70 protein-coding genes, 1 tRNA gene and 2 pseudogenes (1 of these 73 only partly in view) are annotated in these 55,059 nt (G+C 38.8%); 57 read left to right on the top strand and 16 right to left on the bottom strand.

What is annotated here, in order from left to right:
* The 30 genes and pseudogenes from R0K30_RS17960 to R0K30_RS17815 all read left to right on the top strand — a co-directional run.
* On the top strand, positions 1-84 hold the 3' end of the coding sequence (locus R0K30_RS17960) for a DUF961 family protein (RefSeq protein WP_410612081.1). It extends 300 nt beyond the left edge of the window; 84 of the gene's 384 nt are visible here — the last part of the coding sequence; its start codon lies off the left edge, out of view; its stop codon occupies positions 82-84.
* Between the two features lie 15 nt (positions 85-99).
* A complete protein-coding gene (locus tag R0K30_RS17955; RefSeq protein ID WP_410612079.1) occupies positions 100-1,554 on the top strand; it encodes an FtsK/SpoIIIE domain-containing protein in 1,455 nt (484 codons plus the stop codon).
* Positions 1,523-2,582: pseudogene (locus R0K30_RS17950) on the top strand (replication initiation factor domain-containing protein). Before R0K30_RS17955 ends, R0K30_RS17950 begins: the two are co-directional and overlap by 32 nt.
* Positions 2,583-2,837: 255 nt before the next feature.
* Positions 2,838-3,095: a DUF3850 domain-containing protein gene (locus R0K30_RS17945; RefSeq protein WP_410612078.1), complete on the top strand. Its 258-nt coding sequence runs from the start codon at positions 2,838-2,840 to the stop codon at positions 3,093-3,095.
* Positions 3,096-3,111: 16 nt separating this feature from the next.
* Positions 3,112-3,243: a hypothetical protein gene (locus tag R0K30_RS17940; RefSeq protein WP_410612076.1), complete on the top strand. Its 132-nt coding sequence runs from the start codon at positions 3,112-3,114 to the stop codon at positions 3,241-3,243.
* The gene (locus tag R0K30_RS17935) at positions 3,240-3,593 is read left to right on the top strand and encodes a hypothetical protein (RefSeq protein WP_410612074.1); all 354 of its coding nucleotides are present in this window, start codon (positions 3,240-3,242) and stop codon (positions 3,591-3,593) included. The genes R0K30_RS17940 and R0K30_RS17935 overlap by 4 nt, the downstream gene beginning before the upstream one ends.
* Before the next feature lie 6 nt (positions 3,594-3,599).
* Entirely contained in the window at positions 3,600-3,914 is a 315-nt protein-coding gene (locus R0K30_RS17930) for a hypothetical protein (protein WP_268496440.1), read from the top strand.
* 42 nt (positions 3,915-3,956) lie between these two features.
* Entirely contained in the window at positions 3,957-4,631 is a 675-nt protein-coding gene (locus R0K30_RS17925) for a hypothetical protein (RefSeq protein WP_410612071.1), read from the top strand.
* Positions 4,632-4,695: 64 nt separating this feature from the next.
* Entirely contained in the window at positions 4,696-7,236 is a 2,541-nt protein-coding gene (locus R0K30_RS17920) for a thioester domain-containing protein (protein ID WP_410612069.1), read from the top strand.
* 216 nt (positions 7,237-7,452) lie between these two features.
* Complete coding sequence (locus R0K30_RS17915) at positions 7,453-7,692, top strand: hypothetical protein (RefSeq protein ID WP_410612067.1); 240 nt, start codon at positions 7,453-7,455, stop codon at positions 7,690-7,692.
* A gap of 58 nt (positions 7,693-7,750) precedes the next feature.
* Positions 7,751-8,029 carry a hypothetical protein gene (locus R0K30_RS17910; RefSeq protein WP_410612065.1) on the top strand — a complete coding sequence of 93 codons (279 nt, stop codon included), beginning with the start codon at positions 7,751-7,753 and terminating at the stop codon, positions 8,027-8,029.
* 22 nt (positions 8,030-8,051) lie between these two features.
* On the top strand, positions 8,052-8,258 hold the full coding sequence (locus R0K30_RS17905; RefSeq protein ID WP_410612063.1) for a hypothetical protein: 207 nt from the start codon (positions 8,052-8,054) through the stop codon (positions 8,256-8,258).
* A 93-nt stretch (positions 8,259-8,351) separates the two neighbouring features.
* Positions 8,352-8,636 (top strand): hypothetical protein, encoded by a 285-nt coding sequence (locus R0K30_RS17900; RefSeq protein ID WP_410612061.1) that lies wholly within the window; start codon positions 8,352-8,354, stop codon positions 8,634-8,636.
* Between the two features lie 36 nt (positions 8,637-8,672).
* Positions 8,673-9,065 carry a hypothetical protein gene (locus R0K30_RS17895; RefSeq protein ID WP_410612059.1) on the top strand — a complete coding sequence of 131 codons (393 nt, stop codon included), beginning with the start codon at positions 8,673-8,675 and terminating at the stop codon, positions 9,063-9,065.
* Complete coding sequence (locus R0K30_RS17890) at positions 9,062-10,297, top strand: ATPase, T2SS/T4P/T4SS family (protein WP_410612057.1); 1,236 nt, start codon at positions 9,062-9,064, stop codon at positions 10,295-10,297. The genes R0K30_RS17895 and R0K30_RS17890 overlap by 4 nt, the downstream gene beginning before the upstream one ends.
* On the top strand, positions 10,281-11,096 hold the full coding sequence (locus R0K30_RS17885) for a hypothetical protein (protein WP_106067413.1): 816 nt from the start codon (positions 10,281-10,283) through the stop codon (positions 11,094-11,096). Before R0K30_RS17890 ends, R0K30_RS17885 begins: the two co-directional genes overlap by 17 nt.
* Positions 11,097-11,099: 3 nt before the next feature.
* On the top strand, positions 11,100-11,858 hold the full coding sequence (locus R0K30_RS17880) for a hypothetical protein (RefSeq protein ID WP_410612055.1): 759 nt from the start codon (positions 11,100-11,102) through the stop codon (positions 11,856-11,858).
* A complete protein-coding gene (locus R0K30_RS17875) occupies positions 11,859-12,218 on the top strand; it encodes a hypothetical protein (protein WP_410612053.1) in 360 nt (119 codons plus the stop codon).
* Between the two features lie 12 nt (positions 12,219-12,230).
* The gene (locus R0K30_RS17870) at positions 12,231-12,377 is read left to right on the top strand and encodes a hypothetical protein (RefSeq protein ID WP_410612051.1); all 147 of its coding nucleotides are present in this window, start codon (positions 12,231-12,233) and stop codon (positions 12,375-12,377) included.
* 28 nt (positions 12,378-12,405) lie between these two features.
* The gene (locus R0K30_RS17865; protein WP_410612049.1) at positions 12,406-12,561 is read left to right on the top strand and encodes a hypothetical protein; all 156 of its coding nucleotides are present in this window, start codon (positions 12,406-12,408) and stop codon (positions 12,559-12,561) included.
* Between the two features lie 91 nt (positions 12,562-12,652).
* Positions 12,653-13,624, top strand: coding sequence for a conjugal transfer protein (locus R0K30_RS17860; RefSeq protein ID WP_410612113.1), 972 nt, complete (start codon positions 12,653-12,655; stop codon positions 13,622-13,624).
* A 12-nt stretch (positions 13,625-13,636) separates the two neighbouring features.
* Positions 13,637-13,891, top strand: coding sequence for a hypothetical protein (locus R0K30_RS17855; RefSeq protein ID WP_041092938.1), 255 nt, complete (start codon positions 13,637-13,639; stop codon positions 13,889-13,891).
* A gap of 11 nt (positions 13,892-13,902) precedes the next feature.
* A complete protein-coding gene (locus tag R0K30_RS17850; RefSeq protein WP_410612046.1) occupies positions 13,903-14,406 on the top strand; it encodes a conjugal transfer protein in 504 nt (167 codons plus the stop codon).
* Complete coding sequence (locus R0K30_RS17845; protein ID WP_486304021.1) at positions 14,333-16,810, top strand: ATP-binding protein; 2,478 nt, start codon at positions 14,333-14,335, stop codon at positions 16,808-16,810. The genes R0K30_RS17850 and R0K30_RS17845 overlap by 74 nt, the downstream gene beginning before the upstream one ends.
* An 8-nt stretch (positions 16,811-16,818) precedes the next feature.
* The gene (locus R0K30_RS17840; RefSeq protein WP_410612044.1) at positions 16,819-19,218 is read left to right on the top strand and encodes a CD3337/EF1877 family mobilome membrane protein; all 2,400 of its coding nucleotides are present in this window, start codon (positions 16,819-16,821) and stop codon (positions 19,216-19,218) included.
* A 53-nt stretch (positions 19,219-19,271) separates the two neighbouring features.
* The gene (locus tag R0K30_RS17835) at positions 19,272-20,192 is read left to right on the top strand and encodes a bifunctional lytic transglycosylase/C40 family peptidase (RefSeq protein WP_410612109.1); all 921 of its coding nucleotides are present in this window, start codon (positions 19,272-19,274) and stop codon (positions 20,190-20,192) included.
* Between the two features lie 9 nt (positions 20,193-20,201).
* Complete coding sequence (locus R0K30_RS17830; RefSeq protein WP_410612042.1) at positions 20,202-20,702, top strand: hypothetical protein; 501 nt, start codon at positions 20,202-20,204, stop codon at positions 20,700-20,702.
* Between the two features lie 138 nt (positions 20,703-20,840).
* Positions 20,841-22,016 (top strand): response regulator aspartate phosphatase, encoded by a 1,176-nt coding sequence (locus R0K30_RS17825; RefSeq protein ID WP_410612040.1) that lies wholly within the window; start codon positions 20,841-20,843, stop codon positions 22,014-22,016.
* A 513-nt stretch (positions 22,017-22,529) separates the two neighbouring features.
* Complete coding sequence (locus R0K30_RS17820; protein WP_410612038.1) at positions 22,530-22,757, top strand: DUF3951 domain-containing protein; 228 nt, start codon at positions 22,530-22,532, stop codon at positions 22,755-22,757.
* A 257-nt stretch (positions 22,758-23,014) separates the two neighbouring features.
* The gene (locus tag R0K30_RS17815; protein WP_003214229.1) at positions 23,015-23,218 is read left to right on the top strand and encodes a cold-shock protein; all 204 of its coding nucleotides are present in this window, start codon (positions 23,015-23,017) and stop codon (positions 23,216-23,218) included.
* A 278-nt stretch (positions 23,219-23,496) separates the two neighbouring features.
* Here the strand turns inward: R0K30_RS17815 and R0K30_RS17810 are convergent, their stop codons facing one another.
* Positions 23,497-23,958, bottom strand: coding sequence for a CarD family transcriptional regulator (locus R0K30_RS17810; RefSeq protein ID WP_099728400.1), 462 nt, complete (start codon positions 23,956-23,958; stop codon positions 23,497-23,499).
* 368 nt (positions 23,959-24,326) lie between these two features.
* Positions 24,327-25,376 (bottom strand): NAD(P)-dependent alcohol dehydrogenase, encoded by a 1,050-nt coding sequence (locus R0K30_RS17805; protein ID WP_410612036.1) that lies wholly within the window; start codon positions 25,374-25,376, stop codon positions 24,327-24,329.
* A 206-nt stretch (positions 25,377-25,582) separates the two neighbouring features.
* Between R0K30_RS17805 and R0K30_RS17800 the strand changes: the two genes are divergently transcribed.
* Positions 25,583-25,984: a MerR family transcriptional regulator gene (locus tag R0K30_RS17800; protein WP_099728398.1), complete on the top strand. Its 402-nt coding sequence runs from the start codon at positions 25,583-25,585 to the stop codon at positions 25,982-25,984.
* 80 nt (positions 25,985-26,064) lie between these two features.
* On the opposite strand, the gene bglS is transcribed toward R0K30_RS17800, so the two are convergent.
* Positions 26,065-26,793 carry a beta-glucanase gene (gene bglS / locus R0K30_RS17795; RefSeq protein ID WP_099728615.1) on the bottom strand — a complete coding sequence of 243 codons (729 nt, stop codon included), beginning with the start codon at positions 26,791-26,793 and terminating at the stop codon, positions 26,065-26,067.
* Positions 26,794-27,064: 271 nt separating this feature from the next.
* On the opposite strand from bglS, the gene R0K30_RS17790 reads away from it, so the two are divergent.
* The 8 genes from R0K30_RS17790 (at position 27,065) to R0K30_RS17755 (ending at position 33,510) form a co-directional block, all read left to right on the top strand.
* Positions 27,065-27,637, top strand: coding sequence for a TetR/AcrR family transcriptional regulator (locus R0K30_RS17790; protein ID WP_099728648.1), 573 nt, complete (start codon positions 27,065-27,067; stop codon positions 27,635-27,637).
* 80 nt (positions 27,638-27,717) lie between these two features.
* Positions 27,718-29,157: a DHA2 family efflux MFS transporter permease subunit gene (locus R0K30_RS17785; RefSeq protein ID WP_256499334.1), complete on the top strand. Its 1,440-nt coding sequence runs from the start codon at positions 27,718-27,720 to the stop codon at positions 29,155-29,157.
* Between the two features lie 195 nt (positions 29,158-29,352).
* Positions 29,353-30,246, top strand: coding sequence for an alpha/beta hydrolase (locus R0K30_RS17780; RefSeq protein ID WP_410612032.1), 894 nt, complete (start codon positions 29,353-29,355; stop codon positions 30,244-30,246).
* 196 nt (positions 30,247-30,442) lie between these two features.
* On the top strand, positions 30,443-30,808 hold the full coding sequence (locus tag R0K30_RS17775) for an MmcQ/YjbR family DNA-binding protein (protein ID WP_367308386.1): 366 nt from the start codon (positions 30,443-30,445) through the stop codon (positions 30,806-30,808).
* Positions 30,809-30,912: 104 nt separating this feature from the next.
* Complete coding sequence (locus tag R0K30_RS17770; RefSeq protein ID WP_410612029.1) at positions 30,913-31,674, top strand: SDR family NAD(P)-dependent oxidoreductase; 762 nt, start codon at positions 30,913-30,915, stop codon at positions 31,672-31,674.
* A gap of 105 nt (positions 31,675-31,779) precedes the next feature.
* Positions 31,780-32,544 (top strand): MerR family transcriptional regulator, encoded by a 765-nt coding sequence (locus R0K30_RS17765; protein WP_410612027.1) that lies wholly within the window; start codon positions 31,780-31,782, stop codon positions 32,542-32,544.
* Complete coding sequence (locus R0K30_RS17760; RefSeq protein ID WP_410612024.1) at positions 32,541-33,062, top strand: alpha/beta hydrolase family protein; 522 nt, start codon at positions 32,541-32,543, stop codon at positions 33,060-33,062. Before R0K30_RS17765 ends, R0K30_RS17760 begins: the two co-directional genes overlap by 4 nt.
* A 103-nt stretch (positions 33,063-33,165) precedes the next feature.
* Positions 33,166-33,510, top strand: coding sequence for an alpha/beta fold hydrolase (locus R0K30_RS17755; protein ID WP_410612022.1), 345 nt, complete (start codon positions 33,166-33,168; stop codon positions 33,508-33,510).
* A gap of 106 nt (positions 33,511-33,616) precedes the next feature.
* On the opposite strand, the gene R0K30_RS17750 is transcribed toward R0K30_RS17755, so the two are convergent.
* Both R0K30_RS17750 and R0K30_RS17745 read right to left on the bottom strand, forming a co-directional pair.
* Positions 33,617-33,973: a hypothetical protein gene (locus R0K30_RS17750; protein WP_230031341.1), complete on the bottom strand. Its 357-nt coding sequence runs from the start codon at positions 33,971-33,973 to the stop codon at positions 33,617-33,619.
* Positions 33,958-34,183, bottom strand: a pseudogene (locus tag R0K30_RS17745) (SAR2788 family putative toxin); the annotation flags it as partial. The pseudogene R0K30_RS17745 and the gene R0K30_RS17750, both read right to left, overlap by 16 nt.
* A 221-nt stretch (positions 34,184-34,404) precedes the next feature.
* Between R0K30_RS17745 and R0K30_RS17740 the strand changes: the two are divergent.
* Entirely contained in the window at positions 34,405-35,553 is a 1,149-nt protein-coding gene (locus R0K30_RS17740; RefSeq protein WP_410612020.1) for a type II asparaginase, read from the top strand.
* Between the two features lie 19 nt (positions 35,554-35,572).
* Here R0K30_RS17740 and R0K30_RS17735 read toward each other — a convergent pair whose 3' ends face one another.
* Both R0K30_RS17735 and R0K30_RS17730 read right to left on the bottom strand, forming a co-directional pair.
* On the bottom strand, positions 35,573-36,487 hold the full coding sequence (locus R0K30_RS17735) for an alpha/beta fold hydrolase (RefSeq protein WP_099728624.1): 915 nt from the start codon (positions 36,485-36,487) through the stop codon (positions 35,573-35,575).
* Between the two features lie 57 nt (positions 36,488-36,544).
* Positions 36,545-36,991, bottom strand: coding sequence for a MarR family winged helix-turn-helix transcriptional regulator (locus tag R0K30_RS17730; protein WP_180275562.1), 447 nt, complete (start codon positions 36,989-36,991; stop codon positions 36,545-36,547).
* A 441-nt stretch (positions 36,992-37,432) separates the two neighbouring features.
* On the opposite strand from R0K30_RS17730, the gene R0K30_RS17725 reads away from it, so the two are divergent.
* The 4 genes from R0K30_RS17725 (at position 37,433) to R0K30_RS17710 (ending at position 40,325) form a co-directional block, all read left to right on the top strand.
* Entirely contained in the window at positions 37,433-38,038 is a 606-nt protein-coding gene (locus R0K30_RS17725) for a TetR/AcrR family transcriptional regulator (RefSeq protein WP_410612017.1), read from the top strand.
* A gap of 31 nt (positions 38,039-38,069) precedes the next feature.
* On the top strand, positions 38,070-39,272 hold the full coding sequence (locus R0K30_RS17720) for an MFS transporter (protein ID WP_410612015.1): 1,203 nt from the start codon (positions 38,070-38,072) through the stop codon (positions 39,270-39,272).
* 385 nt (positions 39,273-39,657) lie between these two features.
* A complete protein-coding gene (locus R0K30_RS17715) occupies positions 39,658-39,879 on the top strand; it encodes a hypothetical protein (RefSeq protein ID WP_249705199.1) in 222 nt (73 codons plus the stop codon).
* A gap of 11 nt (positions 39,880-39,890) precedes the next feature.
* Positions 39,891-40,325, top strand: a complete 435-nt coding sequence (locus tag R0K30_RS17710) for a GNAT family N-acetyltransferase (RefSeq protein ID WP_486304020.1) — start codon at positions 39,891-39,893, stop codon at positions 40,323-40,325.
* On the opposite strand, the gene R0K30_RS17705 is transcribed toward R0K30_RS17710, so the two are convergent.
* On the bottom strand, positions 40,306-40,779 hold the full coding sequence (locus R0K30_RS17705) for a GNAT family N-acetyltransferase (protein ID WP_410612013.1): 474 nt from the start codon (positions 40,777-40,779) through the stop codon (positions 40,306-40,308). The genes R0K30_RS17710 and R0K30_RS17705 overlap by 20 nt on opposite strands.
* 53 nt (positions 40,780-40,832) lie before the next feature.
* On the opposite strand from R0K30_RS17705, the gene R0K30_RS17700 reads away from it, so the two are divergent.
* Positions 40,833-41,093: a YesK-like family protein gene (locus R0K30_RS17700; RefSeq protein ID WP_099728630.1), complete on the top strand. Its 261-nt coding sequence runs from the start codon at positions 40,833-40,835 to the stop codon at positions 41,091-41,093.
* Between the two features lie 6 nt (positions 41,094-41,099).
* Here the strand turns inward: R0K30_RS17700 and R0K30_RS17695 are convergent, their stop codons facing one another.
* The 3 genes from R0K30_RS17695 to R0K30_RS17685 form a co-directional block, all read right to left on the bottom strand.
* Positions 41,100-41,639, bottom strand: coding sequence for a GNAT family N-acetyltransferase (locus R0K30_RS17695; RefSeq protein ID WP_099728631.1), 540 nt, complete (start codon positions 41,637-41,639; stop codon positions 41,100-41,102).
* Positions 41,636-42,031, bottom strand: coding sequence for a VOC family protein (locus R0K30_RS17690; RefSeq protein WP_099728632.1), 396 nt, complete (start codon positions 42,029-42,031; stop codon positions 41,636-41,638). The genes R0K30_RS17695 and R0K30_RS17690 overlap by 4 nt, the downstream gene beginning before the upstream one ends.
* 68 nt (positions 42,032-42,099) lie before the next feature.
* Positions 42,100-42,723 carry a GNAT family N-acetyltransferase gene (locus tag R0K30_RS17685; protein ID WP_410612009.1) on the bottom strand — a complete coding sequence of 208 codons (624 nt, stop codon included), beginning with the start codon at positions 42,721-42,723 and terminating at the stop codon, positions 42,100-42,102.
* Between the two features lie 150 nt (positions 42,724-42,873).
* On the opposite strand from R0K30_RS17685, the gene R0K30_RS17680 reads away from it, so the two are divergent.
* From R0K30_RS17680 to R0K30_RS17655, 6 genes are all read left to right on the top strand, one after another.
* Entirely contained in the window at positions 42,874-43,425 is a 552-nt protein-coding gene (locus tag R0K30_RS17680; protein WP_249705202.1) for a TetR/AcrR family transcriptional regulator, read from the top strand.
* A gap of 80 nt (positions 43,426-43,505) precedes the next feature.
* Positions 43,506-44,060 carry a dihydrofolate reductase family protein gene (locus R0K30_RS17675; protein WP_099728635.1) on the top strand — a complete coding sequence of 185 codons (555 nt, stop codon included), beginning with the start codon at positions 43,506-43,508 and terminating at the stop codon, positions 44,058-44,060.
* A gap of 105 nt (positions 44,061-44,165) precedes the next feature.
* Positions 44,166-44,639, top strand: coding sequence for a MarR family winged helix-turn-helix transcriptional regulator (locus tag R0K30_RS17670; RefSeq protein ID WP_099728636.1), 474 nt, complete (start codon positions 44,166-44,168; stop codon positions 44,637-44,639).
* Positions 44,623-45,246 carry a nitroreductase family protein gene (locus R0K30_RS17665; protein ID WP_099728637.1) on the top strand — a complete coding sequence of 208 codons (624 nt, stop codon included), beginning with the start codon at positions 44,623-44,625 and terminating at the stop codon, positions 45,244-45,246. Before R0K30_RS17670 ends, R0K30_RS17665 begins: the two co-directional genes overlap by 17 nt.
* Before the next feature lie 17 nt (positions 45,247-45,263).
* The gene (locus R0K30_RS17660; protein ID WP_230031348.1) at positions 45,264-46,316 is read left to right on the top strand and encodes an LLM class flavin-dependent oxidoreductase; all 1,053 of its coding nucleotides are present in this window, start codon (positions 45,264-45,266) and stop codon (positions 46,314-46,316) included.
* A 350-nt stretch (positions 46,317-46,666) separates the two neighbouring features.
* Entirely contained in the window at positions 46,667-46,963 is a 297-nt protein-coding gene (locus R0K30_RS17655) for a hypothetical protein (RefSeq protein WP_099728639.1), read from the top strand.
* A 42-nt stretch (positions 46,964-47,005) separates the two neighbouring features.
* On the opposite strand, the gene R0K30_RS17650 is transcribed toward R0K30_RS17655, so the two are convergent.
* Positions 47,006-47,560, bottom strand: a complete 555-nt coding sequence (locus R0K30_RS17650; protein WP_099728640.1) for a helix-turn-helix domain-containing protein — start codon at positions 47,558-47,560, stop codon at positions 47,006-47,008.
* Between the two features lie 112 nt (positions 47,561-47,672).
* Here R0K30_RS17650 and R0K30_RS17645 point away from each other — a divergent pair, with 112 nt between their 5' ends.
* Positions 47,673-48,260, top strand: a complete 588-nt coding sequence (locus tag R0K30_RS17645; RefSeq protein WP_099728641.1) for a LysE family transporter — start codon at positions 47,673-47,675, stop codon at positions 48,258-48,260.
* 4 nt (positions 48,261-48,264) lie between these two features.
* On the opposite strand, the gene R0K30_RS17640 is transcribed toward R0K30_RS17645, so the two are convergent.
* Positions 48,265-48,816: a GNAT family N-acetyltransferase gene (locus R0K30_RS17640; RefSeq protein ID WP_099728642.1), complete on the bottom strand. Its 552-nt coding sequence runs from the start codon at positions 48,814-48,816 to the stop codon at positions 48,265-48,267.
* Between the two features lie 126 nt (positions 48,817-48,942).
* Here R0K30_RS17640 and R0K30_RS17635 point away from each other — a divergent pair, with 126 nt between their 5' ends.
* Both R0K30_RS17635 and R0K30_RS17630 read left to right on the top strand, forming a co-directional pair.
* Positions 48,943-49,128, top strand: coding sequence for a CsbD family protein (locus tag R0K30_RS17635; RefSeq protein WP_099728643.1), 186 nt, complete (start codon positions 48,943-48,945; stop codon positions 49,126-49,128).
* A gap of 124 nt (positions 49,129-49,252) precedes the next feature.
* Positions 49,253-49,915 carry an O-methyltransferase gene (locus tag R0K30_RS17630; protein ID WP_099728651.1) on the top strand — a complete coding sequence of 221 codons (663 nt, stop codon included), beginning with the start codon at positions 49,253-49,255 and terminating at the stop codon, positions 49,913-49,915.
* A gap of 36 nt (positions 49,916-49,951) precedes the next feature.
* Here R0K30_RS17630 and R0K30_RS17625 read toward each other — a convergent pair whose 3' ends face one another.
* On the bottom strand, positions 49,952-50,272 hold the full coding sequence (locus R0K30_RS17625) for an AzlD domain-containing protein (RefSeq protein ID WP_099728644.1): 321 nt from the start codon (positions 50,270-50,272) through the stop codon (positions 49,952-49,954).
* A complete protein-coding gene (locus R0K30_RS17620) occupies positions 50,269-50,994 on the bottom strand; it encodes an AzlC family ABC transporter permease (RefSeq protein WP_230031350.1) in 726 nt (241 codons plus the stop codon). Before R0K30_RS17620 ends, R0K30_RS17625 begins: the two co-directional genes overlap by 4 nt.
* Positions 50,995-51,289: 295 nt before the next feature.
* Here R0K30_RS17620 and R0K30_RS17615 point away from each other — a divergent pair, with 295 nt between their 5' ends.
* Both R0K30_RS17615 and R0K30_RS17610 read left to right on the top strand, forming a co-directional pair.
* Entirely contained in the window at positions 51,290-52,165 is an 876-nt protein-coding gene (locus R0K30_RS17615) for a DMT family transporter (RefSeq protein ID WP_367308393.1), read from the top strand.
* Between the two features lie 80 nt (positions 52,166-52,245).
* Positions 52,246-53,265, top strand: a complete 1,020-nt coding sequence (locus R0K30_RS17610) for a S66 family peptidase (RefSeq protein ID WP_249705207.1) — start codon at positions 52,246-52,248, stop codon at positions 53,263-53,265.
* Between the two features lie 99 nt (positions 53,266-53,364).
* On the opposite strand, the gene gltP is transcribed toward R0K30_RS17610, so the two are convergent.
* Positions 53,365-54,615 (bottom strand): glutamate-aspartate/proton symporter GltP, encoded by a 1,251-nt coding sequence (gene gltP, locus R0K30_RS17605; protein ID WP_410611999.1) that lies wholly within the window; start codon positions 54,613-54,615, stop codon positions 53,365-53,367.
* A gap of 370 nt (positions 54,616-54,985) precedes the next feature.
* Here gltP and R0K30_RS17600 point away from each other — a divergent pair.
* Positions 54,986-55,059 (top strand) — tRNA-Arg (locus R0K30_RS17600).

Here is a 55,059-nt window from a genome sequence, read left to right as displayed (position 1 = left end):
GCCGAAGATATTCGAATCAAAGGCTCTAATACTAATTCTACAAAAGTAACACCAACAGCCCCAGCAACGAATGACAAAAAGTAATAGTGTTAGGGGTGGATGACCATTTCTAAACTATGGAAGTATAAAGGGACAAAGATTCGTCCTAGACATAAAAATAACGTGGTGAAAACAGGTGCATTAATAAGTGTGCCTGTTTTTTTGTTGCTCATGATACTCTTTTGGAAAGATCATCTTTGGATTATATATGATAAGGGTTTAGAGGCTACATTTCAAAACTTCACCTTTAATAAGCCGTTAATTATTAAGAGTTTATTGGTGTCTCTCATAGTACCTGCGGCTTTAATTTTTGTGTGGTATTTCATCTTTCATCATAACTACAAAAAAATTTATCATAGGCAGAAAATAGCACGAATGATATTTTCTAATAAATTCTATGAGACAAAAAACGTAAAGAGTAAGGTGACTGATAGGATGGTTCAAAAAATCTCCTATTTTCCTAGGTTTTATTATAGGGTCAAGGATAATCATTATATTATTATCAAAATTGCTATGGATATGAGTCGCTTTCAACAAAGATTTATGGAATTAAACAAGGAATTTGAAAATGGGTTATTTTGTGATTTGGTCTCAACTGATATGGAAGAAGGTTATTACACCTATAAGTTGCTATTTGATGCAGGAAGAAACCGCATATCAATCGATGAAGCGGTCGTTGAAAAAGGTTCTATGACACTAATGAAACATATTAAATGGGATTTTGATTCGTTACCGCACATGCTTATTAGTGGTGGCACAGGTGGGGGGAAAACATACTTCATTCTTACCCTTGTAAAGTCTTTTGTTGCTTTTGGTGCGGATGTCCGTATATTAGACCCTAAAAATGCCGATTTAGCTGATTTAGAAGGAATTTTTGAACGGAAGGTGTTTTCTCGAAAAGGCGGTATTATGATGACTTTGAAAAATTCTGTTCAGGATATGATGCAGAGAATGGAGGATATGAAAAGTCATCCGAATTATAGAACTGGGGAAAACTATGCTTACTATGGATTTAAGCCTGTTTTTATCATATTTGATGAGTACGTGGCTTTTATGGATATGCTAGATTTTAAGGAGCGTGATAAAGCGATTCAAGATATTAAGCAAATAGTCATGCTTGGAAGACAGGCGGGCTTTTTTCTCGTTGCAGGAGCGCAACGTCCAGATGCGAAGTATTTCGCTGACGGAATAAGAGATCAGTTCAATTTCCGAATATCTTTAGGAAAGATGTTTGATACAGGTTATGGGATGCTTTTCGGTGACACAGATAAAGCATTTGTAACTAAAGATATTAAAGGAAGAGGCTATGCCTATGCAGGGTCGGACAATATTATGGAATTTTATAGCCCTTTGATACCAAAAGGTTATGATTTTATTGAAGAAATCCGACTTGCTAAGGAAGGAGCGCAGGGCGCGCAGGCGGCGACAGCCGCAAGCGACAGCGAAAGCGCCCGAAGTGACTTAGGAGGAGTGAGCGCAGCGAATGACGGGGAAAATGAAACCCCCCCACGCTAACAGGGGGGTAGTAATCGACTAAAATGAAAACAAACAACGTTGAAAATCCTTTAGTGTCAATGGTTGACTACGTAAGGGTTAGTTTTAAAACACATGATGTTGATGACATAATCGAGAATATCCTGCACATTAACAGGGATTTTATGACGGAGAAACAAACCGGCTTCTATGGTTACGTTGGTACTTGGGAAATGGATATGATTAAAGTCTTTTACAGCGCCGAAGGTGATGATAGAGGGATTTTAATAGAACTGTCTGGTAAAGGATGCAGACAGTTCGAGTCATTCTTGGAATGTCGAAAAAAGACATGGTTTGACTTCTTTCAAGAATGCCTTGAACGAAATGGTAATTTCACGAGACTAGATATTGCATTAGATGATAGAAAAACATATTTTTCTATTCCTCGCCTTTTAGGAAGGGCTCGAAGAGGTTATTGTGTTTCGAGATTCAGAAATTCAGATTATAATGGCTCTTTTGCTTTGAGTGATGGTAGTGATCGTGGTACTACAATCTATTTTGGTTCTAAAAAGTCCGATGCTTATATGTGTTTTTATCAGAAAGGATTTGAGCAAGCGGCTAAATATAATATTCCAGATGATGAAGTTGAGAATTGGAACAGGTATGAAATTCGATTAAAGAACGAAAGGGCAAAAAGTGCTGTTAATGCTTTGATTAAAGATAGAAACATGACTTATATAGCGTTAGCTGTAATTTCAAATTATGTCCGTTTTGTTAATCCAGATGAAATGGTTGATCGAGAAAGTTGGAAAACAAGTAAATTTTGGGAGAAATTTATAGGTGATGTTGAGAAGTTGCAACTTTATACGAAACCTCAAACTGACTTTTATGAGAAGTCTAGAAATTGGCTAAAGAATAGCTGTGCGCCAACTATGCGAATGGTGTTAGAGGTTGATAAAGCTACGGGGTCAAACGATCTTTCAGATATGGTTATTAATGCTGAAATGGATAAAAAGCATGAAACTATGCTTGATGTTTACTTGGCTAATATTGCTGACATGGTGGTTTAAAACATATTGCTAATGCTATTAAACACAGGTGGTGCGTATGTGGCTTGTGTCAACGGTACCGGAACGTAGTGAGGATAAGGAGTTGAAACAATCAGCGCCCCCAAACCCTTTTAATGTCTCAAAAGGTCATCACACCTTTTGAGCTGCCTACCGGCGAGGGAGTCCCCCGAAGAATCGGGGGACTAGGGGGATGAGTTCTTAAAGGATAGTCAAAAGACTGTCCTTTTTTGTTTGGATAAGAAAGGGGAGATTTTCTTGAAGGAAGGATTTCATGAATTAAAAATACTACCTCAATACTTTTGGGCTTGTAAAACAGGTCACAAATGCTTTGAAATACGAAAAAATGATAGGGACTTTAAAATGGGGGATTTGATTCAGTTACGTGAGTATAAAGATGGGGATTATACAGGAAGGTGCGTATTAGGAAGAATTAGCTTCATTACGGATTATCAGCAGCAAGGTGACTATGTTGTTTTGAATTTCAAAAGGCTTCGATTGGATGAAGCTGTGTAAGTATGGGGGGATGACTTTGGCGAGTAAATTAAACACAAAAATTCTTGTTGTTGAGTCCAATGAGCCTAACTATAAAAACATTGCTGAGGCAGTTTTAGTTTTAACAAAGGACATTGATCTTTCTATTGAGAAGGATGAAGCCGTATGAAGTATGAAGGGTATCAAAAATTCTCTTATATTTGCTTTTCAATATTAGTTCCGATACTTTCTTTGTTGATTAGCTTATATCTTTTAGTGGCGGTTTTAGCTTCTTTTCTTTATGTTCAACAAAGTGATTTGATGAATGCATTAGGAATAACTATTTTTGTGTTTGGTCCTATATGTGTGATCTTTACGCATATATATCATTATGTGAAAAAAGATAGTTTGCTTAAAAGATTAATTAGGAAAATGTGCGATTTAGAAATGTCTTTCTTCTATATCGTTGGCATGTTTCTATTAGTTTTTTTACTCCTGCATAATGGAATTGCTTTTGTTGTTGACTGGTGGAATAGGTGAGCCATCATGAGCCAATGGAAAGGGTTAGATCATAGACTATTTAATTTGGGTTTTATGGTAGGTGTTCCTTCTAAGGTTTATGTAAGGCAGATAAGTAGAGAATGGTTTTTAGTGGTTGAGGGAGAGCGAATAAAAGGTTATTCAGAATATCGTTATTCATTTTACAAAACGAAATTTATGGATGACGGACGAATGACCAGTACAAAGATATTCATTGATAAAAGTAGTGTTCGACAGGTATATAATAAAGTGCTAAATCACATCAATTATTTGGAAAAAACTCAAAATTTTGATGTAAAAAAACCACAAAAAATGGTATAATTGTATTAAGAATAAAACGAAAAGAGAAAGGTCGGGGAGACTATGAAAGCGAAAAAAGTTGTAATTAGTCTAGGGTTGGCGGGCGTATTAGTTGGTGGAACTATTTGGGGTTTCTCTGCTGCTAATGCAAAGCAGGAGACACAAGATAAACAGCAACCAAAAACAACTATTGTAAAAGAAACAAAGGCAGAAACTAAGAAACTTAAACCGAAAAAAGAAAAAGTGAAGAAGAAGGAAGTAAAAGAGGTAAAAGAAGTTAAGGAGAAAAAGCCTAAAAAGGTAAAGAAAGTCGAAAAACAGCAAAAGCAGGTCGTTAGTGATCAGCAGCAGCCGCAACAAAAAGAAAGAATTGTTGCTTCTGGTGAAACAAAAAAGACTAACAATAGCAGCGTTAGTAAAGCGCCAGTAGTGAAGAAAGAACAACCAAAGGTTTATAGAAATACAACTGGTTCTTCCAGTCCTTCAAAAAGTCATGTTCAGCCAAAAAAGAAATACGTGAGTAATGGCGGTTCAAATCAAAGTAAATCCAGTGCGCCTAAAAAATCAACTGCTGTTCCTAAAAAGTCTCCTTCTGGTGGAACATCTGCAACAGGAAAAAGAACTGATGGCGGAGACATTAAGAACCATGGGGGTGACCGTTCGGGAAGAACTTATAACGAGTACACTGTAGATGCAAATGATTTAGATGGTGTTCCGTGGGATGAACTGAATAAATAAATTTTCATGGAAAGGTATCTTTTATAAGATGCCTTTTTATTATGAGGAAAAGTGAGGTGTCATGATGAATAAAAATTCGCCAGTCTGGAGTAATAAATATCTGGCGGTTATACTACTTTTACTTGTTTGCGCACTATTACCTCAAAACAATTCATTAAAGACTAATGTGGGAATAGAGAGTTTTGGTGTTAATAGCGAAGGCTTCTTGGAATTGAATGGTGAAGTTCTTTATATGTTAGTTGATGGTAAGCGTGAAAAGGCTACGATGGAAGGGTTGATTAAAAAGGGTGACGCCGATCAAGTCCTTTTAGTGGAAAGTGATATACAAACCGAAAATAGTTTTGTACCTAGGCTATTTTCATTCTTGAAGCCAATTTCAGCAAGAGCGGCAGATGTAAGGATAGAATATAAAGGTGCTATTTCCTTTCGTGGTTCAGTTGTCGGGGATTTTAGGGTGAATGGTTTGCAAGCTTTTTGTTTTCAACACTCTAAGCAGTCACCTCCTACTGGTTCTAAATATAAAGAAGCAACGCCATATGATAATGCGAAGGTGCAAAGGGCTTTGTATTATGGTTGGGGTGGAGAGGAAAACATCTTTAAGAATAAGAATGAAGGGATTGTTACTACTTCATTAATTCTGGATAGGATATATTCAGGTGGAGATTCCGGCAAAAATTTACCTAAATATGATAAGCTTTGGGACTTAGTGGTGAATGGTGAAAGTCTAAATTCAGATGTTGATTTTAGTCTTAAAAATCTGTCGGTTAGTGTTAAGGGTAATAAACAAATCTCCCAATCTACTACTTTAAAGGCGATTAAGAAAAATAGTGTAGAGTTGAATATTCCCAAGGGAATAACAATGGTGAATGAGACTACAGGTAAAAAGGTGACTGGTGGTAAAGCACGTGTCTTTGGTGGTGAAAAAATTCACTTAGAAGCAGGTCTGGATAAAGCCTTGGCTTACACTACTGGAAAGTTAAAGAGTGATATGAAAACGTTTCAGCCTATGATTACAAAGCCGCAAGGTGGGAATACACAGGTTTTAGGTTTTATTAAAGTTTGGGATGATCCTGTCAAGTACACTTCTCTTTCAGCAAAATTTGAAGTGCGCCAGAAGAAAATCAATGTGCAGCACATTGATAAATATTCTGGAGAAGTTTTGGAAAAGGAGAGTTACACAAGAAACATAGGTTCGGCGTATTCATTTGCGCCTAAAGCGTCTATCACTAAAGGAAAAGAAAAATTCATCCCTGTTGATCGGAAGGAGAAAGCAGGGACATTGGGCAACAAAGATGTGACGATCAAGTTTTATTACAATTTGGAGCGATCTATAATTGTAAATTATTTTGATGATCGCACAGGTGAAAAGATAAAAGAATCTAAGAAGTACAAAAAGGTGCGTGGTAAAAAGTATACCGAAAAACATCCCACAATTAAGGATGGTGAATACACGTATCGTTATGTAAAGACAACAGGAGACAAAGAAAATGGAACGATTGGCGGTAAGAATATCGTTATCAATTATCATTATGATAAGCCATTGGCAAAGTTATCATTTGATAAGCTGCAAATTTATACAGCGCAATGGGAAAAGGGTCTTCCTGTCAAAGTGTATCTATCAAAAGAATTGAATTACAAGTCTAGCTTGAAAGATATGGATGACAAAAAAATCACAGTGGGGCTATATCGAGACACGACAAAGGTCACGTCAAAAACGTATACCGTAAAAGAATTGCCTAAGAAGATTGATATGAAAATCCCTTCGAAGTATTTGAAGGTTAATGACAAGGCTCTTTACACTTTGAAATTCACAAACTTCAACAAAAATGATTTTAAAATTGATGCTGCTGCATCCGAATTAAGTACGGATGGATATGCAGCAAGCGAAAAAACGATTAAAGCAAGTTCATCTAAAGGAAAGGAACTGTCCTATAAGGGTGTTGTCATGACAGAGAAAACACCCACAACAGGAAAAGTCTATTATGAAAGACTGGCTTTTCCATTGAAGAAAATTGAAAAGAAGAAAACAGGCTATGGATTCATGAGGGAAATTGATCTTCACTATGAAAATGAAATTGGCGGCAGTATTAAGCCATCATTTGACTTTGAAGTTCCCACACGTTTAGTCGATAGTTATTTGGTGTACACAAAAAAAGGCGATCGTTCAATGATCCCTATGGAACAGACATCATCCGCCAACAAGAAGCAAGGTGAAACGTCAGTCTATGACCTTGTGTATGAGCTTCCTCATATCAATGTGGAACGACACACAGGCAACCTGTTTAGTGATGATCAAGTAGAAAGCAAAGACAAAAGAATTTCGTATGATCTGGTAGATGGCGGTCGTAAATTCTATACTCCAATTTGGTCAGACTTGGGGAAATACGAAACGAAAATCAAGTCAAAGCCAATGGGTGTAAATTTAATAAAGACAGAAGTCACCGAACAATTGGAGCTTTATGCGTCCATGTATGCTCACATGGATTCAAAGACGATAGATCAGGATGAAGTGTTGCTCAAACCTGTTTATGCTGACAATCCATTTCCTAATGGTCTGCCAGAAGGATGGACTAAAAAGGATTTAGATTGGGTTATGTCTCGTTAAACTCTAACCACTATTAAACACAGGTGAAGCGAATATTGCTTGTGTCAACGGTACCGGAACGTAGTGAGGATAAGGAGTTGAAACAATCAGCGCCCCCCCAAACCCTTTTAATGTCTCAAAAGGTCACCACACCTTTTGAGCTGCCTACCGGCGAGGGAGTCCCCCATGAGTGGGGGAATAGGGGGATGATTATTTGTAGAAATTGGGTGTTTATGATTGGATAAATTAATAAAAATGACTGAAATAGTTAGTGCTTTTCTTTGGATTACAAGTTATTTCTTATGGTCATTTGGTTTTTTTGTGATTTTGTTTCATTCTGTGTTGGAAAAAGATTATGTTTCTGCATTCGCTAGTCAATTTCTTTTTGCTATTCTAACAAGCGGTTGTGTGGTTATTTTTTACAAAGACGTTATATTAAAAAAGAAACAGCAAACAGAATGTAATCTAAATGAATGATTTAAAAGGATAGTCAAAAGACTGTCCTTTTTTGTTTCTAAAAAAAGGAGGAATAAGAATGTTAAATATATTATTGGAAAACCCTACGCACTTTGATGAAGATTTGGCGGATATTGAAAAGAGAGCAGGTAATTTAAATGAAAGTATCTGGTTGGAAGTGGGCCAACAAATAATGTTTTCTAAAATCATTGATGAAAGCATTACGGTTCATAAGAAAATTATGTTGGAAGGTAAAGAAAGTAATCTGAAAGTAGATTTCCAAGTTAAGCCTCCAGAAGACAGGGGCGAAGAAATGTATGTTGGTGTCATCTATTCTGGTCATGAAGTCCAAAATTAATTTTTAAAGGGAGGAAACAACATTGATTTTACATTTTGCTAATGGTTTGCAATTTGCACAAGCTCTATCGGAAATTGAAAAAAAGGCTAGAATTGCATGGGAAAGCATCTGGTTAGAAGCGACAGATCGGATGAGGTCTACAAGGGTTGAAGAACTATTTGGAACAATTTCCGTTCAAAAGAAAATTGAAATGCATGATAAAGAATATATTTTGGAAGTGGATTTTTAGGTTCTGCTTCCAGAAACAAGAGACGGAGAAACATATATAGACGTCTTATATACTGGCTTTGAGTTGCAAAACTAAAGAAAGGAGAATAACAAAATGTCATTTGTTTTTGAAAACATATCTACTTTTCAAAAAGAGCTGCAAAGGGTTGGTTCTCAATCGCCTAGTGGCTCTTTTTTGAGAGCTTTACGAGAGAATGTTGCAAGTGGGGCTGAATCATTTGAGGTTGAGGGCAATTTGGAGGAAGGAGAAGACTCTTATATTTTGCGAGTCTTCTTTACAATTAATGGACCGACTCAAGAAATCGGAACGCCTATAGCTGCTTTACCTGTTTGTCGCTTTGATTGTCTTTGGTTAGAAAAGAAAGAAAGGGTGGATTGATCTGAACTATTATTTCATTGAAAGGAGGGAGGGGATTTGAAGGAATTACCCCTAAAAATGATCATACTGGTGTTTTCAGTATTTGTTGTTGGTATTCTAGTCTATTACTATACGACTGATTATAGGCAACATAGCATTATAAGCTCAATGAACGAATCTGCAAGCATAGCAAGCCTTAAAAATGTGGATCAAAGCATCCGTACTGAAGAAGGAAGAGTTGAATTATCGGAAAGGGCTTTTGAATTGAATTTTGAAAGCTCGTTAAAAGAAAAATCCAACGTGAATCTAGGGAAGACAACTTTCGATTATAAGTATCTAAAAGATGCAGACGGAAAGATGAAAGCTGTAAAAATTGCTTTGACCGATGGAAAAAAGAAAACCTATCGGACAACATTAGTTGTCGATAGACCGAAAGGGGAACGTAAATGAATAATGCTGCGGTAGATGAACGAAAACAATTGGTGGTTAAGGTGAGGACACATCTGAGACGAAACTATCCATCTGAATTGCTGAAAGCTTTTGTTGATGTTGGAGCTAGAAGGAAGATCAGTGAAAAAGTCAAAAATGATTTTTCTGCTCTTAATCAAGATGAAGTTTCTTATGTCGTAAGTGAAATCGTAGGTTTAGGCATCATTGAAACGATTGTTAAAGAATATGAAGATGTAACGGATATATCTTTTAATGGCACGCACCTTGAAGTTGAAACGATTAGGGGAATGCATAGACATGGAGAAATGGATGAAAAAGATATTGTTAAGATTATCAAAAAATTTGCGAATGCTGTTGGAGAAGAATTTTCTCCAAAGTCTCCAATTATGGATGCAACCTATTCTAATTTGCGCTTGAATGCGGTTCATAAGGACATAGCACAATATGGTACTACAATTGCATTACGCATTGTAGAGCCAAGATTGGCGCTTCGTAAAGATAACTTTGATGCGTTTGCTCCTATGGATATTTTTAACTTGTTTGAAGCGATAATAGCATCAAAATCGAATGTGACTATCAGTGGTCCGACTGGTACAGGAAAAACAGAACTTCAAAAATTGTTACTATCACATGTGCCTTATAAAGAGAAGGTAATAATGATTGAAGATACGCCTGAAAGTCATGTGAAAATCTTATACCCTGAAAAAAATATTAAGTCATGGATAACTAATTCTTCTGTAAGTATTGAGGATTTGGTGAAAGCGGCTTTAAGAAATAACCCTACATGGTTACTTGTATCCGAAACTAGGGGACAGGAAGCCTATGAAATGATGCAAGGGATTTTAACTGGTCACAAAATTATTACCACGCTGCACGCTGTGAATGCACGTGCCATTAAATCAAGATACATTAATATGATGAAAATGGGTTATCAGATAAATGAAACATCCATGTTGGAAGACTTGAGCAAAAATTTAGGGTTTGGAGCGCATATTGAGAAAACAGAAGAAGATGACGGCTCTACTAGAAGGTATCAACAAGAAATCGTGGAGTTTTTGCCTAATGGCGAAACCTTGACGGTTTTTAGGTGTGACTTAACTAATGATGGACATAAGTATCACTATGGAGAGTTAAGTGATCTTTTCTTCAAACGAATGATGGAAAGAAAAGTTCCTTTGGAACTTCAAGAGCAGATTAAAGCAAGGTGGGGGGTTTATGAAACCATTTCGTAAGAAAAAGCTGTATAGATTAGATGAAATTCATGCTATGTCCCAAGCGTTTGGGCAACCAATGAAAGGGGTGGCGTATGCAAAATTCGCTTTGATTCCATTTCTTTGCTTTGGTGGATTTTCATATCTCTTCTTTCATTATTTGTGGGTGGCTTTGATTTGCGGCTTTATTGGCAGCTTGTATGGTTGGTTCTTTTTATTGCAGAAGCAAGTAAAAAATGATTACGAAAAGGATGCCCTCTATGAAAGAAACAGATTCTTAAATAACATCACGCAAATGCTAACCAATGAGAACATGACATTAATAGAAGCGTTCTCTATATCTTCTGGTTATGCAGAAGGGGAGTTGAAAAAAAAGCTCATTGACTTACGGACTGTTTTGGTTGATGGGTCTGAAACAGAAATAATTGAGGCTTTTCGTGAATTGAGGGATTTTTATAAAAGTGATGTGCAATTCGATCAGTATCTAGAACAATTGGCTATTATGTTTGTAGAAGGACGTACACCTATAAAGTCTCTGAAAGATACTAAAGATCATCACAATCAAATTCTAATTAAGCAGGATAAATTTATTCAGTTGAAAAAAGCCCGTAAACGGGATTTTAATACAATGATCTTTTATTCTGTTGGGTTTATTGCTGCTTTAATGTTTTCGTTTACCTTGCAAAAATTCATCGACATTTATGCACATACTCCCTTTGGAATGATTACAAGTTCCTTGTATCTGTTGATCATCTTTGGAATCTATCACTCTTTTAACAAAAAATTCTTTGACGATGCCATAACGGAGGTGAAAATTTAAAACATGAAAAGTAAAAAGAAGAAACGCAATTCAGACGGTCGATCTAAGACGGTCTTTTCTTTTTGGGAAAAAATCGCAGAAAGCGATTTAAAGGACATGATTGACTACTTAAACGAAACCAATATTAAAACTTTCCAAAAGAAGCGTTTATTTAAGGCGGGCATATTTTTGCTGTTGGGTATTCCTGTATTCGCTTTGAAACCATTCCTACCTTTGGTGTTTTTGGGTCTTGCTGCTGCTGTATATTACTTGGAGTATATGAAGGTTAAATCAAAATATAATGTTGCTCGCTTTCAAAAAGAGCTAGTCTTCATAAAGTTTTCTAAAGAGATTTATATTTATCTATTAGAAAACAAAACAACGATCTATAAGGCGTTTGAGAAGATGGGGGAGAGAGTGGAGGAAGGCTTTTTAAAAGGGGCTTTACGAGACCTGTTGATAGACCTGCATGAGCGTCCCGATGATGTTCAACCATTTATTGATTTTGCCAAAAGAACGAGTGGCAGCGATAGGTCAAAGCTCTTTATGATAACGCTCTTTGAGTATCATCAAAATTCAAATGACGATACGATCATTTACCAGCTTGGAAAGATGACAAGCGAACAATCCTTTATGGTGGTAGACGACATTATAGAGTTTAAACATAGCAAGTTCTTTAACTATCCAATGAAATTAACATTGCCTGTAATTGGTGTAGTGCTTGTCTTTTTTATCTCGCTTCTGGTGGATAGTATCATGTCTATGCAATTTGGGGGCGGTTAAATGATAGATGGATTATTGATGACACCTTTAAAAATCTATATTGCGTGCATGTCAGTCATATTGATCTTGGATGTAGCGGGTTTTTGTATTCGAATGAATCAGACTAATGATTTCAAACAACAAGTTAACTATCAAATTGAGAGAAATGGAGGGTTGAATTCAAATGCACTTAAGGAAATTGAGAAGAAGAATAAAGAAGCGTATGGGGGCACTTTTCAAATTCAAAGTGATTCTTTGAATAAGACATTACCTTATGGGAGCGAGGTCTCTTATAAAATTAGCACAACTTATAATTTTCAGCTTCGAGATCATAAAGAAGTGATCGAAGTAAGAGGAGGTGCGCTGTCTTTAATTAGGTAAGGGGGGAGGTAAATGGGTGGTCATATCATTAGAATCGGAATGCTTTCCGTTTGGATTGGCATTTTAGGTTTATGTCTTTCTATGTTTGGAAGCCATTACCCTGCTTTTAAAACAGGTATTCAAGTAATGGTGGATCGTATTACAGAAGGAATGTATTAAAAAAAGATAATTAAAGGAGAAATGAAAAATGATATCACAACATACTACGGAAATTGGTTATGGAGCAATAGCGGCGGTGTTAATTGCGGTCGCTTTGGGAGCATTAAAAGCTTTCTTCCCAGAATTTTTTGATGATGTATTAGGCATGGCGAAGGATATGTTTTTAGGTGTTTTTAAGAAGTAATACTGTTTAGGGCAAGTCTTTCGGGGCTTGCTCTTAATTTTTTAAAAAAGGAGGGTGAAACTTGAAGAAGGAAAAGAAACATGGTGGTAAGATGGCCATTCGAAACAACTCATTATTATCAGCTTTTAAGAAGAAGCTGAAAGAGGTTAAAAAACCAGAAAAAAAGCCAAAATCAATTCCAAAAGATCGTTCAAAAATCATTGCTGTCGGAGTATGGTCTATGATTGGAGCGCTTGTCTTTTTTGCTTTCATTTCTGTGCTGCTGTCTATTAGCACAAGATCAGCTTTAAATGATATTGAAAGACAGCAAACGCAAAACAGTAAGCAAAAAGAAGAAGTGTCTATTGTGGCAGGGGAACGTTTTTTGTCGGGTTTCGTAACTGAATATATCAACGTAAAAAATGATAATGATGCTATTGAACAGCGTCATAAAAAATTAATGGCTTATCTTGCTAAAGAAAGCGATGAAACAGAACAAGAAACTTTGTTTGATATCTCTGGCGCACAAGGTGATCGAGTTTTAAATAATTACACTCTTTACAATGTGAAACAGGAGAAAGAAGAAACTTTATTTCAATACGAAATCGAGTATTCAAACATTGTAAAGGTGAAAAAGAAGGAACATGAAATTAAAAAACAAGCATTACTGAACATTCCAGTGAAAAACAAGGGAGACCAATTTGCAGTTAGCGGCACTCCCTATATTTCGGAAATATATGATCTCAAAGGCAATATTGATATTACCAAAGAAGATCGTGAGGAATATGACGGAGATCAAACAGCAGCCATAAAAGAATTTGTGAATACGTTTTTTCGGAAATACGCCGAAGAAACAAAGGACGATATGTCATATGTCATGAAAACACCAGAGACTTTAAATGGTCATCTGGTATTTGGTGATGTCGAAAACGTCAGTATTTACAAAAACGGTGATGGTTTTGAAATATCTTCTGTGATCATTTTCAAAGAAAAAGAAACAAACATACCAGTGAAAGAGCGTTTCACTTTGTTCGTTACAAAAAATACCGGTCAGTATTATGTAAACAAACTAAAACATCAATAAGGAGTGGGATACATGGAATTTTTAGATTTTCTTGTATTGGGAGCTAAAACAGATTTACCAACATTGGGCGGTGTCCAAAGTTGGGGTAAACAGGTTGTTACACAATTTATATTCATTGTTGCTATGCTCTTGATTTCAAAACACCTCATGAAACTAAGTGTGGGAAAAATGGTTGGTGTATTAATCACTACAAGTGCTGGCGTATGGGTGGTTCAAAACTGGTCTACAGTTACTGGATGGGTTGGTGCGCTGCTTAAAAAGTTATAAGAGGTGATAGTGTGTCGAGATTTGTTTTTAACTATAGAAAAGCGATGCGTGAGCCTAAAAAAATACAAAGGATAACGGAAAATTATAGTTTACCTTTTTCTATAGAGTTGATCCCAATGATCAACTATTTTATTTTTGTCGCAATTAGTTTCGGGTTTTTCATTGGCGTGAGAAGAATTTTTCCTCATGCCTTTGAAAATACTTTCGTGATCGTGATCTTTGGTATTCCACTAGGTTTAACAATTCTAATAACCAAGATTAAACCAGAAGGGAAAAATATCTATTTATATTTTTTGGGGCTGCTGAAATACTTCGTCATGATTAAGTTGCCTAAGAAGAGATATTGTAATGATAAAGTTATGGGTTTTTCAAATGATCAAGAAATAAAATTCAAGTCTTTAGTAAAGGTGGTGCGAAAGAATGGTGAGTCTGAAAACACCAATGAAAACCCTATTAAACAACATGATCTTGACGAGAACGGGAGACGTTTGGGCGTATTATCGAATAAAGAGTAGTTCCATTCCATCTAGAAATGAACATGAGATAGAAGAATATAAAGACAGATGGACTTCTTTTTATGAGGAGATAACGGATTATGAAGATTTCCACTTGATGATGTACCCTAGTAGATTTGATTTGGAAGGTCGTTTAAACGTTCTGAAAAAGGATATACATGAGGATGCTTTAGAAGTAGCTTCATACTATATGGGGGAAACTGTGAGTGTGATGCAGCAACGCTTAGGAAGATTGACAAGACCCGACTTCATCATTGGAATTAAGCTAAATAAGACATTGCTTAGTTTGGATGCTGATATTAAAGACAACGTTCTTTCAATGTTTAATACGGCGACCGATACAGTGGTGAATATGCTGGGGTGGGAACAAGATGTATCATCCCAATTTTTTGAACAATATAAAGAGATTGAGGATGATTTGGCTAGTACGGTTACATCTGTGTTTGGAGAGAGATTGAAAGAGACCGAGCTTAGATATATCAATCGTTATCACTTTGTTAGAGGACTTTATCACGACGTTGAGGAAGAAAGCCAAAATGGAGATATTCATTCAATTACAAACACTGTTATAGACCCAACAATTCCAGGCTCTTTAAAACTCGTTAGTGATCAAGATGAGGGGCATATTTCAATGATTGTTGTTGACGAATTTCTAGACAATATGGCAAACAGTAACCTATTTTATGAGGTTCAGTCTTTGCCTTTTCCAGTAGAAGTAGAAGTAAAGGCAAAAGTAGAAAGTAAGTCTATGACAAAGACAGCTTTAAATATTAAGCATCAGCAATTGAGGGAAGAACAAAACGAAAAGTATAGCGTTGGTGACGAAAGCGATCAGTCAACAATGACAAGTGCATTTCTTGTGAAAGACCTTCAAAACAAGATTAAGAAAGAAGAAGTGTCTCTAATCAATTGGCTTGCTGTTGTGATCGTTGACGGACGCACTAAAAAAGAATGCGCTGAAAAGGCTCGTCTGGTTGTTCGGCATTTAAAAGGGGCAGGAATTAAATGTAGGATTCCAATTGCTGATCAACTGTCACTTTTTTATAAAATGTTGCCAGCTGAAAAGTTAGATTTGATGGATAAAAATTGGTTACAAAAAACAACACAAAATGGATTGGCTGAATGTTTATTAGGTGTTGATTCTTTCGTTGGTTCAAAGATTGGCTTCTTTTTAGGATGGGGTGATAGATTTGACAAACATACTGACTTAGAAAGCGCAATTCGATCAAGTCGTGATTTTGTTCTTTATCATCCGTTTTTAGCAAACCAACAAATAAAAGGCTCTAAAACCAGATCGCCACATTGCCTAATAACAGGCGATACGGGGAATGGGAAGTCTTTCCTTGCGAAACTACTGTACACATATATTTCCTTCATGGATATAAAATCATTATACATCGACCCTAAAAAAGAAATGAGAAAGTGGATTACGAAAGTTATAAATAATCCGCAAACACGTAAAAACTTTCCTTTGTATATTGATCATTTGAAAAAGTATCATTTCATCACGCTTGATCATGAACAAGAGGAGAACTGGGGCGCATTAGACCCAATTTCTTTCATGCCGCCAAGTAAAGCGAAAGACTTGTTAGAAGTTATATTCGAGCAGATTTATGATTTTAAAGGGAAAGATGATGTGAGCACTGCTTTTTTGAGAGCAATTACAAAAGTTCTAGAAATGAAAGAGCAGGGTGAACAAGTTGGATCGCTGCATGTCATTTATGAGATGCAAAAGCATAAAGAAGAGCCTGTGAGAAAAGCAGGAGACTTTCTTTATGAGTCTGTTAAAGACTCTATCATGAAGTTGCTAGTTCATGATGGTTCTAATCCTTCCCTGTCTTTAAAAGAGCGAATCACAATTTTAGAAGTTGAGAACATGGACTTACCAGACTTTGGGGAGCGTATAGAAAATTTCACGAAGTCACAATTAAAATCAAGTGCGGTCATGTTTGCGCTTGGTAAGTTTTGCGAGCTTTTTGGAATGAATGCAGAAGAAAAAACAACGGAATTTATTGATGAAGCATGGATATTTACAGCTTCACCACAGGGTAAAAAAGTAGAGCGTCAAATGAGACGTATTGGGCGTTCTTACAACAATGCTGAATTCTTTATTTCTCAATCAACTAAAGACGCACTGCATGAGGATGACACAGGAAACTTTGGTGTAGCATTCGCCTTTGATGAACCCAATGAAAGGGAGGAAGTTCTCCGTTGGATGAATCTTGAACCGAGTGAGGAAAATAAAAAAATGCTTGAATCCATGTTCCAAGGTCAGTGCTTATTCAAGGACATTTATGGCCGTACGGCTAAAATTTCCATTGAATGCCTGTTTGATGAATGGATGGGGGCTTTTGAAACAATTAACAAAAGTGAAGTGGCATATGCAGAAGAACAATACTTGTAAGAAGTCATGTGGAGCAACATGGCTTTTTTGTTTGCAGATCGGGGGCGATTCAAATAAAACGGAAAATAATAATGGTTTTCTCAGTCGTGGTTATTCTGTTAACTAGTGTTTTTTCATTTGCTTTAGCTGATGATAAAGAAGGTGATAAAACTGTAAAACCAAAAGTCGAAAAAGTTGGGGGAGTGGAGCTTGAAATAAGCCGTTTTCCACTTGAGCATTATCAAGCCCACAACCAAGCCGAAGATGGAATGATTAAAGGTGCAATTGTATCTTTGTCTAACACTATGTTAGCTGTGACACAAATCATAGTTCTTGTTGTTGACAAGGCAATGGATTTGTTTATGAGTGCGGAGCCAATTGATAACTTTAGTAGTGCTATCACAAACGTTTCCAAACAGATGTACAATGTCCTAAAAAAGAGTTTTGGAGAAATACTTTTTGTATTTATGATAGGCTTCGTAGTCTATCTATTTTTTATTAAGGGCAGTTTTAAAGAAGGTATGAGACGTTTTGCTTTATTTTTTGTTGTCATGGTTGTTTCGGCACTATGGGTGAACAAAGCTGGTTACTGGATTGAATCTTTGAATGCTTTATCAATTGAGGGGCAAGGAAAACTCATTACGGTTGGAAATAAATTGGTCGGTGCGTTTTCGGATAAAAGTGATTCCACTTTAAAAATGGATGATGTAAAAAAAGGTCAGGAAATTGAAGGGACAACGGCTGTTCTTAGGAATTTTTACTTTGATTCAGCTATGAAAAGCCCATATTTGGTGACCAATTATGGTACACCAAATGAAAAAACAATTTTGAAGAAGGGTGATGGTGAAGGTGGTCTTGATCGAATAGATACGCTGCTTTCTTTTAAGTTGACCAGTGAGGGGCAGCGAGCGAAAAAGGACTTTATAAACAAAAAAGAAGTAAAGGAATACAAGAATCAAAGTATTGCAGAGGGAAGTATTTACGTTCAGTTGGGATATTCATTTATAGGTTTGTTGGCTGCTATATCTCTGGGGATGCCATTCTTTCTAATTGCGTTTCTTAATTTCTTAATTCAAATTATCGTGCTCGCGATTGCTTTCTTTCTTCCTTTTGCCTTTATCCTGTCTTACGTTCCACAATTTGCATATAGTGGTTTCGTCTCTTTGGGAAGGATGTTCGCATTGTTTGTCTTGAAAGCCTTGCTGACTCTTGTGCTTGTGTTTGTTTATGCAATATGCGTCATTACACATAAAACTATCCCTCCAACGAATTTAGGGATGTATTTTCTCAATGTAGTAGCAATGTCGGTTATTTTGATCATTGCATTTTTAAAACGTGACAAGATAATCAATTTTGTCACGGCTGGTAAAGTGCAAAATGTGGACGCAAATTTATTAGAGAATACTAGAAAGGCAGTCGTTCAACCTTCATGGGAAGGAGCGAAAAAAGTTAGTAGTGGTATTGGTGAATGGAAAAAGAAACGAGATGCTAAAAAAGCTGCTGAAGAAAAGAAAAAGGCAGAAGAAGAGCAACAGTATTTAGCAGAAAGGCGAAGTGCTCCACAAAATCAATCAACTACTGGAAATCCTAAATTTGATAGGACTTCACAAAATAATTCTCTGAAAAATGATGCGTCTGCGAAAAAAGAAATAGAAAGAGGACGGCAGCTTGATGGCTCAAGTGTAGATACAAAAGCAGATGATTATAAGCCACCATTGTATGTGGCGGATGGAGAAGATGTGGAAAGAACAGATCAAAAAGAAACGGGTGCAAGTGCTTCTAATCTATTACCAAAAGTGGATATTGAAAGAAGCGAACAAGCGACTAAAGATCAACTTGCAGAGGAAAGTCGTAATAAGACAAATGTTTCTAATCAAACACCAAAAGTTGATATAGAACGAAGTGAACAAGCGACTAAAGATCAGTTGGCAGAAGAAAGTAACACCATGTCAAACGTTTCAAATCCAATGTCGAAAGTGGATGTAGAAAGAAGCGAACAAGCAACTAAAGATCAACTAGCAGAAGAAAGTAACAATAATTCAAGAGCATCTAGCAAAATACCAATTGTGGATGCTGAAAGAAGTGATCAAATTAAAGAACATATTGCCGAAGAAGAAAAGACCAATAGTCCGAAGAGTTCAACATCAGTTCATGAGGTTGATGTTGAAAGAAGTGATCAAGGTGTTTCTGAAAAAACGTTAACAGAGGAAAGTATCAGTAATCAAAAGCCTGTGAGTCCTGTTCCTACACAACCAAAAGAAAAAGTAAGTGCACCAGTTCCAAAAACTGAAAATGAAACCGTTAAGGCATCAGATGTTCAACCAAAAGTTAAAAGAGTTATTCAACAACAACCAAAACACGTAAAAATTGAATTAGATCAAATAGAGCGCCGTCAAAGCAAAAGTGATCGAGGAGGTAGTGGGTCATGAAAAAGCTATTGACGGCTTTTTTTACTTTTCTTCCAGTCGTATTTTTTGTGGGAATGCTGGTTGTTGTTGTGCTGATATTTGGGGGAAGTAACCAAAAAGTAGAAATTGGCGGTGGTGATGATGAGTACGTGACAAATGGCATTGCTCCCGAGATCGAAAGACTCCGCCATGTTTTCGAGAAGTATGCAAGAAAGGAGGGGGTTTATGATCAATTGAATATCATCATGGCGCTAACAATGCAGGAGAGTGGTGGGCGCTATCTTGATATTATGCAGTCAAGTGAATCAATAGGTTTGCCGCCTAATACGATAACTAATCCAGAATACTCGATACAGGTTGGTATAAAGCATTTTGCGGCTGTTTTTAAAAAGGCAGGGGGAGATGTGCGCCTTACATTACAGTCTTACAATTATGGTGGTGGATTTATTGACTTCGTAAAAAAACGTGGGGGGAAGTATACAAAAGCTCTTGCATTAGAATTTAGCAAATACCAATCCTTGAAATTAGGTTGGCGAAGCTACGGTGACCCTAATTATGTAGATCACGTATTTCGTTATCTAAAAGGCGGTGGCACTGTGAAGCCAGTCAACGGAGCAATGGAGGGATATGAGACTGTAATGAATGAAGCTCTTAAATATGAAGGCAATCCATATCAATGGGCTGGTTCAACTCCTAAAACGGGTTTTGACTGTTCTGGACTTGTGCAATGGGCTTACAGAAAAGCGGGAATTTCATTGCCTAGAACGGCACAAGAACAATACGGTGCAACAAAAAAGATTGCTGAAAGTCAGGCAGTACCAGGAGACTTAGTCTTCTTCACAGGTACGTATCAAGGTAAATTTATCACCCACGTGGGAATTTATGTAGGAGATGGAAGAATGTATAATAGTAATGACAGTGGCGTCCAATACTCTGATCTTAAAAAAGGATATTGGCGTGATCACTTGGTGTCGTTTGGCAGAATAAAAAATTAGGGGGATTTTATGAAAAAAGTATTCTGGGTATTGGGTGGTATGATTTTGATTTTAGGGATTACGAGTTATTACATGACATACAACAAGTTAAGCGCTGAAAAAAATCAAGCTATTAAAGACCGCCAAAGAGTGGAGAATCAAATGAGCCAGTTGAAAGAATCAGAAGCTGCTAAAGTGAATCAGAAATTTTTTGAAGCGTTCTTTCAATATGAAGATGCTGATGATCGAGAAAATGCAGTTAGAAAGCTAGCAACCGATAAGGCTATGAGTTATGCGTTTCCTTCAAAGAGTCCTGAAAAACATAGTGTAACAATGCAGGGAGATTTGTTATCTCTCGAAAGCTATTCAAAGAAGGTAGATGAAGACAGGGAGCTTTATTTGAATGAAGCAAAAATTGCGCTTACTGTGAATGCTGTGACAACTAAACAGGAGTTGATTATTCAAACAGAATTGAAAAAAGATAAAGATGGATGGGTTGTTGATAATGTTCAGGTGAAAGGAAGTAATTAATATATTTTGCATAAATGAGAACATAAAAATTTTTACTTAAAATTTCATTTATGTAACTAAGTACCCTTTTGGTGAATTCAATTATTTGTCATAATTCCTTTAATAACAGAAAATTCATTTATTTTAGGGGGGGATTGCTTGATTTCTAGCAAAATTCCATATGATTTAGTGTCTACACGTTTAAATTTTTGGTATACAGCGATAAAAAACAATTTAATTAATGAAGCTGAGCAACTTAAAAGAGAAGTTGAACAGTTGATAATGAAAATGGAAGAAAATCAAGATATATTGCTTTATTATCAATTGTTGGACTTTAGACATGAATTAATGCTTTCTTATATGAATGCGAAGGGTTTAAATGAAGTTGATGAAATACTTGAGCAATTGCGGCAAAATGAAGGAAATCTAACAGGTATGCTTGAATACTATTTTTTCTTTTTTATGGGAATGTATGAATTTAGACGTAAAGAGTTAGTTGCGGCAATAACTTCATATAGAAGAGCGGAAAAATCTTTGGAATATGTAGATGATGAAATAGAACATGCCGAATTTTATTATAAAATGGCTGAGATTTATTATTATATGAAACAAACTTATATCTCATTGGAGTATGTTAAAAGAGCGATTTACATCTATAATAAGTATGATAATTATATTGATCGTGTTTTACGTTGTAAGTATGTGATCGCAGGCAATTTAATTGATTCTTTGAATTACAAAGGTGCTTTAGAAAGGTTTAAAGAAACATTAAAAATTTCGCAAGATGCAGGAAGGCAGCTCCATATCGCGACATCAAAGTTGAACATTGGAATCTGTTATAACCATATGGGAGAGTATGAGGAAGCCAGCCGTTCTTTATTAGATGCATATGAATATTTTAAGAAAGAAAACCATAATTGTATCGAAAAGACATTGTTTAATTTGGCTCATGTTCAAGCTAAGAAAGGGAATATTAAGTCTGCGAAGGTTTATTATGAAAAAGGTTATGCAGTTGCATTAGAGAGGGGAAATTCAGAATATATTATAAAATTGGATTTGTTAAAAGCTCTATATTTGACAGATGGGTGCTATAATTTAATTGATGAGTCATTCGATTTCTTCTTAGCACGTAAAATGTATGGAGATATTGAGGAATTTGCTTTTGAAGTTGCTGAAGTTTTTCGTAAGAATGGAGATTTAGAGAGGTCTGCCAAGTATTATAGGGAAGTTATCTTTGCTAAAAATCAAATTCAAAAAGGAGACATGATTAGTGAAACTCAAATTGGGAATCTTATCGCTGGTAGTGGTAATGAGCTTAGGAGCAATATGGGTTAGTAATGTAGAGAAATCACCTTTAACTGGGGAGTTTATTGTAGCGGATAGGGTTGAGACATGAGTGAGTTTTAAATAACGTGAAAACATACTCCATTTTTACTCCAAAAGACATAAGAAATAACGATATTTCGTGTAATTGATGTAAAGGGGTGTAGTGGGAATAGGCTTTCGTAAGCCGTAATATGTTTCCACTTTATTGAGGGCCTAGTGGGTGAATAACCCGTGGAGGTTCAAGTCCTCTCGGCCGCATCAATGATACCAAGGGTTGTAGACCTTTGGTGTTTTTATTTATTTATAGTATTTCACGTAAATGCCAAAAACGTGCCCACTTACTTTGTATAAGTGGGCTTTTTTTGTTTGGAAAAGGTTTTGAGATTTTGAAAGGGGATGTAGTTATTGTTTCTAACATTGCTATAGTTTAGACTTGAGGAGAATAAATAATAAGCATACCTTCTATCGCAAGAAAAATTACCAATAAAACATAAATTTATATTTTTTGAAAGGAGAGATAAAATGCTTATTATAAGCGGAATACTTCTTTCTTTTATGTTATTAAAAGTTATTTTATTAATTGTGATCCTTTTTAAACGAATGATTTTAGGAAAAAGAATAGGTATTCACTATACTCCCTTTGACAATATAACTGGAAACACAAGTATTGAATTTCATGAAGAGCAAAATGAAGAAGAAAATGAAGGCGGTCAAGGTGATGATAAGGATAAAAATAAAGATAAAGATTGAAAAATTCTAGTCCCACACTAAAAAATTAAGTTATGCCTTGGGGCATTCGAGCATTCCGTCTTGAGCTATCAAGGTACATGGCTCTACATATGCCAAACGAAAACAATTTTGCAATTATTTCCGAATCATGCTATAATAAGATTAATTATTTTTGTTCGGCGTAAAGGATAGCATGAAGAAAGACTTTTCGTCTTGAGGATACTTTGGGCAAGGATAGTATAATACATTGTGTGATAACGCACTAGGAGGCAACAAACATGGAACAAGGTACAGTAAAATGGTTTAACGCAGAAAAAGGTTTTGGATTTATCGAACGTGAAGAAGGAGACGATGTATTTGTACACTTCTCTGCTATCCAAGGTGACGGATTCAAATCTTTAGACGAAGGTCAAAAAGTAACATTTGACGTTGAGCAAGGTTCTCGTGGAGCTCAAGCTGCTAACGTTCAAAAAACTGCTTAATCTTCATTTAATAAAAACAGGTTCTCTATAGAGGGCCTGTTTTTTTATGCTTTCTCTTATTTCTTCAATAAAAAACCCTACTCAGCGTGCCGAGTAGGGAGATGTTACAAGGTAATCGTAAAAAATTCATGCTTCAAAGGTTTATCAACAGTATAGCATAATAGATTGACAAAATGCGGAATTTGCCTAAATAATTTCTTTTTCTTTACTGAGTTCAAAGAGAGGGAATTTGTTCGTATAGAAAATGTATTTGAAAATGGGGAAGAAGGTAGAGAATCTTAACAGAAACTGTTTATTTGTTTTTCAGTAATTCCTTTGATAACTTCAAGTTCACTAAGCAAATACTCATAAGCATTGTCAAGCATTTTCTTTTCGCTTGCATTCAGTGCTTTTTCTTTCTTCATTCGCATGAGGTCACGTACAACTTCAACGCCTTCTTGTATGTCGCCCGTTTTTATTTTGTTCGTGTTGATTTTATATCTTTCTTTCCACGGCAATAATTTATCTGATTTTCCATTCTGAAAAATGTGTATAATGTTCTTTAATGCAAGTACATCTGTAACTGGTCTTATACTTGACCCCGACATTTTCCTCGTTGGAATCATCACTTTCATATGGCTAATTGACATTTTAATGACATAATACTGTTGTTTTTCATCAGAGAATTCCTTTTCTTCTATGGCTTCAATTATACCTGCTCCATGCATTGGATACACAATGTTATCACCAATTTGAAACATATCATCCACCTCCATATTAAGTACCTACTTTAAGGATACCACAAATCGATGTAAAATAATCAAATTTATAATAATAACATGATTATTTATTTGATGTCAATATTTTTGAGTCGAATTTTGAGAAAATCATTTATTTATTCCACCACTACTCATATATGGTTTTTTAACGTGATCAGTAAACTGGCACAGCCTAAAGCAATCACTACTTTTTTGTATCTCGTATGAAAGGAAATCCTAACATCACGAAAACGGCGATAATCAATAAACAATTTAAACAGGATATCCACATCTTCATGAGGACATCGTGATAAATGGTTGAAAGCTCAAAAGACTAGCCAAAGAGGCTAGCCTTTCAAAATAAAATCCGATCATAAGGTTGAAATATCAATGACAAAGCGGTAACGGACATCACTTTTGAGTACGCGTTCGTAGGCTTCATCGACTTGATTTGTGTTGATCACTTCAATTTGTGGCGCAATGTTGTGAGCAGCTGCGAAATCAAGCATTTCTTGAGTCTCCTGAATGCCGCCAACGAGTGATCCGGCCATGCTGCGGCGACCGGTGATTAATGAAAAGACGTGGAATTGATCTGGCTCAGGTGGTGCACCAACGTTCACCAAGGTTCCGTCCACACGAAGTAAGGACAAATAGGCGTCCACGTTGATATTGGCAGAGACCGTATTTAGAATGAGATCATATTGACCGGATAGTGTTTTAAATGTATCAGGATCACTTGTGGCAAAATAGTCCTTTGCGCCAAATGACAGTGCCTCTTCTTTTTTATTCAAAGAGCGGCTCAACACAGTGACCTCAGCGCCAAGTGCGCGTGCGAATTGAATTCCCACATGGCCTAGTCCGCCCATCCCGACAATGGCGACCTTTTTACCAGGCCCTACATTCCAGTGCTTTAATGGCGAATACGTTGTGATTCCAGCACAGAGAAGAGGACTTGCCACATCAAGGGATAGTTGGTCAGGAATGCTGACGACAAATCGTTCTGTCACGACAATCTTTTGACTGTAGCCGCCATAAGTCGGTTCTCCATCATAATCAAGGTTATTATAGGTTTGAATGACTCCTTTCATGCAATATTGTTCATCTCCATTTTGGCAATATTCACATGTGCCGCAGGAATCTACAAAACAACCGACTCCTACACGATCTCCAATTTTAAACCTCGTGACAGCATCACCTACAGCTGCAACGACCCCAGTGATCTCATGCCCTGGAACCATTGGGAAAATGCCGCCTCCCCATTCGTCGAATGCACTGTGGATATCTGAATGACAGATCCCGCTAAATTGAATATCAATTAAAATATCATGTGGACGAAGGGCTCTTCGTTCAATGGTTGTCCGTTCAAAGTTCGCTTTTGCATGTGAAACACTTAAAACGTGTGATTGGTGCGTCTGACACATTCTTGATCATCCTTTCAAAAGTGAAATTCGTTTCTTCCCCTATACTGTACGTCTTAAAGTGAACTCTAAGTCAAGATGGAATTCACCGGTGTAACGAATTCATCCTTAATATTAATTGAGCCAAAAGCATCTTGTTTTCTCTATCAAAATGGAGATGATGAGGAAAGGGAGAGTTGATAAGGTGAAAGAAGAGAAGGGTGAAAACAATGAAAATAGCACAAGCCGCAAAACAGCTGGAATTGTCCACTGCGACGCTCAGGTACTATGAGAACATTGGTTTAATAAGACCAATCAGACGTGATGAGAACGGTATTCGTGATTATACGGAGGAGGATATTCAATGGATTGAATTTATTAAATGTATGAGAAATGCAGGTCTTTCAATCGATGCGCTCAGAGAATATACGGCTTTATTTATTGAGGGAGATGATCATACATTGTCTTTACGGAAAAGCATTTTGGTTAATGAACGAGAAAGACTCTTAGAAAAACATAAGGAAATGGAAGAGACGATTAAACGATTAGATTTCAAAATAGAAAGTTATGAAGATATTATCCACAGTTATGAAAAAAAGCTGGTTCATCAACTCAAAACCAGTTCTATTTAAATGCATAGCCATCTTTATTCCATTCACGCCTGCAAAGAGATGAAAAAAACCTGTGACATGTCACAGGTTTTATGATGAGGTTATTTTTTTGTGTAACGCACCCAGTTATAATGTGCGTGGAGCGGTGTAACGCCATTGTAGGAGCCGAGCCATTCATCGACACCTGCACCATTCCACAGGTTCATCATAATTTTTCCTGGTGTTTGAGGAATTTGAGTGGTGGCGGTATGTTTTAATTGTCCATCGACATACCATTTAATTGAGTTTGGCTGCCAGTCGAATGCATAGGTGTGATAAGCATTTGCTGCATCAAAACCAAGGTTGACGATTTTTTCATGATTTCCTACACCATTGGTATAGTAGTTGAATTGTACCTTTGTGGTATCTTTTCCTAGAAATTCGATGTCAATCTCATCCCAAGGCGTACCATCAGTTGGACCCGTATAAGTAAAGAACGAAGAAACGATCCCTACATTTTTTGCTGGTTTCATGCTGACTTCATAAAGCCCATAGCCGTATGTTTGAATGGAGCGGTTTTCCCCGCAGTCAAACTTGTTATAGGAAGGACTTGTGAGCGATAAACGCATTTCACCTAATGACGTCATGGAGACATTATTGGCACGCCATGTACAGTTAAACATGTTTCCATTCGAGTACCCATCGGCTTTTTGCCATAACCCTGTATTATAGTTGTTAAAAGGTTCATAAAACGATCCACCGGTTTGTGCTGAGGCAGCAGTAAATGTGGATAAACTCATAAATAATCCAGTGACAAGAAGCAGCAACATTCGTTTCACACGGTAAGGCATGTAGACATTCCCCTCTCCTTTTTTTGAAAGCGTTTTCTTTATTGATAATACATGATTCTCTCAAAATGGAAAATCGGTCTAAATAATGATAAACAGCAATTTTCATTTAATAGAATAGAGAGAAGGATCATGAGTAAAAAATAATGATTGACAAAGCGGACAGTTGTCCGTAAGATAATATCGTGACAATTGTCCTAACAACCTAAAGAGTCTTAATTTGAAACATATAGAGATGTGTGCAATGTGGATGAAGGTAAAGAAGGTGAGCATCATGGAAAAGGATATTGGGAAGGAAATTGAAGAGGTCGCTTTTTCCTTGTTTCAAGAGTTTGGCGTAGAAAATGTCAGCATGCATAAAATTGCGAAAACCGCTGGTGTTGGGCAAGGGACACTTTACCGCCGCTATGCAAATAAAAGTGATTTGTGTCTTTCTATACTTGGAGAGAAGTTTGAACGACTGATCCCTGCTTTGCATCTTTACTTGAGCAAAATAAGTGATCAACCTGTTCGAGATCGTTTACGTTATGTTCTCGAGGAGATCCATCTCATAGTCGGGCACCATTTAGACTGGATTCGGATGCTCACGATTTCTGGAAATTTAGAGCAGACAAGTAAAGTATATGATTGTCATTACAGTCAATCGCTTAAACAAATCATTCGTGATTTGCTGAAGGAAGCGAAAGAAAAAGGAGAAGCGAACATACAGGATATTGAGCTGACGACATTATGTATGTCCTCTCCAATGACGCCTGAACTCATGTTTTATATTCATGAATCTGGCTATTCAATCGAAGAAATTGCTCAATTCGCTGCAGAAAGACAAGTTTTATCCGTCTTTCAATAGACATTGAAGTGGCTCATTTCTGACCAGCCTGACTTCCTATGGTTCATCTAAACTGAAAAAAGAAAAGGAGCCAACTTAATATGAACAAACAGCAAGCAGTAGCTTCTGATATTAGAACGCTGCCCATTATTATCTCATTTATTACAGCTGGATTTATTGGTCTGTTCAGTGAAACGGCACTAAACATGGCACTGAGAAGTTTAACGTTAGACTTTGGAATTGAAGCGACGACCGCTCAGTGGCTGACAACAGGATATTTATTAACACTGGGTATTCTCGTACCGATTTCAGGACTAATTCTTCAATGGTTTACAACAAGACAGCTTTTCATTACTTCGTTGATATTTTCAATCATCGGAACATTTATTGCTGCGGTTGCGCCAGTCTTTAGTATTTTAATGGTTGCACGTGTCGTGCAGGCAGTTGGAACCGCATTGCTTCTTCCATTGATGTTTAATACGATATTGGTGATCATTCCGCCTCATAAACGAGGCAGATCCATGGGGATTATTGGCCTTGTGATCATGTTTGCACCAGCAGTCGGTCCAACGGTCTCCGGTCTTATTCTTAAATCGTTGACATGGCATTGGATTTTTTGGATTTCGCTTCCATTATTAATAGCTGCACTGGTATTTGGTTATATCTTTATGCAAAATATTACGGAACCAACTAGACCGAAAATCGACATTCTATCGATCGTGCTTTCAACTATTGGTTTCGGTGGAATTGTGTATGGCTTTAGTAGTGCCGGTGAAGGCGGCGGCTGGAGCAGCATGCATGTCATCGTGGCGATTGTTGTAGGTGTGATTAGTATTCTTGTGTTCTCCCTCAGACAGCTGAATATGAAAGAGCCGATGCTGAATTTAAGCCCATTTAAATATCCGATGTTTGTCATTGGGTTACTTCTGATCTTAGTGTGTATGATGGTGATGCTTTCTGCTATGATGATTTTGCCATTATATCTGCAAACATCCTTGGCCCTTTCAACATTTACAGCTGGTTTAATGCTGTTACCAGGTGGAATTATCAACGGACTCCTATCTCCAATCATGGGTGGTCTATTTGATAAGTTTGGACCGAAATGGCTTGTGATCCCAGGTCTTGTCATTGTCGCAGCGACGATGTTTGGCTTCACGAATTTAAGTGTGAATACATCGATTGGATATATTGTGACCCTTCATATTACGTTAATGGTAGGAATCGCTATGATCATGATGCCTGCACAAACAAACGGATTAAATCAGCTTCCACCAGAGCTTTACCCGCATGGCACAGCGATTATGAATACATTGCAGCAGGTGTCAGGAGCAATTGGTACTGCGGTCGGTATCTCTATCCTTTCATCAGGTGCCCGCAGCTTTATGAAAAATGTCGCTGATCCCGCAAATCCGGTGAATCAGCTGCTAGCCTTTACAAATGGCGTACAGCATGCATTTATCTTTGCTGTCATCATGACCGTCGTTGGCTTGGTCATCGCTTTCTTCATTAAACGAGTAAAGGTAGAACAGCAAGTATCTTAATGACATATGAAAAGCACTGAGGGCTTAGCGCCACAGTGCTTTTTTTAATTGGTGTATACTTGTTTCAAAGAGGATGAAAGTGGGGAGATAGATAAAAAGTGAACTGAATCAAATTTGTCTCTGATCAAGTGGAAGGTAAAAAAGAAAAGGTAACGAATGAATAGGAAGAAATGAATAAGATAGGAGACTGAGATCATGAACTTAGAAGAACAAATTAAAATCGCTGCGTCTTTACGTCAACCAACTGAAGGTTCATTACCGAGTCAATCGGAGCTGAAACCAGTCCATCCTCCTGAAGTGAACAAAATGGAATATGACATCCCAACATGTGCTGGCGAAACAAAGGTGTGGGTATTCAAACCTGTGAACACAGCGAAACAGCCGCTTCCTGTTTTTGTGAACTTACATGGCGGCGGATTTATTCTAGGCAGTGCTGAAATGGATAACCACTGGTGTCCTGTCATAGCAGACCGAGCACAATGTATCGTCGTCAATGTTGAGTATCAGCTTGCACCCGAAAATCCTTTCCCAGCCGCTCTTCATGAATGCTATGATGTGGTGAAATGGCTGTATGAACATCCTGATGAGCTTCAAATAGATCCCAATACATTAGCCATTGGCGGACATAGTGCAGGAGGGAACCTGGCAACAGCTGTTTGTCTGCTGAATATCCAAAAAGGGAACAAACTCCCGATTGTCTATCAAGTGCTTGATTATCCGCCGCTTGATTTAGCCACTGATCCAGAGCAAAAGCCAGCATTTGAAGAGGCGATTCCAGCTGAAATGGCGAAGCTCTTTAATACATTCTATGTACAAGAAGAAGATGCGCGCAATCCGCTCATTTCTCCTGTCTTTGCAGATAGATCATCCTTAGCACAAATGCCGCCGGCTCTTGTCATCACAGCTGAGAAGGATTCGTTAGCTGAAGAAGCCAAACAATATGCTGACAAGTTAAAAGAAGCGGGGGGAGATGTCACGTATCAGCAATTTAAAGGAGTTCCTCACGCCTTCACACATGCAGGGGATTTAGAAATTGCTGAACAGGCTTGGCATCTGATGAGTGATCAATTAAAGAAGGCGTTTGAATAAGAAATGAAGGTTGTAGCCTTTCTTTTCTGATATAGGACAAAGCACAGGCCCGCTTCCTCCTGTGCTTTTGTTGTTTCAATCGATCTTTTGCTGAAATCCTGAGAAAGAGATGTGGATGTAAAAAGGATCAGAAATCTATCCTCGTTTTCTATATAATATAAAGAAATGGCGATGTCTTAAAAAAGGAGCTAATTCAATGGAAAAAGAGAAACTACAGGTATTTTGTCTTTCTTTAAGTGGTGCAACCCATGATTATCAGCCGGAGTGGCAGGCAGATCGTTATCATATTGGTGGAAAGATGTTTGCTATGATGGGCGGAGATGCGAATCGAAAACCTGTCATCACTTTAAAATGTGACCCTCAACGTGCTGAAGAACTAAGAGAGGCGCATGAGGGGATTATTCCGGGCTATTATATGAATAAGACTCATTGGAATTCGATTTACCTTGATGCGGACATTCCATCTTCATTTGTAGAGGAGTTAATCGAACATTCCTACCAATTGGTTTTTCACAAATTAACAAAAAAATCTCAACATGACATCCTCCAACATGATGAATGAAGTGAGACAAGTTAATAAACCCTGTGATTCTCTTCAAAATTGACTAGAGCGAAGTGCTGTCGTTATAATTTAACCAGTTAGAAGACGTTAATAGGGGGATATAAATGAGCTATACAGTCATTACAGGAGCAAGTTCAGGTATTGGGTATGAGGCGGCGCTAGCCTTTGCAGCACGAGGCAAAAACCTTATTTTAGCTGCACGCCGGCTTGAGAAACTCCAAGAACTGAAGAAAGAGATTCTTGATCAATATCCCGATATCAAAGTAAACATACAGTCTGTCGATTTAACCGACATGGAGCAAGTGTATTCATTTTATGAATCATTGGCTGAATATGAGCTTGACACATTCATTAATAATGCAGGGTTCGGCCATTTTGGTTCAATAGGAGAACAGGATGTAAGAAAAATTGGAGATATGCTTCATCTGAATATCGAAGCCTTAACGATTTTATCCACTTTATTTGTTCGTGATTATGAGCAAGTAGAAGGGGCGCAGCTGATCAACATTTCCTCAAGAGCGGGCTATACAGTCGTCGGCAATGCCGTCACCTATTCGGCCACAAAGTTTTACGTGAGCGCCTTTACAGAAGGACTGGCACTAGAGTTGAAAGAAAAAGGAGCTAAGTTACAGGCGAAAATATTAGCACCTTCCGCGACGGAATCAGAATTTGCAAAGCGTTCATTAGATGTAGACCAATTTGAATATGAAGGCAATATCAAGAAATATCATACATCAAAAGAAATGGCAGCCTGTCTGCTCGAGCTTTATGATCATGAAAAAACAGTCGGTATTGTTGACGGCAAGACATTTTATTTTGAATTCAAAGATCCGATTTTTTCACATGCTGGTCCAAGTATGAAATAGAAATTACACATCACTGAGGGCAGATTTCCTCGGTGATTTTTTTATGGCATGATTGATTGTGTGGTAACCACATGGTTTAGAATGTGTACACAAGGAGGGAATCTAGTGACGTATGTAACAAGTGGAGAAGTATGTAAGCTATTAAACATCACAAAGTATACGCTTCGTCATTATATAGAACAGGATCTCGTACGCCCTGCGAAGGTCGCTCAAAATGGATACCAATTATTTAATGAAAAAGAGATTTACACCCTTTATCAAATCCTCTTCTTAAAAAAGGCGGGCTTCTCTTTAAAAGATATAAGCGAGACCTTTTCGAATGAACAAAGTATCACTCTGTCCTACCAAGAAATGCTGGGTCAGGTCGAGAAGCAAATACAGGAACTAAGCGAAGTGAAACAGCGTCTGGAGCATATGCTGTCGATTCAAAACAGCCTTCACTTTAATAAAACAACCATCCAAGATCGGCCAATTCGGTATTTAAAACAGATCCCGCATCATCTTCTAAAGGGTGAAACAGAGCTGGACTTTAAACAAATCGTTCATCAAAAGGAGCTGGATCTGTCTCTTTTTGAGGAGAGATATTATGTGATCAATCTGCAAGATGACACAACAATTTCTTATTATGTATCAAATGAACATGATTATGATGTGAGACTGGATGCAGGTTCATACGCGGTCAAAAGCTTTTTAGCCGGAGATGAAGAGAAGGTCATAGAAGAAATTGAGGCTTTTCTACATGAAGTACCTTTTACACAAGAGAGTGCACAACCTTCGTCTATCATCTTATATGAGAATGTACCAGTCTCTGTCAAGTACCAAAATTCAATGGTGTACACAGTTGAACAGGGAGCGGGGAATAGAAGATGAAAAAAAGGATTTGGCTGATCATCGCTACAGCGGCATTCATTTTTATTGCAGCATTTGTATTTTATGAAAACAGCTTTGCTATGAATGAAAAGGAAGTCGTCATGGAGACAGAAAATGGGGCATTATCAGGTATCGTGACCACGCCTAAGAAAGCGCCAATCAAAGGAGTTGTGCTTTTTGTACACGGGGATGGTCCACAAAATGCCACATATGACGGAGGATACAGACCCTTAATGGAACGCTTTGCAAAGCAAGGCTATGCGTCTATCTCCTGGAATAAGCCCGGGGTGGGTCAATCAGAAGGAAACTGGCTCCATCAATCCATGGAGGATCGTGCAAAAGAAGTAGACAATGTGATCAAATGGGCGAAAAAAGAGCCTGATCTTCAATCAAAACAAATCATCTTATGGGGAGCAAGCCAAGCGGGCTGGGTGATCCCAAAAGTAATGGCAGATCGAACAGATATCACAGCCTCCGTCCTATACACTTCAAACATTAAAAGAAGCGGATGCATCTAAAGAACAAATTCAAAAAACACTCAAAAAAGAAGATGAGCAAAACAAATTATTAGTAGAAGGCGCAGCATTTCGCACATATCAAAAGAAAACGGACGTTCAAGAGATGACAAAAGATCGATTTGAATTCATTCAAAAGAACATGAAAGCCGATGCCACTTCAGATATCAAGCGCATCCAAACACCGACCTATTTGGTTTTGGCGCAGAATGATCGAAATATAGATTCTGCTGAAACAAAAAGGATCTACGAAAAAGAAGTAGCACCTAAATGGTTGCATGTTCAAACAATTAGAGGCGTAGAGCATTCAATGCTGAATCCGCTCATTCATCATTCAAATACCCTGATCACATTAGCAGCGATCGCCGCACCGAAAGACTTCCTGCTTAGCCAAGCGTACTTGGATCACTGTGAAAACATACTAGAGCAGCTAAAAACAACTTTGCATTAGGTGTTTTTTTCATGCTTTTTGTTAGAAGTGAAAGAGTACATTTGAAATTTAAAACCACTCAGGATAAAACCTGAATGGTTTTTGATGTTATGCAAATTAAAAAATTTTAAATGTCGTTAAAATCTAAGCCTAAATTCTTTTTCATTTGAAGTACTAAATAATCTCTTTTTAAAAATTTACCGTTTCGAACCTCCGGAGAAAAAATTTTAGGATTGAATAATTCTATCCCGTTTTCAATCCACTGTTTTCTCCAAATGTCATGAGATTTTTCAACAATTTCTTTATCTGTTAACCCTTCATGGTCAAATTCATCACAATCAAAATCATCCACACCAAATTCAAAACCACAACATGGACAAATTTCGTTACTACCTGCGAAATCCGAATAGTAGGGTCTTTCCTCTAATTCATTATAGCCACAAATTAAACAAATGTTTTTATTCATTTCTACTGATCCTTCCAATAGTTAATTCCTCTTTTAGGTTTGAAAAAAGTGATAATGACATCTTTCCCTTTTTGTTTTTCAACAGATAAAAATTCATTGGTTTTTTTATTATATTTATAATAACGGTGTTTACCATTAAATTTTTTCTTGCTTTTCTTTTCTAAAACATTTTTTGCTTTTAGCTTTTCCTAATAGTGTACGTGCTTTATTTAGATAGTCAGATTTGCTATATCTAAATAAGGATATTAAGGTAAATTTAATGTTATATAGTATATTTTTTATAACTTAACTTCTATTATAAAGTATTTCATCGGAAATATAGAGTTTTTTCCATCAATTGGTTCTATAACTTTTGCCTCATGCTGATGAATGAAGGAATGTTATAAAGTAAATCCTATAGACAGAGATATAGTCTTTCATCCATCACATTTAAGAAAAGAGATGATCCAATGAACGTCACAAAATGGTTAGGTGCTGTCCTTCTTTCCCTTTCATTACTAATGACAGCAGCTTGTGCAAACATGAGCACTCAAGAGAATAATCAAAGCAAACAAGAAAGCACAACCAATGAAACAAAGGACAAAACGACGGCTGTTGAGACAGGGAACAAGTCGTTATCTAATATTAAGGTACTGGCGACAGGTGGGACCATTGCAGGTGCTTCAGATAGTGATACAGATACAACAGGATATAAATCCGGTTCACTTGGCATCGATAAAGTGATTGCCTCCGTTCCTCAGCTGAAGGATATTGCAAACGTCACGGGTGAGCAGGTAGCGAATGTTGGCAGTGAAAATGTCAATAACGCTCTGCTTTTAAAATTAGCCAAAAGAGTCAATCAACTCTTAAATGAAGATCAAGTAGACGGCATGGTGGTTACACATGGAACAGATACACTTGAAGAGACTGCTTATTTTTTACATTTGGTTGTGAAAAGTGATAAGCCCGTTGTGGTTGTCGGCTCAATGAGGCCAGCATCAGCAATTAGTGCAGATGGGCCGCTTAACTTGTATCATGCTGTCAAAGTTGCATCCACAAAAGAAGCAAAGGGCAAAGGTGTGATGGTCACATTAAATGACCGAATTGCATCGGCTCGATTTATTACAAAGACGAACACCACCACTACAGATTCCTTCAAGTCACTTGAGCAAGGCTACATTGGAGAAATTGCTGGTGAAGTGGTCTCTTTTTATAACGAATCGACAAGAAAACATACGACTGAAAGCGAATTTGATGTATCAAAAATAAAAGAATTGCCACAAGTTGATATCTTATATGGCTATCAAAATGATCAAAAATATGTGTATGATGCAGCAGTAAAAGCAGGGGCGAAAGGCATTGTTGTGGCCGCACCCGGAAATGGCACGATGTCCACTGAAGCGATTAAAGGGGCAACAGATGCTGTGAAAAAAGACGTGGTCATCGTGAGATCAAGCCGCGCAGGAAATGGAATTGTTACACATGAAAAGATGGATGATGAACATCACTTTGTCTCATCTGATTCATTAAATCCATCAAAAGCGAGAATTCTACTTATGCTGGCACTGACGGAAACAAAAAATCCAGATAAAGTGCAAACCTATTATGACCAGTATTAATCAGAAAAAGACCCGAATTTTATAGGGTCTTGTTTGATGCGTGTTCCTGATGATGATGTTCAGCACGCGTTTTTAAAGAGAGTAAAATATCTCGCCAAATATCGTCTACATCAGTGAGAAAATGTCCCGCTTGATCTATATAATATGTTTTGGCGTTTGGAATGGTTGGAGCAATTTTTTCTATTTCTTCAAATGGAGCCATCGTATCTTCTTTTCCATGCCATACATCAACAGGGATTTGTATATCTTTCATATTGAACGCCCACGGACGCGAGAGTAAATCTGGTTCATGAATACATTCATCAACAGATTGACGAGTGGCTTCGTGTAAATGCATCATCATCAGCTCGAGCTGCTCATCGGTTTGAAGGAATTGACGATCCCAAGGATGTAAATGTTTGTTCCCATTCTTGGTGAGCTTCTTAAATTTTTCTGGTTTGTTCTCAATCAGTTTTTTCTGTGCACGATAGCTTGCTTTTAAGAGCCAAGGGAATCTTTTACTAAGGAAAAAGGCTAATTTGTTCTCTTTCAGCATACTTTTAGGCGGTCTTCCGTCCTGAAAAGGAGTTGTACTTGAGATCAGAGCGGCTGAAAGGATACGATTGGGCAATTGATAGGCACAACCAGCAGCGAATGCGCCCCCTCCAGATACACCCATGACTGAAAAATGGTGTATGTCTAGATGGTCTGCCACTTCCAGCACGTCTTTTGCCCAGTCTAAAATCGTACGGTCAGGTTGAGGGGTAGATAAGCCAAATCCAGGTCTGTCTATACAGATGAGACGTACACCAAGCTCTTTGGAGATTGGGTCATCATCTAAAAACATGACTCTTGATCCAGGTGTTCCGTGAAAAAAGAATACTGGAAATCCTTCAAGATCACCGTATTCAATCAAACCCATTCTGCGTCCATCTTTCAAATGAATAACGTCCATATACTTTCATCCCCTTAATAGTTAATCTTACTTAAATATTGGTGGGAAAACACCGTGTTAAGGCGCTTCTTTTGCAATCTTATAGATTTTTTCGTATAGAGATAATAATGTTTTTAAATCTTCTTTTGGAAGCTTCGCATAGTATTTTTGAATAAGGTGCAATTGTATTTCTTCCGTATTCTTGTGATAATCAAGGCCCTTTTGAGCAAAATCAACAATGATTTCTCTTCGGTTATGTGGATTAATTTCTCGTTTGACATAGCCAAGCTGTTCAAGCTTTGATACGAGCTGGCTAGCTGCACTAGCAGAGATCGAAAAGTAATCAGCTAATTCATTGATTGTTCTCGTTTTTGTCCGTAATAATTCAAGTGTCAGCTCTTGTTTGCTTGTTAAATCTGCATATTCATTTTTTAAGAATCGTTTATACTCTTCTACGTAAATAGAGCCTAGTGCATTCGAGTACTCAATGATTTTTTTACTGTAATGAATGATCTCTTCATCCAATGACGTCACCTCTCCTCTCTTATATTATATACAATCCTTATATTTAATTGAAGTTAAATATTAAGTAAAATTAAATGAATAGTCACTTACGATAATTCACTTGAAAAGGAAATCATCGGTACAACCACTTTTTCAACAATAATGGGCAAAGAATACTTCCCATGACCCCCGCACATTCATAAAATGCGGTTGGTTTGAATTTGAACAGATAGTAGGCCAAGGTAGCAATGAACAGGTCATAAATGAAAAACAAGGATAAGTCTTTTTTAGTGATGGCACAAATGACCGTTTTGTTTGTTTTCACATGAACCACTCCTCATGAAGTCGATGACTTTTTCATTGTATTATGAACAATATCCATTTATAATAAAAAAATAAACCAACTGGTCGGTTTTATTTTGTCCGCATGAAGAAATGCAGAGTAGAAGGGATTGTTAACAGATGACAAGTGCACAAAGCGGGGCTGGAAAGAGTGAGAAGACGAAGCAAAAAATTGTCACCGCTTCACGTGATTTATTTGCGAAAAAAGGATATTCAGAAACATCCGTGCGAGATATTTTAGAGGCTGCTGAGATTAGTAAAGGCAATCTCTATCATCATTTTAAAGGAAAAGAGTTTTTGTTCCTTCATATCATGGAAGAGGATCATCGCTTTATGATGGAGACGTGGCATGAGGAGAAACAAACGCTGCATCGAGCCATAGATAAGCTCACAGGATTTGCAGAGCTGCTGAGTCAAATGGGGATTAACTATCCTTTAATGAGAGCAAGCGAGGAATTTTGTGCAAGTGCATTTACATCAGATGAAGTCATGGAACGGCTGAATAAAATTGATGTGGACTTTGATGATGTGATGAGAGACATCTTGCTTGAAGGAAACGAAGATGGCAGCTGGTCGATCCAGCATGTCGAGTCAAAAGTGAAAATATTACTTTCCGTTTTTTACGGATTAGATGTGTTATATAAGAATGACACGATGAAGCAGAAAAAAGAGTTACAAAAAGAGGCGATCTCATTGTTTATTCACGGAATCAACCATCATGAGTAACAAGTGAGTCAGTAAAGGAGAAACAAACATCATGCAAAAACCGATTCGTGAGCAAAAAGCTGTACTCATTATTTTATTAAGTAATATATTTATTGCGTTTTTAGGCATCGGCCTCATTATTCCTGTCATGCCGCTATTTATGAATGTGATGCACCTAACAGGCAGTACGATGGGATACCTTGTGGCTGCGTTTGCTGTTGCTCAGCTCATTGCATCACCTATTGCAGGAAGATGGGTAGACCGCTACGGTAGAAAGATTATGATTGTGTCAGGGCTGTTTCTATTCGCTTTATCAGAACTCGTCTTTGGCTTAGGGACACATGTGTATGTTCTTTACTTTGCGAGGGTTCTAGGCGGCATTAGTGCGGCGTTTATCATGCCGGCTGTCACCGCCTATGTCGCAGATATCACGACCGTTCAAGAAAGATCAAAGGCGATGGGATATGTATCTGCGGCCATTAGTACCGGCTTCATCATTGGACCGGGAATTGGCGGGTTTATTGCAGAATACGGCGTTCGTCTGCCATTTTTCTTTGCAGCAGGTATTGCGTTTATTGCCGTCATTTCGTCTATGTTGATGCTGAAGGAGCCATTAACAAAAGAAGAGCGAGCGAAGCAAATGGAACAAGTAACGGAATCTACCTTCTTTAAAGATTTGAAAAAATCCATTCACCCAGGCTATCTCATCGCCTTCATCATTGTGTTTGTGCTGGCGTTTGGACTATCCGCATACGAAACGGTCTTTAGCTTGTTTACAAATCATAAGTTTGGTTTTGGACCGAAAGATATTGCGATTATCATTACCGTCAGCTCGATTGTGGCGGTCATCATCCAAGTGCTTGTCTTCGGTAAATTGGTGAATGCTCTTGGGGAAAAAAGAGTCATCCAGTTATGCTTAATCGTCGGGGCGATCTTAGCTTTCGTGTCGACTGTCGTTTCAGGGTTTATGGTCGTACTAATCGTCACGTGTGTCATTTTCCTTGCGTTTGATTTATTACGGCCAGCACTAACGACATTCTTATCTAAAATCGCTGGCAATCAGCAAGGGTTTGTCGCAGGGATGAACTCCACTTACACAAGCCTTGGCACGATTTTCGGACCAGCGCTTGGCGGCATTCTATTCGATCAAAATATTCATTTCCCATTTTTATTCGCAGGTGTTGTCTTATTTCTTGGATTAGGCTTAACCCTTATTTGGAAGGGGAACGCGGCGGAAGAGGCAGCCGCAGAATAACGAAATGAAGCAGAAAGACACAAGAGACCTTTCAATTAAGGTCTCTTCAGCGTGTAGACAAACCCTCGCATTCGGTGTCAGTCCTGCGTGCTGGTGCTCACGAATGTCAAATTCGCTCCGCTCCAGTACTCGTCCTTCCTAGACTGCAAAGGTTTTCTATCACGCTGAAAAGAAGACAAAGGGCTAAAATGAACTTTATTTTAGCCCTTTGTCAACAATCTGAGACTTTAAGATTGTGGCTTCAGGTGATTCAATGCCTGTGCCATTTTTTTATTTTGATGCAGAAGAATTCTATTTGTTGCAAAGAGTTACTGCATGCCCACAGCTTTTTTATCTATAATGAAAGAAAGAACACGTTTTGAATGGAAGGGTGATCTTGCATCTCTTGGATCAACAAAGAGCAGCATTGGTGAAAGAGGGAATACGACGGATCGACCCGGCATATCCAGTATTTGTAGATTCGATTATGGATGGCATCATACAAGGAGATCTTTATGTGGATGATGTAGAACAGCCTCTTGTTTATTTTCTCGAGGCAGCATGCGGCATTTATTATGTAGCAGGCAAGGCAGAAGCAGAGCTTCATTATTGGCTCACACCTGAATGAGATGCAAAGTCATGCGTCTTGTTTTCCATCGACATTTCCTCATCTGCCTGCTTCTCATCAGGGGTATAGGGGAGAAGCGCACGAATGAACAGGTGATCACTGCAAGCAGGGCGTTCTCTCATAGATTACGAAACATATTGGGGAGAAACGGCTCGCTTTCTATCAAAGGAATTGGGATTATAATACATGGGGAGCAAGTGGTCAGTGAATGTATCTCCATTTTTTCAAGTGAAGATCGTGTGGAGTTAGATATTTGGACAGATGAAGCCTATAGAGGAAAAGGGGTGGCATTGTTAGCAGGTCAGCACCTGTCTAGAAAATGGCAGGACGCCGCATTGGGATTGCGATGTCCATCACCTAGCTTCGACCAAACTGGCAGAGAGGCTAGGCTTTCAGTGGACAAAAACCTATTGATTGTTTTATGGCTCATGATGAGAAGGTTTTGAGATACCAAGCATCCATCGCAGAATGCTCTGAGCCTTCTATCGGCTCAGAAAGAAGAGAAAAGTCATACCGATGATACAGACCTGTGGCTGCTGTCAATTCACGGCGGGTCTCTAAATAACAGGCTTCGTAGTGTGTAGATGCATATCGCAGTGCCGTATCCATCAGTTTTTTGCCCGCACCTTTTCCTTGTGCCTTTGGACTTAAATAAAGCTTTTGTAACTCACATATGCCATCTGTAAAAGGGGCAATGCCTGCGCCGCCCACAATGTCACCATGCTCTTCAGCAACCCAATAGGCTGCATGAGTCAATGACTGATAGTATTCGAAAAGCTGATCAAGGTGTGGATCTGTGTAGGCTGTACCTTCAATCGCAAGATTCGCTGACTCTAGTGACTGGCGAATAATGGCCGCAATATACGGATTGTCTTTTTGTTGAATGGGTCTAATGTTCATTGGGAGAACCTCCATTGTTATAGGATAAAAAAGAGAATAGGAGTTGAGGCAACATGTTCTGGCTGCAAACCGCCATTTTTACAATCCTTGTGCTTTGTCTCTCGTGGTGGGTAGGAAAAAGACGCAGATACCGAAATGCTGGGCTGATTCTTCCTATATGTATCACCCTGTTTGGATTGATCTTATTGATCAGTAGTTTCTTCATTGGCAGATGGGAAGGGATAGCGCTCAGTATATCAAGCGTCTCTATTATTCTAGCTTCAATGATTTGTTTGATCATTGTCACAGGGATTCAATTTTTTAAAAAAAGATGACCCTTCTTAAGCAGGGGTATCTCCATTGTTGATTTGATCGTATTCTTCACGCAGAATGCCCATGATGATGACATCTGAATAAGTACCATTGAAATAGAGCGCTTGACGTCTTTTTCCTTCATATTGAAATCCGGCTTTCTCATAGCTGCGAAAAGCTCTTGGATTATGAGAAAAGACTTCAAGCTCAAGACGGTTGAGTTCTAATGTGTCAAAGGCGAATGCTTGTACCATCCGAACAGCCTCAGTGCCATAGCCTTTTTGAAAATGTTCTGGGCCATGAAGTGCAATCCGAAAGCTTGCAGTACGGTTCATCGGGTCAATATCCACAATCGCCGCATCCCCAATCATTTCTTTCGTGTCAAGCAGACAAATAGCGAAATCTCGTCTACTGTCATCCTGCAGAAAGCGGGTATAGGCTGATTGAATTTCTTCTAGTGTGAACGTTTTGCGTGTGCCAGTCATATAAAGTGTTTCTTTATGCTGGCATCCTCTTTGAATACCGGGATAATCGTGCTCTTCAATCGGTCTCAAAAATAAACGAGTCATGACTGTTCACCCTCCTCTATATATCGAGAGATTTCAATTAAATTCATATCAGGATCACGGATATAAACGGATTCAATTGGACCTAATGTACCAGTGCGCCTGACTGGCCCCTCTTCGATTGGAACGACCTGCTTTCGAAGGTGCAGCAGCAAACTGTCCATATCTAAATCGGTGATAAAGCATAAATCAGCAGATCCAGGAAGGGGATGAGCAGCTTTTGGTTCGAATTCATGACCGTCTTCATGAAGGTTGATCTTTTGTAAACCAAAACGAAGAGCTTTACGGCCTTCTCTAAAAGTCTCTTCTTTCATCCCTAATACGTTTGTATAAAAGCGAATGGTTTCCTCCATATGTTGTACAGTCAACACGATATGATCAAGTCGTCGTATCATCAGTCTCTCCTCCAAGTATGATCATTGATTGAACTGTTTCTATTATATCATCACCTGAAGAGGATACCTTATTTAATCACAGTTTTATAGCTCCAGCTTTCTAAGAACATTTCCTTTCCGCGCAATACTCTTTCATCAAACTCCACCCACCCATTTTTCCGGTAGAACTGACGATTGGCCTCGCTGTGTGTAATCAGCGTGAACAATCCACCACCTTGTCGAGCGATAAAGGGGAAGAGACATTGCTTTAACATGCAGCTTCCGAGTTTTTTCCCTTGCTGGTTTTTTGCGACGACAAGCGCTTCTAGATACCAATAAGGTTTCTTTAAGGAAAAACACGCTTTTTTTGCCTGTTTTAAAATACTGAACACATGCTGAATGGCTGATATGCTGCCTGTAAAGAGCAGCTTTAACCCACCTGATAAAATATAATCCATGATGCCTGGTTCAGGAAGGTGCGGGTGTTTTAAAAGGGCTGCAGACACAATTTGCTCGTTCTCAACCCCGACAAAACAGATTTGATGCTGAAAATACACTTTTGTGTTGATCAAATGCAGCTGACGGGCAAAAGCAGACCGCTTTGAGACCCTTTCACATAACAAATCAAAAAATGTATAATCCTGAAACGAATCATATAACAACTCTGCCACTTGAGGCAGTTCATCCTCTCTAGCCATTCTAAATTGAAACATCAGTAGGTCCTCCCTTTTTGAACAGATATAGATTAGTGAACATATGTCGATTATAATGAAGAGAAAATCATACGAACATCGGCAATAGCTGATCTCTTGTACAAAAATAGACAACTGGGGCCAAATTGTTCAAAAGCGGAGGGCCGTCTCATGAAGGATAGACGAACAATCAAAACAAAAAAGGCGATCAGGGAAAGCTTTCTTGAGCTTTTAAAGGAAAAAGAGGTGCAGCAGATTACAGTATCAGAGCTATCAAGAAAAGCGGATTTAGGGCGAGGTACCTTTTATTTGCATTATCATGATGTGTTTGATTTATATGAACAGCTTGAGAAAGAACTATTCGATCAGCTTGGCGGATTATATGATGAAACCTTTCCCAGTCAGAACCCGCTTGATATGCTTTCCTTTTTAAACAAAACCACAGAGTATTTGAAAGAGAATCAATATATGCTGACGTTATTTGTTAAACCCAATGGTCCAACGACGAATCAATTTAAAGCGTTTTTTAAAGGAAAAATCATGAAAGAGTGGCAGCTTGACCAGCGTCATATTACGGAGAATGAACAGATTGAGGCCTCTTTTGTCGTGTCTGGTGTCGTTGGTGTACTTGAAGAATGGATTCATGAAGGCATGACAGTCGATGCCGGCAAGCTCGCACACAAATTGTACGAGCTTCTCGTCAAGGTGGAACAGGAATCGTAAGAAGAGAGAAAGCAAGGTATCCTTTCTCTTTCCTTTCTGCTACAATAAGAATGTATGTTCTTATTTAGGGGTAGGGAGTGATGAGATTGAGTGAAAAAAGGAAGCTGCTTTTTTATGGGGCGATGAGTATCGATGGTTATTTAGCGAGAGAGGATCACCGTCTCGATTGGCTAATCGGAACAGAGGGCGAAGAGGAAACGAGATATGATGACTTTTATGCGTCAGTCGATACGCTCATCATGGGGCGTAAGACATATGAGCAGGTTCTTAAGCTCTCACCTGATGAATTTCCTTATGAAGAAAAGACCTGCTATATCGTTTCACGCACTTTACAAGATAGTCATAAAGGAACACACATCATTCGCGAAGATCTCTTATCATTTATCACAAGTTTAAAAAATGAAAAAGGCCAACATATCTGGATTGTAGGCGGCGGGGAACTGCTTCAGCCTTTATTAAAAGCAAGATTGGTCGATGAGCTTTTTCTTCAAATCGTACCTGTCATGATTGGAAAAGGAATTCCTCTTTTCCTTCCAACGGATCAGGAATCTAGATTTTCATTACAAGAAGTACAACAATATCAACAAATTGCTGAAATGCATTTTGTCTTAAAAGAAGATCGAAAAGACCACTGAACCGTGGTCTTTTTTCGATGAAACAAACACGTTGACAAGAAAATATCCTAGTGTTAGGATAAATTCATCCTAGTTTTAGGATTTCTTGAAAAAGGAGTAGTTGCCATGGTGCAGCATGAACATGAATTAGATTTAAGGCTATTCCGCGTGTGGTTGAAAGCCTATCAAGCCCTTTTTACAAATATTCAAAAAGACATTGAACGTTATGATATCGGTTTTGAAAATTTTCAGATCCTTGAATTGCTCTATAGTAAGGGGCCGCATCCCGTCCAAAAAATTAGTGACATTTTATCAATTCCAAGTGGAAGTATTACATATGTCGTGAACAAGCTAGAAAAACAAGAACTGGTTAAAAGGCAATGTGCGCCATCTGATAAGCGTGTATTCCATGTGCGGCTTACGAATAAAGGAAAGCAATTGTTTGACGACATTTTTCCTAAACATACAGATGTCATTTCACAAAATCTGTCCTTTATTGAAAAAGAAGAAAAAGAGCAGCTCATCGAATTGCTAAAGAAAATTGGTTTAGGTGCAGAACAACTTCGCGAAAAGGAGAAACAAGATGACACTCAGCTTTGATACATTGGTACGTGAAAGACGATCAGCATCAAATTTTTTGCCGAATATCTCGATTTCGAGAGAAGAGCTTAACAGCATATTCGAAGAGGTCAAGATGGCACCATCTGCTTTTAACTTACAGCATACACAATATGTCGTCGTCCAAACAGAAGGTCTCAAAGAACAAGTAAGAGAAGCCGCATTTGGACAATATAAAGTGCATTCCGCTTCAGCAGCTATCATTGTGCTGGGAGACCCGAACGCTTATGAGCAAGCAGGAAACATATATGAAGGCTTAAAAATGCTTGGCATTGTAAACGCACAGCAATATGAAGAAATGGTTAGAGAGACGATGAGCTTTTATGAGCAGAGAGGGGCGGATTTTCAGAAGGAAGAGGCGGTCCGCAATGCTTCATTATCTGCCATGCTGTTTATGCTCGCCGCCAAAAACAAAGGCTGGGATACCTGCCCGATGATTGGTTTTGACCCTGAAGCAATGAAAAAGGTTCTGAACATCGAGTCGGATTTGGTTCCTGTGTTAATGATCACACTCGGAAAAGAAAAAGTAGAAAGCAGACAAGCGAGAGGCTACCGAAAGCCTGTCTCTGAATTTGTGACATATTTATAAGATAGGGGGTTCCATCCATGGAACTAGGAATTAGTACATTTGTAGAAACAACACCTGACTTTCAAACAGGAAAAACAGTCAGTCACGCACAGCGTATTCGAGAAGTAGTAGAAGAAATTATTTTAGCAGACCAAGTAGGTCTTGATGTATTTGGAGTAGGTGAGCATCACCGGGAAGATTTCGCTGCATCGAATCCAGCGGTCGTATTAGCGGCTGCGGCAACGCAAACAAAGAATATTCGCCTGACGAGTGCAGTGACAGTCCTTTCATCGGCAGATCCTGTTCGTGTATTTCAGGATTTTGCTACATTAGATGGACTATCTAACGGACGTGCAGAGATCATGGCAGGCCGTGGATCATTTATTGAATCATTCCCGCTCTTTGGCTATGACTTAGATGATTATGAAGAATTATTTGAAGAAAAACTAGATTTACTCCTGAAATTACAGCAGTCAGAGCGTGTGACGTGGAGCGGAAAGCATCGTCCAGCCATTCAGGATGTTGGGGTATATCCAAGACCTGTTCAAGATCCACTTCCAATCTGGATTGGCAGCGGGGGGAACCGTGAATCCGTCGTGCGTGCTGGATTATTGGGGTTACCGCTTGTACTCGCGATCATTGGTGGCAGTCCTAGACAGTTCGCACCGCTCGTTCAGCTATACAAGCAAGCGGCTGTACATGCTGGACATGACCCGGAGAAATTAACTGTGGCGTCACATTCGCATGGATTTGTTGCACAAGAAACAGAACTGGCAGCAGATCAATTCTTCCCTTCCACACAGCATGTCATGAATACATTAGCGAGAGAGCGGGGCTGGGGACCTTACACACGTTCTACGTTCGATGCAGCGAGAACATTAGAAGGCGCACTGTATGTGGGAGATCCAGATGCAGTAGCTGAGAAAGTGATTCACCTGCGAAAAAATGTTGGGATCACACGATTTATGCTTCATGTACCAGTTGGTTCAATGCCGCATGATCAAGTGCTAAAAGCCATTGAGTTATTTGGAAAAGAAGTGGCTCCTAAAGTAAGAGAAGAGGTTGCTCGCTGGGAAGCAGAGCAAGAATAAATAAAAAGGTCGATCAAGTGAATAGGCTTGATCGACCTTTTCTTATGCTTAAGGATCAATGACACATGGTTTCACTGTAGGGCATGAGGAAGCAGAAGCAAGTGGTGTAGTCGTCAAGGTGAAGAGGAAAACAAGTTGAAAACAGATGAGCCATTTTTTCATGAAATCACCTCCGTCGTCAATTGTTTCACTAGAATGAGATAAGGAGAAAATCATAGAAGTATGTAAATCTCTCTATCCAGCATAAGACAATCATATCATAATTTTCAAAAAAATGAAAAAACAACTTACTAAAGTTCTAAATTATGGTAAAGTTAATATGTTCAACAAAAAAAGGGAGGGATTTTTTTATGAAAAAGGTCATATCTTCTGTTTTGGTTGGAGCAATTGTTTTAACGGGTGCTGGGGTCACAACTGCTCCTCCGGTGGAAGCAAAGGAAAAAGCAAACAGTGAAATAACGGTTCAAGCAAGTCGAACTGTTTCAGAAACGAGAACATATACGACGTCAAACATCCCATCAAGTATTACATATGCAAAGGATGGCTGGGTCGGTATTTTATATCAATCTTCCATTGAAGAATTAGGCTTAGGAAAATACAGAGTCACATTTACTGGAACTGTTGTGAGAGATCCAGGGTTTCATTAAATAAAACGTAAAGCTGACAGGTGGACAAGCCTGTCAGCTTTTTTAATGGGGATAATAAAGAATCATTTGCATCCGTACCATCTGTTCTCCTGATTGCTTATACTCATGGGCACGGTCAGCTTTAAAGCGAATTGAGTCGCCAGCTTTTAATATGTATTGTTCGTCACCGATAGATACATCAAGCGCTCCCTCAAAAACGGTGATCAATTCCTCTGTTCCTCCAATGTGTTCATTCGCACGTAACGACCCGCCAGGATCAATTTCTACCTGGTACACTTCGAATTTCCCCCGATCATCAAAGGGAAAAGTCGTATACACACGATATCTTCCATCGTCCTCAGTTAAAACCTGTCCATCCTCTTTACGTACCACCTTGATTTCAGGCTGCGGTGCGTAGATGAGCTCACTAAAAGACACCTTTAATCCATTGGCGATTTTCCACAAAGTTGTGATGGTAGGTGTTGATTCTCCTCTTTCGATTTGTCCAATCATTGTTTTGCTCACACCAGTTAATTCTGCCATCTTTTCGAGGCTTAACTTTTTTTGATCTCTAAGCTGCCTCACATTTTTAGAAATAATCGATTGTACGTCTTCCATGAAAAAAGCTCCTTTCTGTATTTACTTTATAAAGACCAAAAGGTACAATAAAACGTAATATACGTGATGAAGTAAATATAGTCTAAATAACGTATAAAAGGGAGGCGGCAACTTGATTCTTTCTATGTTGATCTATGCTTTTGTCACCAGCTTCACCCCCGGGCCAAACAACATCATGGCCATGGTCTTTACGAATAAATATGGGGTCAAGAAAACATTTCGATTTTGTTTAGGTGTTGGTATCGGGTTTTTCGTCATTTTGTGTTTGAGTTGTTTCTTCAATATCATTCTATATCAAGTCATGCCGAAAATAGGCTGGGTCATGGCTTTCATCGGAGCTGGGTACATGATCTATTTAGCTGTCAAAATCATGAAAAGTAAAGGCGGCGATGACGAAACACTTGACCGCTATAATGATTTTATCCCAGGCATGCTGCTGCAATTTATCAACCCGAAAGCGCTTTTGTATGGGTTAACGGTGATTTCAACATTTGTTTTGCCAAATGGACAGTCCAGCGTGCAGTACATATTATGGACGCTGATTCTTGCACTCATTGGATTTTTAGGCACGTTCAGCTGGAGTCTGTTCGGCTCTTTATTCAAGCGTTTTTTGACTGTTTATCAGCGGCCGTTCCAGTTTGTCATGGGGCTGCTCCTGATATACAGTGCTATTTCGATGATATGGGGCTATGTCATGTAAGCGGTCAGGAGACCGGCCGCTGCCTGCCCATCACAACAGTATCATCATACAGTCCGTCTGCCAGTCGTTTATCGTTTTTTAATACCCCTTCAATCTCAAAGCCATGGTGTTCATATAACCGAATGGCTTTTTGATTGGTTTCCAGCACGTGAAGTGAAATCTTTTGAATGCCCTGCTTATCTGCCCAGTCAATAGAAGCGGCTAAAAGCTCTTTGCCGATGTGATAGCCCCAAGCATCCTTCTGTACGGCGACGCCAAACGTTACTTTGTGAGCAAAGCGCTTGAGTGAATGCCCTTCGCATCTTGAAAAGCCTACAATCTCTCCTTCGATGTCAGCGACCAAAAATAAATGCCGGCTTTGCTTGGAATCCTCTTGAATGAAAGCTTCAAATCCTTTTTCATCTAGAAAGGCTTCGCCTGGTTCACGGTCTAAATATTCTGTTTCACCATCGATTTTCAGTCTGAGAGCAGACAACTGTTTGGCATCTGCTAACGCTGCAGATCGAATACGATAGGTCAAATCACGAACTGTGAATATGTTTTCAGATAGGATCATTGAACAGAGCACCAACCCTTCATTCCTTTATGTCTATCATACCTGAAACGGGTACATAGCACACTCAGATGTTTTTTATCTTTCAAAAAGGCTAAATGAAAAGTATCAATTGTGGAGGTGGGACAAATGAGTGAAGAAAAAGGACATGTGGATAAAGCGAAAGGAAAAACAAATCAAGTCAAAGGTCAAGTGAAAGAAAAGCTTGGCGAAGCAACAGATCATCAAAACCTGAAAGCAGAAGGGAAAAAGGATCAAGCAAAAGGGAAGCTTCAAGATAAAAAAGGTGACGTGAAAAATAAACGAAACCAGTAGCTTTCCGAAAAGATCACATTCCTTTCATCAATTAAATGAATAGATATGTGAAAAGAATTGATTATACGTTCTCACTACTGTCATGTAGACTTGAGATAGAGGATGATCAAGGGAGATGGATGAAATGGAGCAAGTGTGGGGGAAAGTTGACGCGTATATCACAGACAAATTGATTCCTAAAGATGACGTATTGGAGCAAGCTCTTACCAAGAATAAACAAGCGGGGCTGCCAGAAATTGATGTGTCTCCAGCCCAAGGAAAAATGCTTTATTTATTAGCAAAAACCAAGAATGCAAAACGTATTTTAGAAATCGGGACACTCGGTGGATACAGTACCATTTGGCTGGCGCGAGCTCTTGAAGAGGATGGGGAACTCATCACATTAGAGGCTGTCAGCCGTCATGTAGAGATCGCACAGCAAAACATCAGCAGAGCGGGCTTATCGGAACGGGTGATCATTTTGCAAGGAAAAGCATTAGATACGCTACCGCAGTTAAAAGAGAGGGATACGCTTCCGTTCGATTTGATTTTCATTGATGCAGATAAACCAAACAACCCGAAATATCTGAAGTGGGCGTTACACTTCTCAAAAAAGGGAACAGTCATTATTGCAGACAATGTCATCAGAAATGGAGCAGTCCTTCATGCCTCTGATCAGGATGAACGAGTGAAGGGAACGCGTGAATTTTTCGATTTACTCAAACAAGAGCCAAGAATTGAGGCAACAGCTATTCAAACTGTTGGTGAAAAAGGCTATGATGGGTTTGTATACGGAATCGTAAAATGAAACAAAGCTTAACCGCATGCGGTTAAGCTTTTTCTTTTAGAAAAACCATCTGGCAGTACCCATCAGCATAACCCCAATCAGAACAGTGAGTGATAAGCTTTTTGTCCAAATAGCGATCAGCACAGTCGGAACCAAGACCGCAAGATACATCCAATGAACGGTGACGCCTGTTGTAGTATGTATGAAAAGATGCTCTGCAATCAACGCAGTAAATATACAAATTGGGATAAACGATAACCACTTGAGTACGACTTCAGGCAGCTGGATACTCCGTACAAATAAAAATGGAACGACCCTTGGAATAACTGTCACAATCATACAACCAAGAATCAGCCATATCATAAAGCTGCTGATCATTTATCTGTCACCACCCCAATGGTTGCGACAATCACGGTTGCTAACAGAACTGCCACGTGCGAAGGAACAAAATGAAGCAGAATAAACATCGCAACAACCATATACAAAACAAGCGACAAGCGATGGGTTAACTTATTTTTTGGCACAGTTTGCAAAGAAAGGATCAAGAGCGCAGCAAACATGGCAGATAGGGCAAAATCAAGACCAAGCGCTTCAGGATTTGAGATCCAATGACCAAAAATGCCGCCAAGTGTACAGGCACCAATCCAGCACAAATAAGCTGTTAAGTTCAGTCCATGCATCCAGCGGTTGTTCAGTTTTCCTTGCTGCGCAAATTTGTTCATCGCTACGCCAAAGGATTCGTCAGTCAGTAAAAGACCAAATCCGATATTTTGCTTCAAAGAGTAACGTGTAAAGTGAGGGGCGAGCGTAAGACTGAGCAATAAATGCCGCAGATTCACAATAAATGTGGTGAAAACAATAGCGGAAAGTGGACTCCCTGTTACAAGCAGTGCACAGATGATAAACTGCGAAGCACCTGCGTAAATAAAAATAGATAAGAGCGCAATGTCCCATATACTTAACTGTGCGCTAATTCCAACAATTCCGAAGGCAAACCCAATACTCATATAACCGAGCAGAGTTGGCACACAATCTTTTATCCCCTCGAGAAACGGTTCGTGTCCCGCGCTGGGAATATGTTTCCTAGCTTCAATATCCAACGATCTCTACTCCTTTTTTCGTGACCACCTATAGTTTTACTTACTATATGAAAACGAATTCAGCGTGTCAATCCCTATGTATCTTCTATTATATGAAGAAAGATGGTGATAAATAAGGATTGAAGTGAATCAAAATTTGTTATAAAGTATCAGAAAATAAAAACAATTGGGGTGACGACAATGCTATGGAAGCCTTTGTTTGAACATGATGTACCAAATACCCTCCGTCCATAACGGAGAGTGATCTCCGTTTGTGGATATGGCGATGAATATATCCAGTAACGGAGGGAAAAGGATGAATGAAAAATATATAGGTGCTCTTTACTTAGCAATTGCTGCAAGTATTTGGGGCGGCATGTACGTTGTTGTAAAAGTAACAGTAGCGGTTGTTCCGCCACTTGAACTCGTATGGATGAGATATGCAGTAGCAGGAGTCGTTTTGGTGTTCACCATATGGCGATTGGGTTATTCTTTTCGATTAGATAAAAAAGACATCCCGCTCATTGCAGCGATTGGGCTGATTGGAAATGTTCTTTCGATCGTGACCCAAGAAATTGGCACGATGTACACATCTGCCCAAATGGGGGCGGTCATCACGTCTGCAACGCCTGCCTTTATGGTGCTTTTCGCGTTCTTTCTATTAAAAGAATCATTCACTGTTAGAAAATGCGCGTCCATCCTGCTTGCTACAGTAGGTGTACTCACAATGATTGGACCAGTCGCAGTGCAAACAGATGAATTTGCTGGAGGTCTCTCATTGGTCATCGCTGCTTTAACATGGGCGCTCATGTCTGTTCTACTTAAACGGGTTCCAGGAAAATACCCTCAGGTGGTCACAACAACATATGCGATCATCATTGCATTCATTGTCTTAACACCGCCTGTTCTATTCCGCTTACCACATTTAGATGTGGGGCAGATGGCAAGGCCTGAAATTTGGGGCGGTATTCTCTATCTTGGCATGATCTCGACAGCCCTTGCTTTCTTTCTGTGGAATAGGGGGCTTCAGCTCATGGATGCCTCAAGCGGTGGACTGTTTTTCTTCTTTCAGCCTATCGTAGGTGCAGTTCTTGGCTGGCTGCTTTTGGGAGAAGAGATGGGGATGCGCTCTTTCATTGGGATTCTATGTATCTTTGCAGGTGTCTATACTGTGCTGCGGCAAAAGGAATAAAATGAGATGTCCCTTGGAAAAGGGGCATATTCTTTACAATGAATAGGATGAGAGATGAATAGTGGAGGGAGGTGGACAAGATGATACAGTATCCGCATTTGCAAAAAGGACAGACGATTGGCGTCACAGCTCCTTCCTCAGGTGTACAGTCATCTTTGCATGAAATGTTCCATCTGTCATGCAAGCGGATGAAAGAAAGAGGCTATGATGTCATATGTGGAGAGACGGTATGGGAGCAGGAAAAGGCAAAGTCAGCCCCTGCCACAGAACGAGCAAACGAGCTCCAGAACATGATGACATGTGATGAAATTGACCACATCATTCCGCCGTGGGGCGGGCAGCTACTCATTGAAGTGCTAGAGCATCTTGATTTCTCAGCGATGCAAAAAAAGTGGATTCTTGGTTACTCGGATACGAGTGTACTCCTTTTGGCATTCACATTAAAAACTGGCATTGCCACAGCGCATGGTCCGAACTTTGTGGATCTCCAAGGTGAAGAGCTTGATCAGACGACTGCCATGTGGGAAAAAGTGCTCGCCACTACAGGGGAGATGAACATTACCCAGTTTTCTTCATCTATGTATCAAAAGGAATGGCAGTATGATCACCCGAGTAAACATGTCTTTCATTTAACAGAGCCAACCGTATGGCGTACGGTTAATCCACACGAGACGCCGGTGAAGGGAAGACTGCTGGGTGGTTGCATTGATGTCATACGTCATTTAGCAGGAACACCTTTTGGAGATGTGAAGGCTTTTCAAGAAACATTCCTTAAAGGTGAACCGATTCTATGGTATTTCGAAAACTGCGCATTAAATGCTGCGAGCATGAAGAGATCTCTTGTGCAATTAAAATTAGCAGGGTGGTTTGATGACTGCTCTGGGATCATGTTCGGCCGGAGCGCAGTGGATGTGCCTGTGGAAGGATATGAATATACGGATCTATATGAAGAATTACACAAGGAATTACAAATCCCGATTGTTTATGATATGGATTGTGGACATGTTCCGCCACAAATGACCCTCATCAATGGAGCGTACGCAGAAGTGCAGATTCAAGACGAAGGCAAGGCAGTTCTGAAGCAAACATTTTTACCATAAGAAAAGGAAAGGGCGGACCCTTTCCTTCAGATTGTTGACAAAGGACTAAAATGAAGATCATTTTAGCCCTTTGTCTTCTTTTCAGCGTGATAGAAGACATTACATCCCTTTAGTTTCCTCACCTGCTTTTGGAACTTCCCATGCAGACTCACGGAATACTTTTTCCCATTTAGATACGACAATACATGCAACTGCATGCCCTGGTACATTCACGCCAGTTCGTGCCATATCCATAATTCTGTCAACACCGGCGATAATGGCGACGCCTTCCGCTGGAAGACCTACTGCGTGGGCCGTTGCCAAAAGAACGACGAGTGAACCGGATGGCACAGCTGCAATGCCTTTACTTGTTAATACAAGGACAAGCATCATGAGAAGCTGCTGTGATAGACTCATGTCGACGCCAAACGCTTGTGCGAGAAACACACAGGAAACGGATAAATATAAACTTGACCCATCACAATTCAGAGAAAGACCAGAAGGGATCACGAAGGAAACGATTCTTTTTGGACAGCCGTATTTCTCCATCCGTGACATAAGTTGAGGAAGGACAGTTTCTGTACTTGTAGTGGAAAAGGCAACTAAGAACAAATCCCAAATCATTTTTAATACTTCGAAGTAGTTAAAACGGAAGATCAGTGCGACAAGAGGGAACAAGACAAATAGAATAATGAATAATCCTAAGAATACAGTCCCGACAAGCTTCATCATTGGGATTAATAAAACGATGCCATATTGGCCAACAGAAGCAGCCATTAATGCAAGAACCCCAATAGGTGCTGTCACCATCACCATTTGCGTTAGCTTAAACATAATTTGTGCCACTGATTCAAAGAAGGTTAGAACAGGAGCGGATGCTTTACCGATGCCGCTTGCGGCTACACCAAATAAAATAGCGAAGCAAATGACAGCAAGTAAATCATTCTGAGCCATGACATCGACGATATTGGTTGGAATGATATTTAATACCATTTGCTTAAAGTCAACGACTTTCTGAGTATAGCCATCTAATTCCCCAATATCTTTCTTAGCTAATTTAGAGAAATCAAGTCCAACGCCGGGCTTTAGGACATTAGCCAATAATAGACCGATCCCAAGAACGATGGTTGTGATGACCTCAAACCAAATGATCGTCTTTAATCCGAGGCTACCCATTTTCTTCATGCCGCCGCTGCCAGCCGCACCGATCACAATAGTAGAGAAAACGATAGGAACAACGATCATTTTAATCAATCTAATGAAGCCATCACCAATTGGCCGCAGTGCCATTCCGAAGTCAGGGAAGAAATGGCCGATAAGAGCTCCTATCACCAAAGCGATCATGATTTGAAAAGCGACGAATTTTTTCATCATCTCCTACCTCCTTTAAATGCTTGGAAAATATTAAGAATTTTCCAATAAATAAAAATTCTAGGTGGTCATGTTTTGTCCTCCTTTGGATTTAGAAAGATTTTATTTAAGAATGATTGATATTATGAAAGAAGAGAAGAAAAATAGGGCTATCGCATCTCTATTTATATAAGAAAAAATCACTTCTTAAAAAACATTAAACTTTTTCACAAAAATGTATTGACCCATTTATATGATCCGTGGTATATTTTTATTCGTCGCTGATGACGCATTTGAAACACAGACGTTCAAACGCATGTGACAAACAAATCTCAAAAAGATGTTGACTTAATAAAAATGATATGTTAAGATAATTAAGTCGCCTGATTAAGCGCCCGTAGCTCAATTGGATAGAGCGTTTGACTACGGATCAAAAGGTTAGGGGTTCGACTCCTCTCGGGCGCG

The organism is Bacillus sp. SIMBA_154, from assembly GCF_046536015.1.
Classification (GTDB): domain Bacteria; phylum Bacillota; class Bacilli; order Bacillales; family Bacillaceae; genus Bacillus; species Bacillus pumilus_P.
Note: the sequence above shows the minus strand (reverse complement) of the source record. Positions and strands in the feature narration are given on the sequence as shown.

What these genes read in the sequence shown, in the direction of transcription:
- R0K30_RS17955 (WP_410612079.1), top strand. Translation starts at nt 100, where the DNA reads ATGACCATTTCTAAACTATGGAAGTATAAAGGGACAAAGATTCGTCCT.
- R0K30_RS17935 (WP_410612074.1), top strand. Translation starts at nt 3,240, where the DNA reads ATGAAGTATGAAGGGTATCAAAAATTCTCTTATATTTGCTTTTCAATA.
- R0K30_RS17930 (WP_268496440.1), top strand. Translation starts at nt 3,600, where the DNA reads ATGAGCCAATGGAAAGGGTTAGATCATAGACTATTTAATTTGGGTTTT.
- R0K30_RS17925 (WP_410612071.1), top strand. Translation starts at nt 3,957, where the DNA reads ATGAAAGCGAAAAAAGTTGTAATTAGTCTAGGGTTGGCGGGCGTATTA.
- R0K30_RS17920 (WP_410612069.1), top strand. Translation starts at nt 4,696, where the DNA reads ATGAATAAAAATTCGCCAGTCTGGAGTAATAAATATCTGGCGGTTATA.
- R0K30_RS17910 (WP_410612065.1), top strand. Translation starts at nt 7,751, where the DNA reads ATGTTAAATATATTATTGGAAAACCCTACGCACTTTGATGAAGATTTG.
- R0K30_RS17900 (WP_410612061.1), top strand. Translation starts at nt 8,352, where the DNA reads ATGTCATTTGTTTTTGAAAACATATCTACTTTTCAAAAAGAGCTGCAA.
- R0K30_RS17890 (WP_410612057.1), top strand. Translation starts at nt 9,062, where the DNA reads ATGAATAATGCTGCGGTAGATGAACGAAAACAATTGGTGGTTAAGGTG.
- R0K30_RS17885 (WP_106067413.1), top strand. Translation starts at nt 10,281, where the DNA reads ATGAAACCATTTCGTAAGAAAAAGCTGTATAGATTAGATGAAATTCAT.
- R0K30_RS17880 (WP_410612055.1), top strand. Translation starts at nt 11,100, where the DNA reads ATGAAAAGTAAAAAGAAGAAACGCAATTCAGACGGTCGATCTAAGACG.
- R0K30_RS17875 (WP_410612053.1), top strand. Translation starts at nt 11,859, where the DNA reads ATGATAGATGGATTATTGATGACACCTTTAAAAATCTATATTGCGTGC.
- R0K30_RS17870 (WP_410612051.1), top strand. Translation starts at nt 12,231, where the DNA reads ATGGGTGGTCATATCATTAGAATCGGAATGCTTTCCGTTTGGATTGGC.
- R0K30_RS17865 (WP_410612049.1), top strand. Translation starts at nt 12,406, where the DNA reads ATGATATCACAACATACTACGGAAATTGGTTATGGAGCAATAGCGGCG.
- R0K30_RS17860 (WP_410612113.1), top strand. Translation starts at nt 12,653, where the DNA reads ATGGCCATTCGAAACAACTCATTATTATCAGCTTTTAAGAAGAAGCTG.
- R0K30_RS17855 (WP_041092938.1), top strand. Translation starts at nt 13,637, where the DNA reads ATGGAATTTTTAGATTTTCTTGTATTGGGAGCTAAAACAGATTTACCA.
- R0K30_RS17845 (WP_486304021.1), top strand. Translation starts at nt 14,333, where the DNA reads ATGAAAACCCTATTAAACAACATGATCTTGACGAGAACGGGAGACGTT.
- R0K30_RS17835 (WP_410612109.1), top strand. Translation starts at nt 19,272, where the DNA reads ATGCTGGTTGTTGTTGTGCTGATATTTGGGGGAAGTAACCAAAAAGTA.
- R0K30_RS17830 (WP_410612042.1), top strand. Translation starts at nt 20,202, where the DNA reads ATGAAAAAAGTATTCTGGGTATTGGGTGGTATGATTTTGATTTTAGGG.
- R0K30_RS17820 (WP_410612038.1), top strand. Translation starts at nt 22,530, where the DNA reads ATGCTTATTATAAGCGGAATACTTCTTTCTTTTATGTTATTAAAAGTT.
- R0K30_RS17815 (WP_003214229.1), top strand. Translation starts at nt 23,015, where the DNA reads ATGGAACAAGGTACAGTAAAATGGTTTAACGCAGAAAAAGGTTTTGGA.
- R0K30_RS17810 (WP_099728400.1), bottom strand. Translation starts at nt 23,958, where the DNA reads ATGTTTCAAATTGGTGATAACATTGTGTATCCAATGCATGGAGCAGGT.
- R0K30_RS17805 (WP_410612036.1), bottom strand. Translation starts at nt 25,376, where the DNA reads ATGTGTCAGACGCACCAATCACACGTTTTAAGTGTTTCACATGCAAAA.
- R0K30_RS17800 (WP_099728398.1), top strand. Translation starts at nt 25,583, where the DNA reads ATGAAAATAGCACAAGCCGCAAAACAGCTGGAATTGTCCACTGCGACG.
- bglS (WP_099728615.1), bottom strand. Translation starts at nt 26,793, where the DNA reads ATGCCTTACCGTGTGAAACGAATGTTGCTGCTTCTTGTCACTGGATTA.
- R0K30_RS17790 (WP_099728648.1), top strand. Translation starts at nt 27,065, where the DNA reads ATGGAAAAGGATATTGGGAAGGAAATTGAAGAGGTCGCTTTTTCCTTG.
- R0K30_RS17785 (WP_256499334.1), top strand. Translation starts at nt 27,718, where the DNA reads ATGAACAAACAGCAAGCAGTAGCTTCTGATATTAGAACGCTGCCCATT.
- R0K30_RS17780 (WP_410612032.1), top strand. Translation starts at nt 29,353, where the DNA reads ATGAACTTAGAAGAACAAATTAAAATCGCTGCGTCTTTACGTCAACCA.
- R0K30_RS17775 (WP_367308386.1), top strand. Translation starts at nt 30,443, where the DNA reads ATGGAAAAAGAGAAACTACAGGTATTTTGTCTTTCTTTAAGTGGTGCA.
- R0K30_RS17770 (WP_410612029.1), top strand. Translation starts at nt 30,913, where the DNA reads ATGAGCTATACAGTCATTACAGGAGCAAGTTCAGGTATTGGGTATGAG.
- R0K30_RS17760 (WP_410612024.1), top strand. Translation starts at nt 32,541, where the DNA reads ATGAAAAAAAGGATTTGGCTGATCATCGCTACAGCGGCATTCATTTTT.
- R0K30_RS17755 (WP_410612022.1), top strand. Translation starts at nt 33,166, where the DNA reads ATGACAAAAGATCGATTTGAATTCATTCAAAAGAACATGAAAGCCGAT.
- R0K30_RS17740 (WP_410612020.1), top strand. Translation starts at nt 34,405, where the DNA reads ATGAACGTCACAAAATGGTTAGGTGCTGTCCTTCTTTCCCTTTCATTA.
- R0K30_RS17735 (WP_099728624.1), bottom strand. Translation starts at nt 36,487, where the DNA reads ATGGACGTTATTCATTTGAAAGATGGACGCAGAATGGGTTTGATTGAA.
- R0K30_RS17725 (WP_410612017.1), top strand. Translation starts at nt 37,433, where the DNA reads ATGACAAGTGCACAAAGCGGGGCTGGAAAGAGTGAGAAGACGAAGCAA.
- R0K30_RS17720 (WP_410612015.1), top strand. Translation starts at nt 38,070, where the DNA reads ATGCAAAAACCGATTCGTGAGCAAAAAGCTGTACTCATTATTTTATTA.
- R0K30_RS17710 (WP_486304020.1), top strand. Translation starts at nt 39,891, where the DNA reads ATGCGTCTTGTTTTCCATCGACATTTCCTCATCTGCCTGCTTCTCATC.
- R0K30_RS17705 (WP_410612013.1), bottom strand. Translation starts at nt 40,779, where the DNA reads ATGAACATTAGACCCATTCAACAAAAAGACAATCCGTATATTGCGGCC.
- R0K30_RS17700 (WP_099728630.1), top strand. Translation starts at nt 40,833, where the DNA reads ATGTTCTGGCTGCAAACCGCCATTTTTACAATCCTTGTGCTTTGTCTC.
- R0K30_RS17695 (WP_099728631.1), bottom strand. Translation starts at nt 41,639, where the DNA reads ATGACTCGTTTATTTTTGAGACCGATTGAAGAGCACGATTATCCCGGT.
- R0K30_RS17690 (WP_099728632.1), bottom strand. Translation starts at nt 42,031, where the DNA reads ATGATACGACGACTTGATCATATCGTGTTGACTGTACAACATATGGAG.
- R0K30_RS17685 (WP_410612009.1), bottom strand. Translation starts at nt 42,723, where the DNA reads ATGTTTCAATTTAGAATGGCTAGAGAGGATGAACTGCCTCAAGTGGCA.
- R0K30_RS17680 (WP_249705202.1), top strand. Translation starts at nt 42,874, where the DNA reads ATGAAGGATAGACGAACAATCAAAACAAAAAAGGCGATCAGGGAAAGC.
- R0K30_RS17675 (WP_099728635.1), top strand. Translation starts at nt 43,506, where the DNA reads ATGAGATTGAGTGAAAAAAGGAAGCTGCTTTTTTATGGGGCGATGAGT.
- R0K30_RS17670 (WP_099728636.1), top strand. Translation starts at nt 44,166, where the DNA reads ATGGTGCAGCATGAACATGAATTAGATTTAAGGCTATTCCGCGTGTGG.
- R0K30_RS17665 (WP_099728637.1), top strand. Translation starts at nt 44,623, where the DNA reads ATGACACTCAGCTTTGATACATTGGTACGTGAAAGACGATCAGCATCA.
- R0K30_RS17660 (WP_230031348.1), top strand. Translation starts at nt 45,264, where the DNA reads ATGGAACTAGGAATTAGTACATTTGTAGAAACAACACCTGACTTTCAA.
- R0K30_RS17655 (WP_099728639.1), top strand. Translation starts at nt 46,667, where the DNA reads ATGAAAAAGGTCATATCTTCTGTTTTGGTTGGAGCAATTGTTTTAACG.
- R0K30_RS17650 (WP_099728640.1), bottom strand. Translation starts at nt 47,560, where the DNA reads ATGGAAGACGTACAATCGATTATTTCTAAAAATGTGAGGCAGCTTAGA.
- R0K30_RS17640 (WP_099728642.1), bottom strand. Translation starts at nt 48,816, where the DNA reads ATGATCCTATCTGAAAACATATTCACAGTTCGTGATTTGACCTATCGT.
- R0K30_RS17635 (WP_099728643.1), top strand. Translation starts at nt 48,943, where the DNA reads ATGAGTGAAGAAAAAGGACATGTGGATAAAGCGAAAGGAAAAACAAAT.
- R0K30_RS17630 (WP_099728651.1), top strand. Translation starts at nt 49,253, where the DNA reads ATGGAGCAAGTGTGGGGGAAAGTTGACGCGTATATCACAGACAAATTG.
- R0K30_RS17625 (WP_099728644.1), bottom strand. Translation starts at nt 50,272, where the DNA reads ATGATCAGCAGCTTTATGATATGGCTGATTCTTGGTTGTATGATTGTG.
- R0K30_RS17615 (WP_367308393.1), top strand. Translation starts at nt 51,290, where the DNA reads ATGAATGAAAAATATATAGGTGCTCTTTACTTAGCAATTGCTGCAAGT.
- R0K30_RS17610 (WP_249705207.1), top strand. Translation starts at nt 52,246, where the DNA reads ATGATACAGTATCCGCATTTGCAAAAAGGACAGACGATTGGCGTCACA.
- gltP (WP_410611999.1), bottom strand. Translation starts at nt 54,615, where the DNA reads ATGAAAAAATTCGTCGCTTTTCAAATCATGATCGCTTTGGTGATAGGA.